The organism is Dysgonomonas sp. UBA7630, from assembly GCF_002483985.1.
Lineage (GTDB): Bacteria > Bacteroidota > Bacteroidia > Bacteroidales > Dysgonomonadaceae > Dysgonomonas.
This window is the reverse complement of the sequence record NZ_DLIY01000015.1, coordinates 57,672-115,342: the sequence shown is the minus strand read 5'-3', so window position 1 is coordinate 115,342 and position 57,671 is coordinate 57,672. Positions and strand designations below refer to the sequence as shown.

The following is a 57,671-nucleotide window of genomic DNA, read 5'->3' as shown; positions in this document are numbered from 1 at the left end:
CTATTCTACGAGCTGCATATCGTTTTGCAATAGCTGATATTATAGACGAATCCAATCCCCCTGAAAGTAAAACACCATAAGGAACATCCGACATCAATTGACGATGCACAGCGCTCTCTAAAGCTACTCTCAATTCATTTTCATCAGATTCATTATCTTTTACATTGTCATACTCCATCCAGTCACGTTTATACCAACGTTTCAATTCATTCCCCTCGACACTACACATATAATAACCAGGTAAGAATTCCTGCACGTTGGGACAAACACCTTCCAAAGCCTTTAATTCGCTTGCCACATAAAATTGTCCGTGATCGTCATACCCCATATAAAGAGGAATTATACCCATATGGTCACGCCCAATAAGACAAATATCATTTTCAACATCATAAAGCGCAAAAGCAAAGATGCCATTTAAATCTTCAAAGAGACCAACCCCTTTATCTTTATACAAAGCCAGAATTACTTCGCAGTCTGAATGTGTAAGAAATTCGTAGTCGGGATAGCGACTTCTTATTTCTTTGTGATTGTAGATCTCACCATTGACAGCCAAAACCAAATTACCATCTTTGCTATAAAGAGGTTGTTTACCAGAGTCTACTCCTACAATAGACAATCTTTCGTGAGCAAGAATAGATTTCTCACCACAATATATCCCTGACCAATCCGGACCACGGTGACGGATTTTTTTTGCCATACGAAGAACTTGCCCCCGCAAAACGCTTATATCTTGTATTAAATCAAAAGCTCCTACAAATCCACACATATATTTATCACCTGTTTTGTTTAAAATTTGAACAGTCTGGCAAATTTATATCATTTTATTCGTAAATAAAAAATAAATAAGACTTTTTGTTAATAAAAAACACTATTAAATCTCATTATGACAACGAAACTAAAAATACAACAAACTAAACACTTTTGTTAATTTCGGTTTTAAAATCTTATAAAAAGCGTGAGCTATATATAATTAAGTAAAATATGTATATATTTGCACCACAAATATTTGCATAACGAACACATTACAATGAAGAATTTCATACTATCCTTTACAATTTTACTGACCACCTGCACTTTGATGACATCATGCGGAGACAACGAGGTGGAAGCTGTAACCTTACAGGGCGAATGGCTAATGCGCGAGCAGACAATAAAAACATCCGATTCCAACTTTGACAATATGCTAAATACTGTTTTCAGTCTGGACTTAAAAGAGAATCAAACAACCAGAGCTTTTACTGAATTAAATGTAAAAACTACAATCAGAAAAAAAGGATCTTCGGGCTCTGACGGACTTATCAGTGAGTCTACCGACGCATACGAGGTTAAAGGAGACTCTATATTTATACAAAGTTCATTGCATGGAGGCACAGCGGCTAGTAAATATCTTATAACGCCCAACACCCTCACTACTTACCGTAAAGTAACCTCACAAGACATTAGAAACATCGTTACCATCATGGGAGTAGATCCCGCAACAATCCCTAATGACTTGACAGGTGAATTAAAAATCAAAGAAATACGATAATCTTTTCCACAAATATTTTATTTTTTAGTAGAGATTAATTATCTTTGCCACCCGATTGCTAATAGGCTAACAAGAAACTGTATATAAAACGGTTCGCCTCAGGCACATAACCTGTAAATAACAAAACAGATGTACGTAATTGTAGACATTCAAGGACAACAAATGAAAGTTGAAAAAGACCAAAAGTTGTTTGTTCATAGAATCAATGCAGAAAATGGCTCAACAGTTGAGTTCGATAAAGTATTATTAGTTGACAACGGCGGCACAGTAACAGTAGGTACACCGACTGTAAATGGCGCAAAAGTAGTTCTTGAGGTTGTTTCTCAAGCAAAAGGTGATAAAGTTCTTATTTTCCACAAGAAAAGAAGAAAAGGACACCGTAAACTAAACGGTCACCGTCAACAATTTTCAGAAGTTATAGTAAAAGAAATTATTGCTTAATCAGTTAAAAACAGAAGACAATGGCACACAAGAAAGGTGTAGGTAGTTCGAAAAACGGCCGTGAATCGGAAAGTAAACGATTGGGCGTTAAAGCATTTGGTGGAGAAGTTGTAAAAGCAGGAAACATCATAGTTCGTCAGAGAGGAACGACTCATCATCCGGGAGAAAATGTAGGTATTGGTAAAGACCATACATTATTTGCTCTTGTAGATGGTACAGTGGTTTTCCGCAAAAAAAGAAACGACAGATCATTTGTTTCTGTACTTCCTAAAGCAGAAGCTTAAGAAACAAGTTTAAAACATAGAGAAAGCAGTCTGAGTATCAGGCTGCTTTTTTTTGTTTATATAACTGATAATCTTCCATCATCCGATGATTCCTACTCATAAATAATGAAAAAATGACATAAATATCATTATTACTTGGTATTGTATACATTTCTTGGTTGTTATTACTTTGTAAACAGAAAATTAGATATTTAATCATTTTAAATTTATCAGAATGTCAAAAATAGGAATATACTACGGCTCAACAACAGGCAATACACAAGAAGTAGCGGAAGAAATAGCAAAAAAACTGGAAGTAAGCAAGGCTGACTTACATGATGTAGCAAAGGCGAATACAGACTTTTCAGCTTACGATGTAATATTATTCGGTTCTTCAACATTAGGATTAGGTGACCTTCAAGACGATTGGGAGTACTATATCGACAAAGTAAAGGCTGCCGATCTGAATGGCAAAAAAGTAGCCCTGTTTGGATGTGGTGATTCATCTTCGTATAGCGATACATTTGGCGACGCCTTATCAAAAATATACAGTGTAATAAAGAGTAAAGGTTGCCAGCTAATCGGTAAGGTAAGCACAGAGGGATATACTTTCGACAGTTCTGAATCTGTTGTTGATGGCGAATTTATTGGTTTGCTCATCGATAACGACAACGAGTCGAACCTTACAGATCAACGCATTGCAATTTGGACAGAAGACCTTAAAAAAGCAATTTAACAAAGTAAATCAATATGCGTGTTTTCTTTCACCTGATTTACGAATACAAAAAAGGGGTGCGCAGCTTAGTACTGTGTACACTACCCGGAGAATATGAAGATAAAGTCAGATGGAAATTGGGAAAAAACTCGATTAATTATAAAATAAGCCATCTGAAAAACGGTAATATAAATGTCTTTTTCGGCAAAGAGGAATGCCTCTTAGTAGCCAACGCAATATGTGGAGACAAACCGTTGAACTTATTAACACCTGAAGAAGATTTTATATTAGGAATATTATTAGGATATAGTGTCTGTGAACAATGCAACAGATACAGCAAGAGACAAAAGAAAAGTATTAATACACTTTGTTTGGCATAACTTTTCTATTGGATAGTTTTTTTAGTTGATCTAGATCCTCGCAGACGTGATGTCAGTGAGGATTTTTCATTTTTACACACAACTATTATCTTATTATATACAAGCTTTCCACAAATAATATTTACGAATACTGAAGTAGAAAAAGTGACAAGATAAAGGGAAGTAAAATGTGTCACTTTTGTCACCTTTTAACAAAAAAAAAGATGATAAACAAAGAGCAAAATAAAAATATAATAAATTATATATCATAACATTAACAACCAAAAAGAAATAAAAAAACAACAAAAAGACTGCTTTTTTGTTATCTTATATATACAATAATAAACTCACTACTATTTTAACCATAATTTATGACAGATTTATTTAATATACGAAGAGATTTTACTTTAAAAACACTAGACGAGAGCGATGTCCTATCCGACCCAATGGATATGTTCGAACAATGGCTTAACGAAGCTATTATAGCGAAAGCACTTGAACCAAATGCGATGAATCTGGCAACAGCAACTCCCGATGGGAAACCATCTTCGCGTATGATACTACTCAAGCAGATTAAACCACAAGGATTCGTTTTTTTTACTAATTATGATAGCAAGAAAGCTTATCAAATTACACTAAACAAGTACTGTGCCTTAACTTTTGTTTGGAATGAATTGGAAAGACAAGTAAGAATAGAAGGTATTGTTGAAAAAACCTCAGATGCAGAATCAGACTCTTACTTCGAAGTCCGTCCGGCAAAGAGCAAGTTGGGAGCTTGGGCATCACCCCAAAGCCGTGCAATACCCGACAGAAAATACTTGGAAGGACTTATAAATGAATATGAATCTAAGTTTAAAGACAAAAATATAGTCCGTCCTCAAAACTGGGGAGGATATATTGTTAAACCTTATCTTATCGAATTCTGGCAAGGACGTAGCAACAGACTGCACGACAGAATACAATATGTGCTTGAAGATGGAGTTTGGGAAGTTGAGCGTCTCGCGCCATAAGTTAAAATAGATATACTACAATATCTATGCATTAAGCTCCGAGAAGAAAAAATATTTTATCAGATATTATAGAAGGTTTGATTATTAATTTCTATTTTTACGCTGATACTATAATCATTATGCCTAAAAGTGAAAAGATATTATAATATTTGTTCGTTTCAATAATTATTTTTAGTATTGTATTCGTTAACACCAATATAGAGAATGCCAGTAAGATAAAATAACACTCCTCATTATTTTACATAAACTTATATTTATTCTGGCTCAGGTATCCGGAAAAGGACAACGAATAAAATAAATAATTACATATACTTTAATTTACTATAATTATGGAAACAACAGTAAAACTTTATTCCTTAACTTACAAAGAGATTAAAACATATTTGTTTGCATTGTTATTCGTTGTCGGAAACATTGCACTTCCTCAGATATGCCATTTGATACCTGGTGGAGGCTTAACCTGGCTTCCTATCTACTTTTTCACGCTGATAGCAGCGTACAAATACGGCCTACGGGTTGGTTTGTTAACTGCAATATTATCTCCGCTTATCAATAGTGTTTTATTTGGAATGCCTCCGGTGGCTTTACTCCCTGCCATACTAATCAAGTCTACCTTATTAGCAGGAGCTGCGGCTTATGCAGCACATCGACTCGAAAAAATTTCTCTATTAGGAATAATTGCCGCTGTTTTGACATATCAGATAGCAGGTACATTGATAGAATGGGCTATCGTAAAAGATTTCTTTACAGCAGTACAAGATTTCCGTATTGGTATTCCGGGAATGATAATACAAATATTCGGGGGGTACGCTTTATTGAAAGCTATCGCTAAAATATAAGATACAAAATGTCTGATAACAAGTCTTTTTCGGAAGTATTAGAACGCTTCCGCGACATTGCTTTTCATGAAAGCTTCGATATGATTGTCGCTATCGCTAATGGAGGCATAATACCTGCTGCTATTCTCAATCAAAGACTAAATATCGATATCCATCTGTTAAAAATAAACCTACGCGACGCTTACCAAAAGCCCAAATATGAAAGTCCGCAATTGATGGCTCCCATCGGCTTCGACTTCAAAGGCAAATCTATATTGCTGGTAGAAGATAGAGTGAAGACGGGCGCATCTCTAGCGTTGGCATGTAAGTTGCTCGAAGGTGCCAGACTAGTTAAAACATTCGCGGTAAACGGAAAAGCTGATTATGCCCTATATGATGAAGATTGCTTCAAGTTTCCGTGGCTATTATAAAAATGAATGAAGAAAACAATTAGTGCCATTGCTTCTGTTTTATTATTTGCCCAGCTTACTTATGCCATAGACAACAATCCGATTTCAATCCCTAAAGATTCTATCCAATTAGGAGATGTTATCGTCACCGGGACACGTCCGGCTGTAAATATCAATAATCTCCCGATGAGTGTAAGCATAGTGGGAAGTAAACAAATCGAGAGTCGGTTTGAACAATCATTACTGCCTATTATTACAGAGGAAGTACCGGGCTTGTTCGTTACTTCACGAAGCATTATGGGCTACGGTGTTGCAGCAGGATCTGCCGGAGGTATGACAATACGTGGTATAGGCGGAAGCCCTACCACACAAATGCTGATGTTAATAGACGGACACCCACAATATATGGGATTGATGGGACATCCTCTAGCCGATTCGTATCAGTCATTAATGGCAGAACGAGTAGAAGTTGTGCGTGGACCAGCCTCCGTTTTGTACGGATCGAATGCAATGGGTGGTGTCATCAACATTATAACTAAGAAGCAACTGCAAGATGGGGTGAAGACAAAGGTTAGAGCCATGTATGGCTCATACAACACACTCAGTACAGAGGCGAACAATGCTATCCGTTCGGGTAAGTTCAGCAGCTACGTATCTTTAAGCTACAACCGTTCGGACGGACAGCGAGAAAACATGGATTTTGAGCAATATAGCGGATATGCAAAAGTCGGTTATGATTTCACTACTAACTGGAAAACATTTATAGATCTTGATTTGACTAATTTCAAAGCATCAAACCCCGGAGCAGTGAATAGTCCTGTCATCGATAATGATGCCGATATTACCCGTGGAGTAACATCATTCTCTCTTGAAAACAACTACGAGAGAACATCAGGAGCTCTTAAACTCTATTACAACTTCGGCTCGCACAAGATCAATGACGGGTATCCGCCTACAGAAGAAGCCAAAGATTATAGATTCAGGTCGAACGATAAGATGGTAGGTATTACCCTCTACCAAAACTACAGCTTCTTTAAAGGAAACCAAACAACCGCAGGGTTCGATTTTCAGCATTTCGGAGGGCATGCATGGAACAGATTTCTGGATAACAGAGAAGATGCAGACATAGCCAAGAAAAGCATAAATGAGGTTGCAGGATATATAAACTTCCAGCAAACACTGGCTTCTAAAGTAGTACTGAATGCCGGGATAAGAGTAGATCATCATGCTATAACCGGGACAGAATATATTCCACAAGCCGGAGTGAGTTACATAGCTACAGAGAATACCATAATAAAAGGAATCGTAAGCAAGGGTTTCCGCAATCCTACTATACGCGAAATGTACATGTTCCCTCCTCAGAATCCCGACTTAAAAGCCGAGCGATTGATGAATTACGAAATATCAGCATCTCAAAAGTTACTTAACAGAGCATTAAATTTTGATCTGAGCTTGTATAATATAGATGGGAGTAATAGCATACAGACTGTGATGGTAAACAACAAGCCATTGAATGTAAATACAGGAAAGATAAAAAATTATGGGCTGGAATTTGCAACCCAATATAGAATAGCCCCACATGTAAATCTGTCTGCAAACTACAGCTTCTTGCATATGAAATATAAAGTTCTGGCATCTCCCGAACACAAGTTATATGCAGGGGTAAACTATTCGTATAACAAATGGATGTTATCTACAGGTATTCAGTTTATAGATGGGCTATATACCGTGCTTGAGAACAAAAAGACAAATACAGAAGCAAAGAAAGAAACATTTACTCTATGGAATATCAGAGCAGCTTACAAGCCTATAAGTATGCTGGAAATATTTGCAAGAGGAGAAAACCTTCTGGCTCAGAAATATGAAATAAATGCAGGATACCCCATGCCTAGAGCAACAGTGTTTGGTGGTGTCAATTTAAGATTTTAAAATAAGGTTTTATTAAATAAAGATTAACTATGGACAGACGAAATTTTCTAAGAGCAATAGCCATCACCGGTGCTGCAGCAACAATAAAGACAAGCGCAGGTATGGACGTACTGGCCCAAACGCTTGAAAACACTCAGACAGGTAAGCCGGTGGATATGGTAGCCGTAATGGGCGGAGAGCCTGACGCTATGTTTAAACGTGCCATCTCAGAACTGGGAGGTATGGGTAAATTTATAAAGAAAGGATATAAAGTTGTAGTTAAACCTAACATTGGATGGGACAAAGCTCCCGAGCTTGCCGGAAATACAAACCCTAAGCTGGTCAGCGAGATTGTTAAACAGTGCTTTGCTGCCGGAGCTAAGGAAGTTACGGTATTTGATCACACCTGTGACGACTGGCTCAAATGCTACAAGAATAGCGGTATAGAAGCTGCTGCAAAGGCCGCCGGCGCAAAGGTTGTACCTGCTCATGAGGAGTCATACTACAAAAGTGTGTCGTTGCCTAACGGTGTTACCCTGCAAAGCACAAAGATACATCAAGCCATTCTGGACTGTGATGCATGGATCAACACGCCTGTACTCAAACATCATGGTGGAGCGAATCTCACTATCTCGATGAAAAACTATATGGGCATTGTATGGGATAGAAGAATATTTCATGCAAGCGGACTGCAACAATGCATTGCTGACGTGTGTACATATTCTAAAAAACCGGTATTGAATGTAGTGGATGCATACCGTATCGTGAAAACCAACGGGCCTCAGGGAAGATCGGCATCCGATGTGGTAACGACAAAGGGATTGTTCGTATCACAAGATATTGTTGCAGTAGATACTGCCGCTACTAAATTCTTTGGTCAGGTACGAGAGATGCCACTCGACCATGTAGGTCACTTGGCTAACGGACAAAAGCTAAAACTGGGAACAATGGATATTGAAAAACTGAACATCAAGAGAATAAAAATATAATTAAACTATAACTATCATCAAATGCTTAAGTACTTGCGAGTAGGGATATCTATTGTGATATTCACTCTCATAACATTCTATTTTCTGGACTTTGCAGCCTTACTACCTGAAAGTTTTCACGGGTTAGCCCAGATACAACTAGTTCCCGCAATACTGGGAGGTAGTTTGATTATTCTTCTTTTTTTAGCTATCCTAACCTTACTTTTCGGGCGCATCTACTGCTCGTCTATATGCCCAATGGGAATTTATCAGGACATCGTAAGCTGGTTTTCTAAACGACGCTTATTCTCAAAGAAAAAGAAACGCTACAATTACAGTAAAGCAAAAAACATTCTTCGCTGGAGTGTTCTCGCTGCGACAATTATTACCTTCTTCGCCGGATTCCCTATCCTACTTGGATTAATCGATCCTTACAGTGCATGGGGAAGAATTATCTCGAATGCATTCCGCCTGGTTTATATGGGTGGCAACAATGTTTTAGAATCTATTTTTACAAGCTTTGGTAATTATACTTTCTACAAAGTGGAAATAGTCATGCTTAGCCTATTTTCTTTTGTTGTGGCGTTGATTACATTCTTTACTATCGGCTTTTTTGCTTGGAGATATGGAAGAACATATTGTAACACCATCTGTCCTGTAGGCACAGTATTGGGTTTCTTAAGCAAGTTTTCCTTATTTAAAATCAGGATAGACGAGAGCTTGTGCAATAGCTGTGGTTCATGTGCTACGAAATGTAAGGCTTCGTGTATCGACAGCAAAAATCACACTGTAGACTATACTCGTTGTGTAGATTGTTTCAATTGTTTAAGCAGTTGCTCAAAGAATGCACTTGCGTTCTCTCCATCCTTCAAGAAAAAACGTGGGACAACAGAGGAAGCAAATAGTAAAACAGATAAAAATAAAAGACAATTCCTTTTTGCCGGACTCACCACAGCGATAGCAGTTCCTGCTGCGTATGCCCAAAACAAAGCTGCCGAGTTGATCGGTAATGATAAGTACATCCGTAAGAATGCGATTTGTCCTCCGGGTGCGGTAAGTGCAGAACATTTACTAGAGCACTGTACGGCATGTCATCTTTGCATCAGCCGATGCCCGTCAAAGGTTATCAAGCCTGCCTTTATGGAATATGGATTAGGAGGTATGATGCAACCTATGATGAACTACGACAAAGGTTTTTGCAACTACAATTGTACTGTTTGCTCTGATGTTTGTCCAAGTCAAGCTCTAAAATCACTTACGATGGAAGAAAAACACATGACTCAAATTGGTCGTGTTACTTTTCACGAAGATATATGTATAGTCCATACCGAAGGGACAAATTGCGGAGCCTGTGCAGAACACTGCCCTACTCAAGCCGTAACGATGATCCCATACGAAGGTCACGAAGGTTTGACCATCCCATTCATCACCCCTGACATCTGTGTTGGTTGTGGCGGCTGCGAATATATTTGTCCTGTTCGCCCATACAGAGCAATATACGTGGAAGGAAACAAGGAGCACAAACAGCGTAAAGCTTTCAAAGAAGAAAAGAAAGAAGATGTTGTCATTGATGGCTTTGGTTTCTGATTCCAATTCGAAAAGATTGGAAAACATTTTCAACCTCAATAATAATCAACAAAAGCATTGAAAGCACAGAACTGATTCTGTGCTTTTTATGTTCTAATGCAATCGTTTGCAAATCATTTTCATAAAAAAACAATCCTCTAAAGCCATAGTATCATACTTTAATATGTAGTTTTGTTTAGCAGATATACTCTTTTGCATAAAAAGACCATTAATCTATAACCATAAAAACTGCAACATGAAAATAAAGTTACATATCGACTATCATACTGTCTGGGGACAAAATATCTATGTCTGCGGATCTTGCCCCGAGTTAGGCAACTGGGACGAGAAGAAGGCTCTGAAAATGACATGTATCTCTTCAAGTGAATGGATTGTTGACTTCGAAACAAATGATACATCTATAGAATATCGCTATACTGTAAAAGAAAATGAAATAGTTACCGCACAAGAGTGGGGAGATCCTCATACGTTATTGTTGGAGGCAAGCAAGACTTTCGATGTATTGGATTCATGGCGTGGAGTTCCATCTCAGAGATATCTTTATACTTCAGGTTTTTCGGAAAGCTTTTTCCATCATGATAATGCTTTAAAATTGAAGTATTACAAAAAAACTATTCTACTGAAGGTAAATTGCCCGTATATAAAGAAAAATCAAACAATGATTCTTTCGGGTTCGTCAAAAGCTTTAGGCGAATGGAATATTGAAAAGGCCATATACCTTACTCCTGCTAATTTTGGAGAATGGCAAGTAGCAATCAATGCATCTTCAATAAAAACTCCCCAGGAGTATAAATTAGCTATATACGATAATTCAGAGAAAAAGATAATTCATTGGGAAAAGGGCTCAAACAGAGTGCTCTCTCCCATCACCGAAAAGGAAGATACAGTAAGAGTAGAGGCACTTGACTATCGTCACGAATGGATGAGTTGGAAAGCTGCCGGAGTATCTATCCCTGTATTCTCGCTACGGTCAAACGATAGCTTTGGGATAGGTGAATTTTCCGATCTCAAAAAAATGATTGATTGGTCTACCCTTACAGGGCAGAAAATCATACAAATATTACCGATCAACGATACTACAATCACGCACACGTGGATCGATTCGTACCCATATAATGCGATATCAATTTATGCCCTCCACCCTATCTATTTAGGCTTAAAGAGCTATCCTCTTAAGGATGAGAAATTATATAAGAAATACGAAAGTGAAGCTAAAGAGCTAAATGCATTAAAAGAAATAGACTATGATAAGGTTCTAGCCCTTAAGTCGTCATATATAAAAGATTTATTTAAAGAGATCGGAACATCAACCCTCAAAAGTAAAGACTATCTCACTTTCTATAAGCAAAATGAAGAATGGCTGTTCCCTTATGCTTGTTTTTCATACTTCCGTGACGTGTACAAAACGGCAAATTTCTCTTTATGGAAAACCCAAAACTCTTTTGATAAAAAGAAATTAACTGCATTTATAAAATCAAATAAAGAAGCAAAAGAAAGCGTAGAGATGCTTTGCTTTACTCAATATCTGCTACATATACAATTGAAGGAAGTAAAAGAGTATGCTCATCAACATGAAGTTGTATTAAAAGGAGATATACCTATCGGTATAAGCCGCAACAGTGTTGAAGCATGGGTAGAACCTCACCTTTTCAATCTGGACGTACAAACGGGTGCGCCACCTGATGATTTCTCGTTTTTCGGTCAAAACTGGGGATTCCCTACATACAATTGGGATGAAATGGCGAAAGACGGCTACCAATGGTGGGTAAAGCGCTTCCGCAAAATGGCCGATTATTTCGACGCATATCGGATTGACCATATATTAGGTTTTTTCCGCATCTGGGAGATACCTCTATCATCGGTACAAGGTCTCTTAGGGTATTTTAGCCCTGCGATACCGATGACTGTGGAAGAAATACAGTCGTGGGGTATGTGGTTTGATGAGTATAGAATGACCAGTCCTTATATTCACGAACATTTTCTGAATGATGTATTTGGAGAATATACTCAAGACGTTATTGATAGATATCTAACTCCAATTGCTTGGCAAACTTTCAAATTGAAAGACTCTTGCAATACACAAGTGAAGATTAAAGCTTTATTTGAGAATAAAACTGATAATAAAAGCAATGTTATACGAAACGGACTGTACAGTTTATGCAACGAAGTTTTGTTTATTAAAGATAAACGTGAACCTTGTAAATATCATCCTCGTATTGCTGCACAGTACCCCCATTCGTATGCCGATCTGGACAACAATGCCAAACTCGCGTTCAACAGGCTTTATGACGAATTCTTCTATCGCCGCCACTCTCAATTCTGGAGAGAGCAAGCCATGAGCAAATTGCCTAGCCTTATAGCTTCTACACGCATGCTTGTATGTGGAGAAGACCTTGGGATGGTTCCAGAGTCTGTTCCGTCTGTAATGAACGAATTGCAAATACTCAGTCTGGAGATAGAGCGTATGCCTAAAGTAAAAGACATGGCTTTCAACTATCTGGGCAACTTGCCATATATGAGTGTTTGTACTACATCTACTCATGACATGGCTCCGATAAGAGCATGGTGGAACGAAAACAGAGAAACAACACAGAAGTATTACAATCAAATATTATGGAAAAACGGAGCAGCTCCGCAAGACTCTAATTCTGAGCTATGCTCGCAGATTGTAACCAATCACTTAAACTCTCCTTCAATGCTCGCTATACTCCCACTTCAAGACTGGCTCTCTATAGATGATAAGCTGAAAAGAGAGAACCCGGAAGAAGAACGTATAAATATTCCGGCGATAGCACAACATTATTGGAGATATCGCATGCACCTCAGTCTGGAGGAATTATTAGATGCCGAAGAATATAATGCACATGTAAAAGAGATGGTAAAATCATCCGGAAGAGAATAAACCTATATATATAAATATACCGATGAAAAGAAACTGTTTAATTTTATTACTTCTTGTTTTTGTAAGTCAATCAATTCTAGCAATTGATATAAAGACTGTAGATCCGGCTTTCTGGTGGGCGGGAATGAAAAACCCCGAACTGCAAGTGCTGATTCACGGAAATAATATATCTAAATGTGATGTAAGTATTACTTCCAAAACGGCCAGAATAAAAGAAACTGTAAAGCTTGAAAATCCTAACTATCTTATTTTATATTTAGATCTTTCGAATGCCCAACCTGAGAAATTTGATATTATCTTACAGCAAGGTAAAGAAAAAAAAGTTATTCCTTATGAGATTAAACAACGTAAAGCAGGCTCTTCCGAAAGAGTTGGATTTAACTCCTGTGATGTTTTATATCTCATTATGCCGGATCGATTTGCGAACGGAGACCCTACAAATGATGTGATTCCGGGGATGCGTGAAACCAAAGTAGATAGAAATCAACAATATGCCCGCCATGGAGGAGACTTCAAAGGGGTAGCTGATAATTTGGATTATATACATGATTTAGGCGTGACAGCTATCTGGTTCAATCCGGTACTGGAAAACGATATGCCCGAAGGTTCTTATCATGGATATGCCTCTACCGACTACTACAAAGTAGACCGTCGTTTTGGTTCGAACCAAGAATTTGTTGATCTTGTAGACAAGACTCATGCGAAGGGAATGAAAGTAGTTATGGATATGATATTCAACCACTGTGGAAGTGAACATTACCTATTCACTGATAAGCCGTCCAGAGACTGGTTTAATTATCCAAACAAATACGTTCAAACATCTTATAAGACTACAACGCAACATGACCCTTATGCTTCAGCGGCAGATAAAAAACTGGCAATTGACGGATGGTTTGTTGAATCTATGCCGGACTTCAATCAACGTAACGAACATGTAGCAAAGTATCTAATTCAAAACAGTATTTGGTGGATAGAATATAGTGGTATCGATGGCATTCGTCAGGATACCCACCCTTATGCCGACTACGATATGATGTCTCGCTGGTGTAAAGAAGTTACTGAAGAATATCCTGATTTCAATATTGTAGGCGAAACTTGGTTAAACAACAACGTAGCTATTGCTTTCTGGCAAAAAGACAGCAAACTGGCTGCACCAAGAAACTCTAACCTTCGCAGTGTAATGGACTTTCCTCTATTGTCTGTGATGGAAAAAGCCTTTGACGAAGAAACAACATGGGATTTGGGGCTATCTCGCATATACGAATATTTAGGGCAGGATATCGTTTACGAAAACACCCGAGACCTATTAATATTCCTTGACAATCATGATACATCACGCTTTTTCAAGAATGAAAAACAAACATCAAATCTAAACAGATATAAACAAGCTATTGCTTTTCTGCTAACGACTCGTGGAATACCTGAAATATATTACGGTACAGAAATATTAATGGCGGCAGACAAAAGTGAAGGTGATGGATATCTTCGTCGCGACTTCCCCGGTGGATGGCAAGGTGATGCGGTGAATATGTTTAAGGCGAATGAAAGAACGGCTCAACAAAACGAGGCCTTCGATTACATGAAGAAGATATTAAACTGGCGCAAGGGGAATGAAACAATAGCAAAAGGGACTCTAAAGCATTTTGCACCAACCAATGGCGTTTACGTTTATGAGCGTAAGTATAATGGAAAATCGGTAGTTGTTATATTAAGTGGCTCGGATAGTGAAAAGACAATTAATTTGGCTACTTACAAAGAAATACTACCTAAAAGTCAGGCTAAAGATATTATCACTGAAAATATTATAAACTTGGATGGTGAGACGTTAACAATTAGACCAAGAAGTGTTTTTATATTAGAATTTTGATTACTTTTATAGAAAGTATCATCAAAATTCTAGTGCATGAAAAAAGGGCCTCTTACTATTAAAGATATTGCAAAGGATCTCAATATATCGCCCTCGACAGTATCGAGGGCGTTGAAAGATAATCCGGACATTAGCCCTGAAACACGGAGAATAGTACAGGATTATGCAAAAAAACATAAGTATAAGCCAAATGCGTTGGCTTTAAGTCTCAGAACTCAACACAACAATATTATTGGAGTTATTGTACCTGAACTTGCTAATCACTTTTTTTCGGGAGTCCTTTCGGGAATGGAAACAGTTGCTGAAGAAAAAGATTACCATGTAATTGTTTGCCAATCGCTTGAAGACTATAAAAAAGAAGCCAGGAATGTGCAAACACTAATAAAGGCACGAGTATGTGGGATTTTAATCTCTCAGTCGAAGACAACAACAAAATACGATCATTTTCAGGAACTCATAGACAATGATATTCCCGTCATCTTCTTCGATAGGATATGTACCGGAATCGATTCAGATAAAGTAGTAGTGGACGATTATAATGGAACACTTACTGCTGTAGATTATATGATAAAAACAGGCTGTAAGCGTATAGCCTTCTTTTCAGCACCTTCACATCTTGAGATTTCAAAAAACAGGAAAAATGGCTATTTAGACGCTCTGAGAAAACATCAGATACCTGTTGATGAACAACTGATACGTACCGCAGACACAAAACAGCTCGGGTATGAAAGAGCAATGGAGATTTTGCAAGAACCCAATCATCCTGATGCTTTTATGGCAATGAATGATTATACGGCTTCAGGAATATTACTTGCTTGTAAAAAGTTAGGATTCAAGGTTCCTGAAGAAATCTCTATCTGTGGATTTTCGAATTCTAATATATCTCAAGATACCGACCCAATGTTAACAACTATGGATCAGCATCCTATAGAGGTCGGGATGGAAGCGATGAAACTAATTTTAGAGAAAATAGAAAACCCTGAGAATACCTCAAGGAAAAACAAAATAATAAAAACTTCATTAATTGTCAGGCAGACAACACGTAACTTGTCTGATGGCTAATAACAATAGGTTTATTTAGATAATCGGACAAACCATGAAACAAAAACCAAGTCTAACATTTTGGCAAATCTGGAACCTCAGTTTCGGATTCTTAGGAATACAAATCGGATATTCTTTACAAAGTTCTCAAACAAGTCGTATCTTATCAGCTTTAGGTGCTGACCCTCATCATCTTCCATTATTCTGGCTGGCTGCCCCTATTGCCGGGCTCATTGTACAACCAATCATCGGGATGTCGAGTGACCGTACATGGACACGTCTAGGACGTCGTATTCCATTTATTTTGGGAGGAGCTATAGTTTCGGCCGTTGCCATGTTCTTTATGCCAAATTCCGAGTTTGTAGCAGCTATTATGCCTCCTGTATTTTTTGGAGCATTCATGCTGTTATTTATGGATTGTGCCTTTAATGTTTCTATGCAGCCATTCCGCTCTTTGGTTGGCGATATGGTGAATGACAAACAACGAAATCTAGGATATTCAACTCAAAGCTTCCTTACAAACATTGGAGCTGTAGTTGGATCATTCCTACCATTTATACTTACTTGGATAGGTATTCAGAATATTCCCGGTGTGGGGGAAAAGGTTGCACCATCTGTTATCTGGTCTTTTTATATAGGAGGTTCAGCACTTTTACTGACAGTGTTATGGACAAGTATTCGTGTCAAAGAATATGCCCCGAAAGAGTATGAAGAATATAATAATATAACAGAAGAAGAAAAACAAAAGAAATCTTTTATAGATGTACTCAAAGCCACACCAAAAACAATGTTACAACTGGCTATAGTACAGTTTTTCTCATGGTTTGCACTCTTCATTATGTGGGTGTATGCAATCGGCGGAATTGCAGAGAATGTGTGGCATACAACAGACCCTCTCTCTGCGGCATATAACGAAGCCGGAAACTGGAACGGAGTATTGAGTGGTGTATATGGTATCTTTGCAGCTATCTTTGCTATTTTCATGGCTAAAATCGCTGATAAGCTCGGTCGCAAAAAAGTATATTCCTTTTCATTACTGCTTGGTGCTTTAGGGCTGATGTCTATGTATGTGTTTGAAGACAAATACCTATTACTTGTTTCTATGGTAGGTGTCGGTATTGCTTGGGCAAGTATACTGGCTATGCCTTACGCTATACTATCAGCCGTGTTACCGGCTAGCAAAATGGGGCTATACATGGGAATCTTTAATGCAACGATTACCATACCTCAGATCGTAGCGGGGCTGACAGGCGGGCTTATATTAAAGCATGTAGTTGGTGGCAGCTCTATAATGATGTTGGTGGTTGCAGGGATAGCCATGCTTTTGGCTGCTATATCGGTATCTTTTGTCGAAGACTCACATAAAGAACTTAAACCTGAATCTGCTAAATAATTAGAAAATATAATTATCTGAAAGAATAAATATTTATGAAAAATAAATTATTATTTGTAATCACATTAATAGCTCTTACCAGCTATGCATGTAAACCAAAACCTCAAACAGAAAGCTCTGGGGCGCAACAAGAAGAGAAGTGCACAGTCAAACACTTGGATTGGACTCAGAACGCTGTAATATATGAAGTTAACGTAAGACAGTATACCAAAGAGGGAACCTTTGCCGCTTTCGAACAACATCTTCCCCGACTCAAAGAGCTGGGTGTAGACGTGCTTTGGTTTATGCCTGTACATCCTATTTCGGAAAAGAATAGAAAAGGCACTCTCGGAAGTTACTATGCTGTAAGAGACTATAAAGATATCAACCCTGAATTTGGAACAAAAGAGGATTTCAAAAAGCTGGTAGATAAAGCACATGAGATGGGCTTTAAAGTAATACTGGACTGGGTTGCAAATCATACCGGTTGCGACAATGCCTGGACTACAGAACATCCCGATTGGTATATGAAAGATAGTCTTGGTAATATCAAAAGCCCGTATGACTGGACTGATACCTACGAACTGAATTATGACAATAAAGATATGAGAGCCGCAATGACAGATGCCTTGAAATACTGGATAAAGGATTTCAATATAGACGGATATCGCTGTGATATGGCTCATGAAGTACCTACCGATTTCTGGAACGATGTACGTGAAACTTTAGATAGCATCAAGCCTGTATTTATGCTTGCTGAATCTGAAAATTATGATTTACTGGAACACGCATTTGATGCAAACTACTCATGGGAGTTGATGCACATGATGGCTGATGTAAACAAAGGAACAAAGAGTGCAGAAGATATTACATCATATACTCAAAAGCTGGATACTATAATGTGCCCGGACGCTTATAAAATGCTCTTTTTAACAAACCATGATGAAAATTCATGGAATGGAACAGAGTTTGAACGCTACGGAAAAGGTGTTGAAGCGTTTGCAGTTCTTACCTACACGTTGAATGGCATGCCAATGATATATACAGGTCAGGAAGTAGGACTCAAAAAACGCTTGTCATTCTTCGAAAAAGATATGGTTCCTTCATGGGCAGAAAATAGAATAACACAGTTCTATAAGAAGCTAAACCAATTAAAACATACCCATCCTGCGTTACAAGCCGGACAAGGCGGCACATTCAAGAAATATAATACTTCTGCAAATAAGGAGCTGTTGATATATTCGAGAGAAAGAGCCGGACAAGAGATTGTTGTAATGCTCAACTTATCGAATAAAGATATCAAGTATACTAGCAATGACGCCATAGGACGTGGCAGCTATACCGATTATTTCGCAGGAGTGAATGTTCCGGAATTACCCCAGTCTCTAAAAGCATGGGAGTATAAAGTATTTGTAAGACCAAAATAATCAGAATTACTTATATTTATTCACAAAGAAAGCTTAAGAGGAAACTTTTAAGCTTTTTTCTTGTATATAAGTATATAATACAAAAATTCTGTGGTACTCATTTTACTCTGTGATAAAAAACAGATAAGAGCGAATGCGATAATAATTCCTTTTTATAACTTAATTTACACAAAAAAAACTAGCAAAAGAAAAGGGGGTATCCATACGGATCCCCCCCCCTTCAATTCGGCTATATAAAACTCATAATTCCTTAATTCTTCTGATGAGCTGTTGCTACAGCATCAAAACGGGATTGCACAAAGTCAAGTTCGCTTTCAATACGTTTGCGTTCTTTTGTAAGACTTTCAGGGGTCGTAAAATATTTAGCTAAGTCTCGCACCCCTACACGGTATATACACCCTCTATAATATCTGTTTCTGAAGATATCGTAAAAAGAAGCATTACTTAATACGGGAGTAACATTAGCCACAGCCACAGGTGATATCGCTCTGGCGAGATATACACTGATATCGTCAAACATTACCCAAAACATCGGATATTCTCTTCCTCTATCACAAATTACAGGGCAAATCGCTTCTACACGCACGTCACCTTTTCCTGTTGCGATATCATAATACCACTTTTCCTTTACAAGGTAACAAGTGATTTGCATATTCGCCAAATCTTCTCTTTTTATGGTAAGTGTACGATTGTCATTTACTGTATATCCAATGCGATTCTGATCCATCACCTCTTTTGCTGTAAATTTACTATCATCGTTGAAGTCGGGTTGATCTTCGAATTTATACGCGGCAATTGTATTATCTGATAAAAGATTAATCAGAAGAGAAAATAAATTCGCACGTTTTTCGGTTGACACTGTTGGGTAAAATAACGATTCATTACCCTCTACATCATATACTTCTCTGTATATATCTCTAGTCCATGTAGCGGATGAATAATTGTTCATCGAATTCTCCATAAGAAAAAGTTCTCTGGACGAAATCTCTGTAATCATATCTTCTGTGGACGATGTGACAGGTGCGCCATTCATCATTCTGAATTCGTTATTTGCTGAGTTTTGTGCAAAGAGTGAACTTGCCGAGAGCAGTCCACCCAACATTAATGAAACAATATATTTCATAGGATGTGTATTTTGTGTTAATTAATTAATTCTTACTTCCATTGGGTATAGATCTCTTTCTATACCATCGGGGCCTTTAGCTTTTATCCCTGATATTATTAAAATTGTACCTCTAGTCATTCTTCGCATCTGTTCTACCTGACGAGATGAGAAATTAGCACCACTTGACATTTCAGGAGTTACATTTCCCATAGCGTCCACAGACATTGTTCTGAAGCTCAAAACCTGAAATGGAATATTCAGAATACCATCATCGATAGAAGCTTTTATACCCTGTGTGCCCAGCAGTATAGATCTGGCTATAACTCCTTTTCTAAATACTTTTGGTGCACCGTTCTGATCTGTATATGAGATAAACGCTAATGGTTCCGGTAACGGACGGATCCTCAACTCCTTCCTTGCTATGAATTGTTGTGTTCCATTCACCTTTGCAGATACAGAAATTATAAACTTCTGACCTATCAGAGATGGTGAAGGCACTGCAACCCAATCTTTGCCCGAAGGAGTTAATGTCCCTCCACTTAACACTGTAGCCTGTACGTCCTGGCTGGCTACACCCGGCACAGCAATAGTCAACATATTCTGAACTCCGGCATATAGCACATCCATCCAGAATGGCGCGACTGTGGCCATAGGTTCCATTACTGTATATTCCTGAGAGAAATTACGTCTTACAGGCAATCCGCTTCTATCCATTAGTTCGATAAATCCATCGAATTTATATGTACCGGAAGCTCCTGTACCTACTTCATACAAACCATTTTTCGCGGTTGGTAACTCTTTACCATTTATTACAATACGAGGCCGTTGTGTTGTATCTACTGCCGCCATTATAATATTGGCTTTGTAAGGTACACCTTTCATCACCATATTTGACTGCGGAACAACAAACGCACTAAGTTCATTGACACGAATATCTTTCAAGTCGATATTTTTAGCAAGATCATTCAGAACTTCCCCCTCAGCCTGCTTCACATTCATTTGCAATTCTGAAAGGAAAGTCAGCACAGCAATACTTGGCATACCGTCAAAAGACGAAGTTATCCAATCTTTATGATCCTTCTTCGCTCTTGCAGAAGGTTCAGTAGATAAAGTACTGCTTACAATCTTACGTTTGCTCTCATCAGGAATCTGCGCTATCATGGCTTCCCTATACGTGTCCAGTATCTTTTTCAGCTTCTTTCCCTGACCACCCACCGGTGAAATCATTACTTCGGAAGAAGCATCGAGATTATCTTTCGATTTCAAATTATTTATATCAGCATCGGCTCCATCTGTCTTTTTCGCAATTTCCAGTTTTAGATACTGCAAATAATCGAAAATAGAATCGGTCTTAGCCTTTACACTTTGTGCCCTATTATATGAGTCCTGAGTTTTATCTCTGTTAGTCTCATAAGAAGCAGCTATATCTGCGTATATCTGTTTATTTCTTTCATCTGTGACGGTTATAGATTCCTGAATATTATCATTAATCATCACAAATCCATCCAATACTTCGGTAGAAACATTTAGAGCTAGCATCGCAATAAACACCAGATACATGAGATTAATCATCTTCTGCCTTGTCAATTGCCCTTTACTTAAAGCCATTTTATATTCTCTTCTTTAGGTTTCTAATTCTGTTTTCTATTTCCCCGATTATTTTAGAATTTAGGTTGGTTTGGATTGTTATTCGTTGTCATAGCTTGTAATAAACGAGCATATACATTGTTCAAAGCCTCAATGTGTTTGGTCATTTTCGCAGACTCTTCTCTGAACATGTAACTATCACCAATAGCTCCATCATATAAATTCTTCATCCTTGCCAAACTGTCATTGATATATCTGATAGCCGACATTTGTTCAGTTATAGTCTGTAATTGTGCATTAAAGACATCGTTCAAACCACTCACATTCTGATTTAATGTAGTCAGATTGTCTACAAAACCATTTGTTTCGGTGATTTGATTGTATGCTTTCAACAGTTTCTGAGAAGCCTCATTCAACGAGTTAATTGTAATGGAGAATTCTTCTAAATTCTGAGCTGTATTTGCTGCACTCTGTCCATAATCTGCCGAACCTGTACGAGTAGCAGAAGGTTGCCCTGTAGGCGATGATGAAGATGATCCACTGCCAGAAACAGCTGTTACTCCATTTCCACTCGAACCGCCAAGAACAACGACCGAAGAGCCGGAAACTCCGGAGGATTTTATAGAATCTCCGGATTTCCTTCCCTCTGCTAGTTTTATATTAGAAGGGGATTCGTCATATCCAACCCCACCACTTACTATTACTCCGGATAAAGCATTCGCTCCGACCTCATCACTTGATGGAGATGAATAGTCGAACCCTGCAGCGATAAAAACAATAACCTCGACAATCATTCCGATCATCAGAACGATGTTCCCTGCGGGTACATGCATAATTTTAAACATTGCCCCCAGGATGACTACAGCAGCACCCCAACTATAAAGAATATTAAACACTGTCTGTCCTCTTCTACTTGCAATAAATCGCCTAAAACTATGCCACGCTTTTCCCATTTTGAGAGCTCTCTTAAAAATTATTTTTTAATAGAATTTACCCCTTTCATCAAAGCTCCATGTTCTTACACATCTGAAACCAATGAATGAACGGCCTTTATCTTGAAATTCAACAGAACGATCTCCGGATTTAACCGTAGAGTCTTTCCATGAACCTCCTTTTACAATTTTACGTTTCAACACTCTTGGGTCTGCAAGTACTGCTCTATAGCTGAAATCAGGATTAGCTTCATCAGCCATACGGTCTACAGATTCCGTAAATGTTGTAGTTGTCCATTCTGCCGCATTACCCGCCATATCGTAAAGTCCAAAACGATTTGGTAAAAAGCTTGCCACAGGGGACATTAAGTCTTTCAAATCTTTTGATGCTCTGAAGTTAGCATGAGCGAGCCCATCGGTTGTATGCGTTTTATCCGAATACCACGGATAAATCAACTCCGAACGTCCGTTTCTTGCGGCAAATTCCCATTCAGCTTCTGTAGGCAAACGATATCCTTCGAAACCGTCTAAGCTACACTTCTTTTCAGCCAAATAGCGATCTGTACGCCATGCACAATAAGCATCCGCTTGTTCCCACGATACACCTACCACAGGATGATTATTATAAGCCTTATCATTAAAATATTTACCAACATATTGTTCACTCTTTGCATTAGCAAAGTCTGTCATCCATGCCATCACATCAGGGTAAACATTTACAATATATGTATTTGTAAAATCAATCTTATCTCCGTGCGATGATCTTGCTAACGTTTCGCGAATAATATCACCTCTTTGATTTACATAAGCTGTATCCTTGGATATAACTATAGAACGTGCATCGCCTTCTTTTAGTTTTGCCAAAAACGCATTATAACTTTTTACGTCAAACCAGTCATATTTAAAATTCAAAGCAGTATTTATCAATCCGGATTTATCCGCAGCAAAAGGATTTCCTCCTATCACACTGTTTATAGCAGCCTGTTCGCGTTGAGTTGGATTTTTCCAAGGAATTGGCTTACTCCAGTTTAAACGCTGCCCAACAGCACTATTTCGATCTTCTGGTCTTACTAAAACTTTAAACGTTGGGTCTCCTCCATACGCCGGATCTGCCAAACGCTCTCTTATAATAGAGTCACGCACCCAATATACAAACTCACGATACTGCTTATTTGTAACTTCGGTTTCATCCATCCAAAACGGGCTAACAGCAACAAGTTTACGAGGAACTTCATCTCCCCATAAAGGATCAATACCTGTCCCTAACTCTATATTACCTCCCGGAACAAGAACCATATTGTCACAGGCACGGGCTATATTGTAAGGCAAACGTAAACGAGTTTCAATAGCAGGGTCAATATATTTTGGATTTGTGAACTTATAGGTTACACCTAGTGTTGCCTGAGCTAGCCCATTATTACTTTTATCCCCTTTTTGTCCATCAAAGGTATCACTAAGTAAAACGACTCTTCCCTCTCCAAATATTTGCCAGTTACGAGTTAAATTAAAGCCTAAGTTCAAACCGCCGCTTCCACCAAAGAAAGTACCCTGAAGATTTCCTCTATGAGCAAAGCGCTGATACATGCCTACACCTACAAAAGGATTTATTTCGAACTTACGTTCGGGCTTATATCCATTTATAAGATTAAGAAAATTTAACTGCACATCTCCAGTTATACTCATATAACGTAAATGTTGCATATAATATTGTTCGTTTGGTTGATATTTTGTAGGATGCCAAACAGGCACTCCACTCTCATCAACAGCACTATACTCATAATCAACACCTTCAATCCAACCCATATAATCCCAAGCGGGATCTTTAGTTAACATTTTTAACCCTTCGCCATTCGTTCCATGTTTCCACCATCTATCGTAAGTTCCGCTCCAACCATCATTGAAGCCATGTATACTTCCTCCTGATATTTGAGCTCGTAGAGTAATTAATGTACTCATTCTACGACCAACGGAAAGTGTTGGAGCAAAGGTTAATCTACTAGAAAATGACGTCCTATTCCACGGAACACCATTATCATCCTCGCCCACATATAATTGGGCACCACCTCCAATGGATATGAACCACACTGGATCTTTTAACAAATATTCATTCCTCGAAGGAACTGAATATTGCTCTGAGCTTTGACGTTGAGCATAAGAAACTATTGATACACACACCAATAGCAGTGAAGTCAGTAAAGTTTTTTTGTTCATTTGTTTTGTAACAGTTATAGTAACGATATATCAAGTTTGGCAAAGATAATATTTTTTTTTAATATTTATTTATTTTCTTATCAAATAATAACTTAACTCAATAAACGATTGGATTTTGCGTGTTCTTAAAAACATAAAAGGGAAGCCTTTCCAGGCTCCCCTCTCATCGATAATATTTATTAATTTACAGTTCTTTTGTCTCGTCAAATTTGCCAAAACTGCTATTAGCTAAACGCTGATAACTATTATATCTCCACATCGCATTGTTCTGTGCTGCTTCATATAGCTCAGAAGCTTCAGAAGGATTTGATTTTTGTAGAGATGTATAGCGAACTTCATTACCTAAGAACGCTTGGAATTTAGACCAGTCAGGCTCTTTGCTATCCATTGTAAATGGATTTTTGCCTTCCTCTTCCAACATCGGGTTGTAGCGCCATAGATGCCAGTATCCGCAAGCAACTGCTGCTTTCTCTTCATCCTGTGCATGTCCCATTCCTTTTCTCAGACCATGGCTGATACAAGGAGAGTATGCAATAACTAATGATGGGCCTTTATATTCTTCAGCTTCTTTGATCGCTTTCAGACATTGTCCTTGGTTAGCACCCATAGCAATCTGAGCTACATATACATAACCGTATGTAGTAGCTATCATACCAAGGTCTTTCTTGCGAATCTTCTTTCCTGCTGCAGCAAATTTAGCTACGGCTGCTATCGGAGTAGATTTAGAAGACTGACCTCCTGTATTAGAGTACACCTCTGTATCCAATACCAGAATATTGATATCTTCGCCTGTAGCCAATACATGATCCAATCCACCGAAACCTATATCATATGCCCAACCGTCACCACCAAATATCCAGATAGAACGCTTGATTAGATATTGTTTCAATGAATATATCTCTTTGCAGTAGTCACATTTATCTTTCTCTACTTCCAGTAATGGTAACATTGCAGCTGTAAGTTCTTTTGTCTTGTCAGCCTCATCTTTATTTTCTACCCATTCTTTGTATAGAGCTTTTATTTCAGGTGAACATTTATCGCAATCCTGAGCTTGATTCATCAGTTTTTCGAGTCTGTTGCGCATAGTGATATTAGCCAAGGCAAAACCAAGACCATATTCTGCATTATCTTCGAATAGTGAATTAGCCCATGCCGGTCCTTTACCTTCTTCATTCTTACGGTATGGAGTAGATGGAGCTGAACCACCATATATTGATGTACAACCTGTAGCGTTGGCAATTAACATACGATCACCAAACAACTGAGTCACAAGTTTGATATATGGAGTTTCTCCACAACCAGAACATGCACCCGAGAACTCAAACAGCGGAGTTGCAAATTGAGAGTTCTTCACATTCAATTTAGTATCAATAAGATGAGCCTTGCTAGTTACATTCTTGACCATGAAGTCCCAGTTGTCTTGTTCAGGGAATTGTGATCCGATCTCAACCATTGTAAGAGCAGAGTTTCCTTTCTTACCCGGACATATATCAGCACAGTTACCACAACCAAGGCAGTCTAGCACATCCACTTGAATGCGGAAGCCCATACCATCAAATTGTTTACCTTGTGCTTTCAACAAAGTAACATCGCCCGGAACTTGAGCTTGCTCTTCTGCATCCAAAACAAACGGACGTATAGTAGCATGAGGACAAACATAAGCACACTGGTTACACTGTATACAGTTTTCGGCATCCCATACAGGCACAAAAGCAGCAACACCGCGTTTTTCATACTCTGTAGTACCATGATCCCATGTACCATCTTCACGACCTACGAAAACAGATACAGGAAGATCGTAACCACGTTGTGCATTTATTGGACGAACTACGTTTTTGATAAACTCAGGAGCGTCATCTTCTTCAGGTTTACCAACTACAATATTTGCCCATTCTGCCGGAACTTCAACCTTTTCAAGTTCGATACCACGATCAACCGCAGCATAATTCTTATTGATAACGTCTTCACCTTTACGTCCGTATGATTTCACAATGAATTTCTTCATTTGTTCTACAGCCAAGTCGTAAGGGATTACATTCGAAATCTTAAAGAATGCTGATTGAAGGATTGTATTTGTACGGCCTCCAAGACCAATTTCTGTTGCAATCTGAGTTGCGTTGATGATATAGAAATTGATATTGTTGACTGCAAGATATTTTTTCACATTATCAGGAAGGTAGTTTCCTACTTCTTCTTTGCTCCATACAGAGTTGAGAAGGAATGTTCCGTTTTTCTTCAATCCTTTAGTTACATCATACAAATGTAAATAAGCAGGAACGTGACATGCTACAAAGTTTGGAGTATTTACCAAATATGTAGAACGGATAGGATTATCACCAAAGCGAAGATGCGATGCTGTAAATCCTCCTGATTTTTTAGAGTCGTACGCAAAATAAGCCTGACAATATTTATTGGTATTGTCACCGATAATCTTAACTGTATTTTTGTTTGCTCCTACTGTACCATCCGATCCTAAACCATAGAATTTAGCTTCATAAGTAGTATCATCTACAGAAACTTCTTCTTTAAGAGGTAATGATTTGAATGTAACATCATCTACGATACCGATTGTAAAATCGTTCTTAGGCAGGTTCATTGCCAGATTTTCGTACACAGACATAATCTGAGCCGGGGTGGTATCTTTAGAAGAAAGTCCATAAATACCACCAACAATTGTAGGGGCATCAGCTTTACCGAAGAAACAGTCTTTTACATCCATATACAATGGCTGTCCAAGAGCTCCCGGTTCTTTTGTACGGTCAAGTACAGCTATTCTTGTTGCAGTTTTAGGAACTGCAGAAAGGAAAGCTTCAGCTTTGAATGGACGATAAAGGTGAACTGCTACTAAGCCGACTTTCTCTCCTTTGGCATTCAAGAAGTCTACAGTTTCTTTAATTGCTTCTGTTACCGAACCCATAGCTATAATCACACGGTCGGCATCTTCAGCTCCGTAATAATCAAACAAGCCGTATTTGCGCCCTGTAATCTTATTGATTTCTTCTAAATATTTTTCAACAATAGCAGGTACTGCATCATAGAATTTATTAGCAGCTTCACGCGATTGGAAATAAATATCATCATTCTGGGCAGTACCACGAGTTACAGGATTTTCTGGATTCAATGCTCTATCACGGAATCCTTTAAGAGCCTCCTGGTTAACAAGAGGAATTAAGTCATCCTGACTCATTTCTTCCACTTTCTGTATTTCGTGAGATGTACGGAATCCATCAAAAATGTTCATAAAAGGAATACGAGACTCGAGAGTTGCCAAGTGAGGAACAGCAGACAAGTCCATAACTTCTTGTACCGAGCCCGAGAAGAACATAGCAAACCCGGTCTGACGAGCTGCCATAACATCCTGATGGTCTCCGAAGATAGACAAAGCTTGTGCCGCCAAAGCACGTGCCGATACGTGGAAAACGCTAGGGAGTAACTCTCCTGCTATTTTGTACATATTAGGGATCATCAACAACAATCCCTGCGATGCCGTATAAGTAGTTGTTAGAGCTCCAGCCTGTAATGATCCGTGAACTGCACCAGCAGCACCAGCCTCCGACTGCATTTCCTGCACTCTGAGGATTTCGCCGAATATATTTTTGCGTCCGGCTGCTGCCCATTCATCAACATACTCTGCCATAGTTGATGATGGTGTGATTGGATATATCGAAGCCACTTCGCTGAACATATAAGAGATATGCGCTGCGGCCTGATTACCATCACATGTAATGAATTTTTTTTGTTTAGCCATACTTTTTAATAGTTGATTATCTTTTTTTAGTTTACATTTTTTTGATTTGGCTAAGTTGACAACTTTTCAATTATCAGCTCCTTATTCTTTTAATATAAAAAACCAAACAGCCATAAAGGAATAATATTTCTATCACCCCTCTCTAGATTTGCTATTACGTAAAGCATCTCCGGTTTATGTTTGCCTCTGGTTTTTTGACCATCTATCTTAAATTTATATTTCTTGTCATCATTTTCGACAATAAACATTCCGCTTTTAGCTCCTTTCTTCAATTTGCTATCGCTGTGATGCACCTGATTGTAGAAAAATGTTTCACGCAGCTCCTGATCATTCACATCTGATATTTTCAGAGGGAAAATCAGATTCGTATTATGCATATAGACCATGTCGGGTTTCTTTGGAAACTCCTCTCCTTCTCTATAAAGCATATTTATCAATCTGGCACTACGCAAATATTCCAGATAATTAGTCACTGTAGCTCTGGATATCTCACAGTCGGTACTCAATTGGCTGATATTGGGTTTGCCCGGTGCAGACAAAGACAATAGATACAGCAATTTTCTTAATTTGGGCAAATAAGACATCTCTATTTGTTTGATAGACAACACATCTACCTCCAACATCATATTTACCGTTTTGAGTAAATTTTCCGAAAAATTTCTTTTTTCAAGAAAAAACGGATAATAACCGTGATGTATATAACCCCATAGATGTTCTAAAGGGTTGATCTCTGAGAATATATTCTCTGCTATTTCACGATGATTATTTATTATGTCATCCAAACCATACGGTTTGAAATTCTTTCCAAATTGAATATTTAAGAATTCCCGATAGGAAAAACCTCTTAAATTATATACATCTACAATAGATGCCAGTTCTGCATCTTCTCCGAGCTTGTTCACAGTAGAGCCTGTAAATACGATCTTCAATTGAGGAAGACATTCGTAACATTCTCTCAATTCTTTAGACCACCCCGGATACTTATATACCTGATCAAGTAGAAGCGTCTTACCTCCTTTTTCTACGAACTCTTTTGCAAAACTAAAGATTGTTCTGACTGTAAAATAAAACTGATTCATATTGATATATAAACAGTCTCGTTTGTCTAGCTCAAAGAACTCTTTAGCATATTGCAGAAGGAATGTAGTTTTCCCGACACCTCTCGCCCCCTTGATTCCAATCAAACGGCGCGACCAGTCAATCTGTTGCATTAACAGCCTGGGAGTTGCATCTTCGAAAAGATGTTCAACTAAATACTTATGTGTCCGAAAAAAAGATTCCACTCGATATTCCTTAAAACCCCGACGAAGGTAACTTTTTTTTATGTCATTGCAAAGTCCACTTAGCAATTTTAATCATTTTTCTTGAAACAGCATATAAAAATGCAGAAAAATTTTATATTCGCATGGTGTATTTTTCAATGATGAATAACAAACTCTATTAGTTCTACTAAAATAGCGCTAAAAAAAACTCAATTATAGTATTTTTTGTATATTTTATTATATGCTTCCGTCCCCTTTATACGACTGATCCAAACATTCAGAGAATCAAGCAAGACAGGGGAGCTTTTCCTCACAGCCCAGGCCTCTAAATGAGTAAAACCTACAAAAGTTGAATAATCTATTTCGGGCGATGTCTTGGCAATATTAGCTGCTACCTTTTCGTCGCAAACTGCAAAATCGATATCTCCTGATGCTACCATCATAGCCAGCTGTTCGGAGCCGTAGGCCGGATCTTCCTTTATATATATTGTGTCCCCTATTTCATGCGCCAAGTTTTGTATCCGAAGGATAACCGGAGACTTAGCAGGAACATAAAGCGTTTTCTTAGCCAGGTCTAAATGACTCCTAATCGGATCTATATTATCATTATACTTTTTTTTACGTTGAATCAACACCTGTCTGTTCTGAGCAATGGCTTCTGTGAAATTTACAGAGTCGCGCAGCTCTGAAGTAACAGGTATATTCCTAGCCACAATATCGTACTTTCCTGTTCTCAATCCATCCATACTTTTATCTATACTAGATTCTAGCTGAATATCTATTTTTAAAGGAATATTCTCCTGTAATAATTCAATAAGGTCGTGATTGAAGCCAGCAATCGTATCGCCTAACACAAAGTAGCCAACAGAGTTATAGTCTGTAACTACGCGGAGTACTCCTTCGTGCTGAATCTGAGAATAGTCACGAAAATTCTTATCTGTAGCATTATTCCGTATAAAAATCCAAACAAAAATCAGAATAATAACAATTATGGGAACCGATAAGAAAGCCTTATTCTTCATAATTTTACTAATTATTGAATTGCCATGAAATTCCTAATTTTAAAACCCGAGGGTTTACCGGATAACGATATAAAGAGAATGATTCCGCACCAAACATCCCTTCTGCTACATTATACATCATAACAAAAAAGCGAGTATATTTTAGATGAAGGTTCAGATAAGCACTCACAACAGGAAATTCACCGAGTTTCATATCTTGTTGATTATAAAACTGCATAGTCAAAGGCTCGTAGCCCGGCATATGATATTTTGCATGAATATAAGCATCTGCGCCCAATTGCAATGTCAATACTCTAGCCAGTTTAGTAGTCAGGTATATATTTGAATACAAACTCCATTGAGGTAAAGGTAATGCTTCTTCACTCTTGGTGTATTGATATACAGCCTGATTATCCCAGTGAAAAATCCCGGATCTGAAATTCTGATCGAGGCGTAAAGCTATCACATGTATATCCTCATTGCTTTGAGCTATTCTCTTCTCCTGATTATAATATATAAGACCTGTTATATTTTCAACACCTCCACTTATCCGAGTCTGAGAAAATGACAGTTCTGGAAAAACAATCTCTCCGCCTATATAAACACGACGGGTATCTTTCAAACCCATATCCTTCCAGTTCCAATACTTAGATGAAAAATTGTTCTGAAAAAAACTTGGACTTATATTCTTTATATAAGCATTAGCTTTTACCGAAAAGTCTTTATTTCTGAAATTCAATCGAGTAGTAATTTCTCCTTCGAGCCTGTAATCGCTATTATGTAAATCTTTTTCGGCTGTAGCCCTATATCTTAAAAACTTCCCCTTTTCCTTCGTTAAGACTCCTCCTACAAGCAATGAATATTCACTTTCCTTCATCGATGCACCTGGAAGACCATACATAGTCCCTGATTCCTCGATACCTAAAAAAGGCATAGAATATTTACGCAGATCATGCTCAATGAAGGCTGTTAAACCAAATTTCGTCCATTTCCGGAAGCCTTCATTCATCGCTAATGCCAATGTATTCTTGAAAGAATAATATGACATATAATCATCAATATTCGCTTCATACTTCGGATCCGAAAGAGTAGTCCAGCCCTTCTCCCCATTCCAAAGCTGTGGGGTATATACATTCGCTATATTACTATAGTTTGAATTAAATCTGCGACGTTGATCTGTATAGTGCGTTGTAAAGATCACACTTGCTAACGAAACATAGTCCTTCTTTTTGCGTGTTCCCATCACGCTATCATTTACAGGATATGTTTCTGTATCATCACCCAGATCATATCTGTTAGTCACATACAGATTACGACCTCTGAGTCTGTTCCAAGTATCCTGCATTCGTGTAGGAATATCCAACGAACTCCCTTTGAAGTTTCCATTATTTACTACATTGGGATGGTCAGGGTTTGAAATATATAATGTATCGGATATACCACCATTCTCGATAATAGTAAAATTATTATTCTGGAAGTAAGCATGCATCTTATATTTGTCACCTATATAGCTGGCATAGAAGTCATAACTTACTCCTTTATTTGACAAAGAATTGTAAAATCCACGAGAATAGATATAGTCAAAATCAAAACCGACATTCAGTTTTTTACCCATATTCATAGATATCTCTCCCTGAAAACGATTTTCAGCACTTTCTCCACCACCTCCACTTTGATATTTAATCTCAGAGTAAGGCACTTTAGTATTATAGAACACCTGATCCTCCGGCCCTTTTCGCCATGCACGTACCGGATCTTGAAAAATAAAACGGGAAGGTTCGGGACGTTCAAAGAATATTTTGGATTGTAAAGGAGAGCCTACATTGCCCAAATAGCCAATGGCTACACCTTTCCCATCCACTAACATACTTTTATGAAAATCTATTACAGCCGAATCGCGAGGAATAAATATACGTTCTCCCAAACGTGGTGTTATTTTCCACACATATATATTAGGAACTTCTACTTTTACTGTATCTATTTTTCGTCCACTCGGAGGCAATTTACCAAGACTTGCAGATATAGAATCCGCTTTCTCCACTATTGCGGGAGACTGTAAAGCTTTCTTGTTTTGTGCTTCCGCAACAAGAGAAGCGAAAAGAAATAAGAAAAGAAATACTGTATATTTTTTCATTGGTGCAAACTTACACAAAAAATGAAAAATGAGTAGTTAATGTACCTTTAAAAACAGGCTTTTACTTTATTTATTGCATCAATTTCACATTAAATAGTCAAATCACGCCTTTGGTAGAAGGTAGTTCGTAATTGAAGATATCTCTCTTCTTCGCCATCTTCAAAGCTCTGGCCAATGCCTTGAAAATGCCTTCTATTTTGTGATGCTCATTCGCGCCTTCTGCCTTTATATTGAGGTTCATTTTCGCCGAATCGCTCAAAGACTTGAAAAAGTGCAGGAACATTTCGGTAGGCATATCCCCTACTCTCTCGCGATGAAACTCTGCATCCCAAACCAACCAAGCCCGACCTCCAAAGTCAAGCGCAACAGAACACAAACAATCATCCATAGGCAAGCTATAGCCATAACGTTCTATGCCTCTTTTATCTCCTAATGCCTTATATATGGCTTCACCTAAAGCAATAGCAGTATCTTCTATCGTATGATGCTCGTCTACATGCAGATCACCTTTAACTTGTATGGTAAGATCCATCCCCGAATGTTTTCCTATTTGCTCAAGCATATGATCGAAAAAGCCTAAACCTGTAGATATCTGACAATGTCCTTTTCCGTCCAGATTGAGTGCAACATATATATCTGTTTCTTTGGTCGTTCTTTTCACTTCTGCTTTGCGCTCTCCGGCAAACAAAAACTCAGAGATAACGTCCCAGTCGGTAGTTTGAAGCACACATATATCCTTTAGCTCATCAGGCAAAACAAACTCATCTTGCATAAATATAGCTTTACATCCTAGATTTTTTGCTAGCTCAACATCTGTTTGCCTGTCTCCAATCACAAAAGAATGCTCAAGATCATAATCACCTGTCATATATTTTCCTAACATACCTGTACGAGGTTTTCGTGTTGGGGCATTATCTTCAGGGAAACTTTTATCAATAAGGATGTCTTCAAATACAATTCCTTCTCCTTCCAGCGTCTTAAGCATTTTGTTATGTGCCGGCCAGAATGTATCCTCGGGAAAGGATGGGGTACCCAATCCATCTTGATTGGTAACCATCACAAATTCAAAATCGAGATTCTTTCGGATAAAATAAAGGTTACGAAAAACCTTTGGATAAAACTCAAGTTTATCGAGGCTATCCAGTTGATAATCTATCGGTGGTTCTACAACCAATGTACCATCACGGTCTATAAATAGAGCTTTCTTTTTCATTATAATATATTGTATATGCTTTTAGATCGGATTTCCCTCTCTATTGATATGTTTATGTTTATAACGCTCGCAAAGTTTTAATTAACATCTCATTTTCTTTATCAGTACCTACTGTTATACGCAGACATCCGGCGCACAAAGAGACCGAGTTCCTGTTGCGAACAATTACACCTTTATCTGCTAATTGCTTGTACAGGCTATTGGCGTCCTCAACCTTTACCAATATAAAATTGGCATCTGTGGGATATATTTTCTCTACAAAAGGTAATTTTGGCAACTCATTTATCAGATAATTTCGTCCTTCGAGCAAGGTCGCAATCCACTGCTTTCTTAATTCGAGTTTGTCTAATTCATCTCCAACAAAATTTTGAGTCAAAATATTTACATTGTATGGATACTTAACCTTATTGAACAGCTTAATTATCTCAGCCGAAGCAAAAGCCATACCTAGACGTACAGCAGCCAATCCCCATGCTTTAGAGAATGTTTGCAGAATTATCAGATTAGGATATTTATCAAGGTCATTCAGCCATGTCGCTTCAGAAGCAAAGTCTATATAAGCCTCATCAACGACTACAATACCCGTAAAAGAATCTAATACCTTTTTGATTTCTTCCCTGCTCAACAAGTTTCCTGTAGGGTTGTTAGGAGAGCATAAGAATATCAACTTTGTATTACGATCTGTTTTTTCGAGCAGCTTCTGAGCATCCAAATCGAAGTTTTCGTTCAGCAATACCTTCCGATACTCTATATCGTTCACCTCTGCACAAACCTGATACATCCCGTAAGTAGGATCAACGGCAACAATATTATCAATGCGAGGTTCGCAAAAGACACGAATAACCAAATCGATAGGCTCATCACTGCCATTACCTAAGAAAATATTTTCGGGAGCTATATTTTTTACCTTAGCTATTTTTTGTTTCAAAGACCACTGTAAAGGATCGGGATAGCGATTATACTTATCATTCAGTGGATTTTCATTCGCATCTAAAAACACAGATGCTTCTCCTTTAAATTCATCTCTGGCCGATGAATAAGGCTTCATATTCCATACATTCTTGCGCACAAGCTGCTGTAAATTCATTCCTTTAAACTGTTTAGTTTAGATGTCTTTTATCTTATTTATTTAACTTAACTACGCAGCGAGCACTGCTATATATTAGAGTAATAAGAGTGCTCAAAAAAGAAGAATACACTTTTGAGCACTCCCATTCTCTTATACTTCTATAATTTACAATTCAATTTTAACTCCAAGAAGTTTATAAAACTCTTTTAGTATAGCCGGATGTCCGGGCCATGCAGGGGAGGTAGTCAGATTACCGTCTGTAATAGCTTCGGTAGCGGGAATATCTTTGTAATTACCGCCGGCCAACTTTACTTCAGGCCCTACAGCTACATAGCAGGTAAGCGTCTTTCCTCTAACCACATCTGCGGCAGTAAGCACCTGTATACCGTGGCAAATAGCTGCAACAGGCAGATTTTTTTCGAAGAAATACTTTGTATATTCTATTACTTTAGGATCGAGACGAATATATTCAGGAGCTCGTCCTCCTGTAATATACAATCCTGCGTAATCTTCAAGTTTTACATTATCAAAAGTCTTGTTCAATGTGAAGTTATGACCTCTCAGCTCTGCATAAGTCTGAAATCCTACAAAATCATGTATTGCCGTAGCAACCTGTTCTCCGGCTTTCTTACCCGGACATACTACATCTACATGGAATCCTACACTTACCAGTGCCTGATAAGGAACCATCAATTCGTAATCCTCAACAAAATCGCCCGCTAGCATCAATATTCTTTTATTCATGATAAAACAGATTTTATAATTAGACAATCAATTAATTCCAATAAATATAAATAATATTTTAACAAAAGGCTCTATGAGTTAAAGTTATTTATATATTAGGCTGATATGTAGTCACAACAAATACGATCAGAGGCTCGTTCCCCGTATTGATTATAGAGTGATAATTATTATCTCCCTGAATAGATGTTACGTTTCCTTTTTTCAGGTTGAACTTTCTAGTAATTTTGTCCAATCCTTCACGTTCTATATATTCACCTTCACCATGAACCAACACATATAATTCTTGTTCTTTTTTAGTCCCATGCTCATGAAACCCTGCCTGATCACCTTTATTTAACAGAACCATGTAAGTACCGATACGGTTATTCACCAGTTCTCCTTTCTCGAATATAGACAGCATATACACAACGCCATTACCATCATACATCGGATCTCTCTTCTCTATATCTATAACTGTACGTTGAGGTTTTCCAAAAGGAGTTAATGTAATATCTACATATTTTAAGACTGTTTCCAGTACTTGTTTTTTTTCGTTTTCCATCATTATTCAATTTATATATGTCTTTATACGAATATTTTTCTTGGTATGTTTACAGTATTTTCTGCATTTCAAAATGAGGAATACCTACTTCTTCAAACTCATCCCCAACTATATCATAATTATATTTCAGGTAGAATCCTATCGCAACTTTTCGGGCATGCAATACAATCTTATCAAATCCGTTTTCTTTTGCAGACTCTTCTGCGAACAAGAGCAACTCTGCTCCTATTCCTTTTTTTTGAACCGAATGATCTACTGCCATTTGACGCAATTGAACTACCGTTTTATCTATTGGCGTAAGAATGCAACAACCTACAATCTGCCCTTCATTTTCACAAACACAGAGCATATCCTCTTTCTCCTTTTCGAGATATCCAGCAGAAAATGTAAGTCCGAGCGGTTCTCTCAATATTTTATAACGAAGAGCAACCATCTTATCATAGTCTGCTGTACCATATTTTATAATTCTGGCCTGAATCATTTTTCTAACAGTTTATTTAGTTCTGTCGACATGTAAGCACCTAAGCGATATGTACCATTTCCGTCTCTCAGCAATGCTCCATTTCGTTGTATAGAGATAGTATCTTTACTTCCAATAAACACAAACTGATCTTTCGGAATAAAGTCTAGAGCTTCCTTCTGTGCTGAGCCTATGATATCAACTAATCTGGCTATTTGAACCTTGTTTCGTATTTCAACTCTCTCCCCAAAATATTTTTCGTAAATTACCTTGTGCGCATTTACATACTGAGCCTTATTGATTGTTTTCTCAAAAGCCGAACAGCCGACCAATAGTACGATCGTAACCAATAAACTAAATGATTTCATTTTTCTTTGTCCTTTAGCCGTAAAGTTACTGCATTTTTATGAGCAAACAATTGTTCGTTCTCTGCCATTACTTCAATCGTTTTGCCAAGATTGTGAATACCATCTTTTGTAATCTTCTGAAAAGTTATCTTTTTCACAAAACTATCCAGATTTACGCCGCTATAAGCCTTAGCATAACCATTAGTAGGCAACGTGTGATTTGTCCCTGAAGCATAATCTCCGGCACTCTCCGGCGTATAATTTCCAAGAAAAACAGAACCTGCATTTACTATTTCGTCTGCAATATCTGCATAGTCTGCTGTTTCTATAATAAGGTGTTCGGGTGCATATTCGTTGGTTATATCTATAATTTCCCTATTATCTTTTAATAGGATTAGCTTACTGTTTTCTAATGACTTCTGTGCAATCTCACGACGAGGAAGCTCAAACAATTGTCGCTCTATTTCGTGCAGAACTTCGGAGATAAGCGATTCACTGGTTGTTGTTAATATCACCTGACTATCTGCTCCGTGCTCTGCCTGCGACAATAAATCAGCAGCAACAAATGCAGGTATGGATGTCTCATCTGCAATCACTTGTACCTCGGATGGCCCTGCCGGCATATCTATCGCTACATCTCTGAGGCTTACAAGCTGTTTCGCAGCCATCACATACTGGTTTCCGGGTCCGAAGATTTTATATACTTTAGGCACAGATTCCGTACCGTAAGCCATAGCGCCAATAGCCTGTATCCCTCCCGCTTTAAAGACTTTATCTACACCAGCCTCTTTTGCCGCATACAATATAGCCGGATGTATATTACCTTCTTTATTGGGAGGAGTGCAAAGGACAATTTCTTTACAGCCCGCAATTTTAGCCGGAATAGCAAGCATCAGCACTGTAGAAAACAAAGGAGCTGTCCCCCCCGGAATATAAAGTCCTACTTTTTCTATACCAACGGTTTTCTGCCAACAGGTGACACCTTTGCTTGTCTCTATTTTTTTCGTCTCAAATATCTGACTACGATGAAATATTTCGATATTCTCTTTTGCCTGTCTGATAGCTTCCTTTAATTCCTGAGAAACTAAATTCTCAGCTTCTGCAATTTCTTGTGCCGAAACAGCCAGAGAGAGAAGTTTCACTTTATCAAACTTTTCTTCATATTCAAAGACAGCCTGATCTCCTCTTTCTTTTATATCATCGAGTACAGAACTAACAGTGCTGTTCAATGCTGAAGTATCGAAAACAGGACGAGCCAGTATCTCTGCCCACTGGCTACGTAAAGGATATTTTATTATCTGCATAATTTACTTCTTATATTCTTTCCTCAACAAGCTGTAGACAGCTATATCAGTAAACACATTATCTACCAACAATTCGCCGTCACGCTCTATACCCTCCATGTGAAAGCCAAGCTTTTCTGGAATACGGCGGCTCTTATCATTACCTACAGCAACCTTTATCTGAATACGATTCATATCCAGTTCACCAAAGGCATGTTCTATAAGTTTAGCAACCGATTGTATCATGATACCCTTACCTTGAGCATATTGAGACAACCAGTATCCTATTTCTGTCTTCTTATTATCGGTATCCGTATCTTTGAAACCAATCAGTCCTACAAACTGATCCTTATAGTATATAGTAAATTGTTTGTCGGCAGTCTGCAATACATATCTCACATAATTACCCGTATCTTCCGCTTCTTTTGTAGCATCTACAAACGGTAACCATTCACGCATATATTCTCTCTCGTTGTTGAGCGTATTAAATATCTTAAAGATGTCATCTACAGACAATGGATATAATACAATATCATCTGAAACTTCTATCATAAAATCATTTTTTCTATAGGTAATACAATAATGCCTTCAGCACCACATGCTTTTAATTTGGTAATAACTTCCCAGAAACGTTTATCTTCTATAACCGACTGAACAGAACACCAACCCTTTGTAGCTAGTGGGGTAACTGTAGGGCTTCTCATCCCCGGCAAGATATCAAATATTTCTTCAAGCTTATCTTCGGGTGCATTCAGAAGTACATATTTTTTCCCTTCTGCACTCTGAACAGCTTCTATCCTGAATATTAGTTCGTCAAGGATATCCTTTTTCTCCTGTGGCAAGTTTTTTGTTGCTATCAATAAGGCTTGCGATTGCATTACAACCTCAACCTCTTTCAGACGATTACTTACCAATGTCCCTCCGGAGCTCACTATATCAAAAATAGCATCTGAGAGACCTATACTAGGCGAAATTTCTACCGATCCGGTAATAATATGAATCTCTGATTTAATACCCTGTTCTGCTAAATACTGGTTTAAGATATGAGGATAAGATGTGGCTATCTTCTTCCCTTCAAACCATTGCACACCTTCGTATTTTTCATCCTTTGGAATAGCCAGCGATAAGCGGCATTTGCTAAATCCTAAGCCTTTTACGACATCCGCCGCCTCAGCTTTTTCCCTATATTCATTTTCTCCTACCACACCGATATCGGCAACCCCCGTAGCTACAGCTTGCGGGATATCATCGTCACGCAAAAAGAGAATCTCTACGGGAAAATCCTTCGCAGGAATAAGCAGCGTACGCTTAATATTATTCAGTTTAATACCGGCTTCTTGCAAAAGCGCCATCGTTTCCTCAAATAGCCGACCTTTCGACTGAACAGCAATTCTTAATACCATGATATATTAATTTTATATTATTTTCCAGCAACAAAAAAAGAGCTTACCTCTATCAGGCAAGCTCTTCTATATTTTGGCAAACACCACATCAATATACTTACTTACCCAACGGGAGTAACACTATAATGATGATGATGAAATTTATTGCTCATAATTTTATTTTTATAAAAGCAAAAGTATACATTATTTGCAATAAACCAAACTTTATGTCATTATTTTTTTACTTTTAATCCGAATCTCTACCGGAATTGAATCTTTCCCTGTGGCGCTTCAATTCGTCTTCTTTGAATCGAATATCAACTGATCTATACTTTTCCAACTTCTCAGCCGACAGTACTTTTGCAAACTTCTTATAATATTCGATTTGTAACTGAGAATCCCTTTGTTCCGATTCCAAATTCAATTGAACAATTCTTTTATAATCTGCATCCGTTTTGTCTTTTTTACGCTTCAGTTCGCGGGTCTCTCTTCGTGCCTCACGGTTAGCTTCATATTTCTTCATTGAAAACTCTGCTTCCAACGGCAAAAATGCTTTAGCTTCCGCATCTGTTAAGTTAAGTTCTTTTTTTAAATACTCTGCTTTCTTCTGGTTGAATGCTTGTATATCGAACCGTCCTCCACCTTGTCTTGATCTATTCTGGGCTGCAACTGAAAACGTAAAACAGAATAGCAACAACAAAACCAGAATACTTTTCAACTTCATATCGGTATTCATTATTAATAGTTATATAACATTTCCTTAAATTGAGATTTTCTTACCTCATCCTGCAAAAAAAGATAGTAATCCTCTTCGTCCTGAGCGCTGGTATATGCAATAGTTTCTCCGGTCATATCCGTCTTTTGATTGGCATATTGTTTATCCGAAGGCATATTGTTTTTGTCAAAAACACCAACTGAGAACAAAATACCAACAATTGCTGCCGCAGCTGCTGTCCAAGGCAATGCCTTCTTCCACAACGGAACAGTCTTTACCTTTGGTTCTTCCTTAGAAGGCAGTTGATCCATTATCCTGTTATTAAAATTCTCGAAGTAATTTTCGGGAACTTTAAAAGGTTTTTTGCTTTTGTCAAACTTATCCAACATGATTGTTTAATCTTTAGATTCCTTATCTGTATTATAGACTATTATTTAGATAAAAGGTTTAATTCTCCGTTGTTAAAAATTCCTCTATTTTTTTTACCGCATGATGATAAGACGCTTTTAGCGCACCCACAGAGGTTTCTAAAATTTCAGACATATCTTCATATTTCATTTCATCAAAATATTTCATATTGAAAACAATACGCTGCTTCTCGGGTAAAAGAAGAATAGCTTTCTGTAGTTTCAGTTGAGCTTCGTCTCCGTCAAAGTACTCATCACCTTCGAGCTTACCCAACAAGAACGTATCTGCATCATCTATCGAAACATTGTTCAGAGATCGCTGCTTATTGAGAAATGTAATAGCCTCATTAACAGCTATACGATAAAGCCAGGTAGACAATTTGGAGTCTCCCCGGAAGTTTTCGATACTTGTCCATACTTTTATAAATGTATTTTGCAAGACATCATCCGTATCATCATGGCTCAATACGATTTTTCGTATATGCCAATACAAAGGCTCACTATACTCCTTCATCAGTTCGGCAAATGCCGCCTGTTGAGTTTTGGGCTCGTGAAGCCTCTTTATAAGTTGTTCTTCTGCCTCCCGTGACATTTACTATAAATCTTCCAAATATCAATTACCCTATTATTCTAAATCCGAATCATCACCAAAATCGGCTTCTTCATCGGCTTCACCCTGACCATGCTCGAACCATTCGATGAAATTATCAACCTGCGTCTTGTTCTTATCCCACCATGTAAGCGATTCGGGGAAATAAGCGACACTCACATAGCGGCAATAAGTATCAAAATGTCCCGAACCTAAGATTTCTTCATAGGTAGGAACAAAGAAAAACCACAACAATCCACTTTGAGAGTCATTCTGCATTTGCGCTATAGTAAAGAATATCAGCTTAGAAGCCTCTACAAAATAAGAATATTCAGAGGCACTATCCGTACCTTGCGGTTTCTTCAATTGTATATTCTTATAGAGCCATTCACGGTCTATGCCATCTTCGGGAGTCAACCTTACTGAACCGGGTTCTAGTTTGGCATTCAATATATCCAGCATCTCACTGAAAGCATCTTTCGATCTTTCGGTATTGGGCTCCAACAATAAAAAGAAATGGAATGCATAAAAACTCTGCACCCACTGATCCAAGTCGTTCAAGGCATAAGCATACAACAAGAATGCACTCGAGTGTGTTGCATCTATTTCTATCGCTTTACGCAAGTGATGCGCAGCCATTTTATTGTCCTTGCTATTGAAGTAGCAGAGTCCTAGGTTGAAGTGTAGCAAATACTCATCTCCACATCTGACAACCGCATCGTTCAACGTTTTAATTGCATCGCTCATCTTATCCATATTAGCCAGTGCCGTACCCTTTACAATATAGGCATCCATAAGTAAAGGCTGAAAGTTGGCATTAATAACTTTTGAGCTTAAGCTTACAGCACGCTCATAATTATTAAGCTTCAAATAAGACAAAGACATTTCGTAAACAGCAGACATTGACGAAGGATTTACCTTCAATGCCTCTTCATAAGAAGATATGGCTTCTTTATAACGCCCCTTATCATGAAGGCTAACCCCTTCTCTAATGAGTTTTTCTGAGGAAGACTGAGCCTTTATAGATAATGTTGCGAATAATAGAATTAATATAAAGATGATATTCTTCATGCCATAAAATTGTTTAGAGCTACAAAAATAAGAAAATCCTGCTAAAATAAGCCTTTAACTAAAATTCTTAGACTTTTTTAAAAGACCGAGGTTTAATATACAACTATTCCATATTATCTAAAAACAACGATTTTATCCACATCTTACATTTATATATAGATATTCAATTTTAGCTTACTTTATCTATGCGCAATATAATCTTTCTATATAAAAGACGTCACATAATAGAACATTTTTATTATTTTTGTTATTCTAGGTATTTGGACATAACTAAAAAAACAATGATCGATGAAAAGTAATACGTTTGACATAGAGATGATTCGTAAATTCTATGAATCTTACCCCAAAAAAGTTGATGAAGCAAAGAAGATTCTTAAGCGACCATTAACCCTTAGCGAGAAAATCCTATACGCTCACCTATCAACAGATGAGCCTTTAAAAAACTATGTCCGTGCCACCGATTATGTAAACTTTTCACCCGATAGGGTTGCNNATGAACTCAGGACGAACAAAAGTAGCTGTGCCTTCCACAGTACACTGCGACCACCTGATACAAGCTCATAAATCGGCAAAAGAAGACCTGAACACGGCCGAAGTAACAAACAAAGAAGTATATGACTTTCTGAGTGCCGTATCTAATAAATTCGGCATCGGCTTTTGGAAACCGGGAGCCGGTATCATACACCAAGTAGTACTCGAGAACTATGCCTTCCCGGGAGGTATGATGATAGGAACGGACTCTCATACTCCTAATGCTGGAGGATTGGGCATGATAGCAATAGGCGTGGGTGGTGCCGATGCAGTAGACGTTATGGCAGGGATGCCTTGGGAACTAAAAATGCCTAAGCTGATCGGTGTAAAACTCACAGGAAAGCTATCCGGGTGGGCTTCACCAAAAGATGTAATACTAAAATTGGCAGGAATACTTACCGTAAAAGGTGGCACAAATGCTATTATAGAATATTTCGGAGATGGAACGAGCTCGCTATCTGCTACGGGAAAAGCAACGATATGTAATATGGGAGCAGAAGTAGGGGCAACAACATCCATCTTCCCTTACGACAAAAAATCATCAGATTACCTGAAAGCAACAGAACGCACCGATGTGTCTGAACTGGCAGATAAAGTAATCGAGTATCTTCAACCGGATACAGAAACAGTAAACAATCCGAAAGAATATTTCGATCAGGTGATAGAAATAGACCTATCGACACTCGAACCATACGTAAATGGGCCATTCACTCCCGACGCAGCTCATCCGATTTCGGAATTTGCCAAAGTAGTGAAAGAAAAAGGCTATCCTCAAAAAATGGAGGTGGGTTTGATTGGGTCGTGTACAAACTCATCATATGAAGACTTATCACGAGCAGTATCAATCGTAAAAGACGCAAAGCAAAAGCATGTAGAAGTTAAAGCACAATTCATTATCAATCCCGGATCGGAACAAGTACGTTATACAGCCGAAAGAGACGGCATACTTCCGGCCTTCGAAGAAGTGGGCGCTACCATAATGGCGAATGCCTGCGGCCCATGTATAGGACAATGGAAACGTGAAAGCAAAGACCCTGAGCGTGCGAATTCTATCGTCACCTCTTTTAACAGGAACTTTGCAAAAAGAAACGACGGAAACCCAAATACACACGCATTTGTTACATCTCCTGAGATTGTTGCCGCATTGAGCATTGCCGGTGATCTTTGTTTCAACCCTATGACTGACACCTTAGTAAATAGTGAGGGGGAGAAAGTAAAATTGGAAGAGCCAAAAGGATATGAATTACCTCCGTTGGGATATGAATTGAAAGAGTCCGGATTTTTAGCACCAATTGCAGATGGATCGGATATCGAAATCAGCATAGCAAAAGATTCACAACGACTTCAAGAATTAGCGCCATTTGCGGCATGGAATGGCAAAGACATTATAGAACAACCTCTTCTGATCAAGGTAAAAGGAAAGTGTACAACGGATCATATTTCGATGGCGGGACCATGGCTTCGATTTAGAGGACATTTGGATAACATCTCCGACAATATGCTCATTGGGGCGGTAAACGCTTTCAACGATAAGACAAATGCAGTACTTGATCAGGAAACGAACGAATATATTCCTGTTCCAAAATTGGCTCGTAAGTTTAAAGCCGAGGGGTTAGGGTCTGTTGTTGTTGCAGAAGAAAATTATGGAGAAGGATCTTCTCGTGAACATGCTGCGATGGAGCCTCGTTTCTTGAATGTAAAAGCTATACTTGTTAAGTCTTTCGCTCGTATACACGAAACAAATCTAAAAAAACAAGGGATGCTGGCACTTACCTTTGTGGATAAGAATGACTATGAAAAAATAAAGGAAGACGACAAAATCAGCATAATCGGACTCTCCGAATTTAAACCCGGAAAGAACCTGACTGTTGAACTAACACACAAGAATGGCACAAAAGAATCGTTTGAGGTTGCCCATACATATAATGAGGTGCAGATAGCTTGGTTTAAAGCCGGTAGTGCCCTGAACTATATGAAACAAAAATAATTTTTATTTATCTCATTATAAAGTTACACATAATAGTAAAAGGTGACATTACGAGAACATCATTAACCTGTTACTTTTGTCACCTTTTACATAGAAACACAATGTAGCAATGATCATAAACGTTGTACTATTTCACAACTTTGAAACCCTTGACGTATTTGGTCCTGTGGAAGTTTTTGGCAAAGCAGACGAATGGGAAATCAAATACTATTCTCTGGATGGCGGTTTGATTTCGAATCAAGACAATGTACACATCGCGACAGAAAAACTTGATCAGTTTATCTCCGATCAAGTATTATTTCTTCCCGGAGGAATGGGCGCAAGGGATGAAATAAACAACTCCGGCTTTATTGATACAATTAAACATCTGGCAAACAAAAGCCAATTTGTTATCACCGTCTGTACAGGAAGTGCCTTACTGGCAAAGACGGGTCTATTGGACGGAAGAAAAGCAACATCGAACAAACGGTCTTTCGATTGGGTAAAACAAAGCTCCGACAAAGTGATTTGGATAAAACAAGCCAGATGGGTCGTAGATGGCAAATACTATACATCTTCAGGTATTAGCGCAGGAATAGATATGGCTTTAGGCTTTATAGCAGACATAAAGGGGCTAGAAAAAGCAAGAGAAATAGCAAAAAGAATAGAATACAACTGGCAGGAAGATAAAACCGTTGATAACTTCACAGAGTAAGGATCAAATATGATAACAATAAAACATATTGAAGAGAATGATTTTGAAGAACTAGTTGCTCTTTTTCTTGAATTTGCAACATTCCAGAACCAACCGGAAAAGATGAAAAATTCGGTAGAAAAGATGATATCCGAGAAAGAATTCCTTCATGGTTTTACAGCCAGAGACGAAAATGATAGGATTATAGGATATGCTACTTTTTTCTTTGCATATTACACATGGGTGGGTAAATCCTTATATATGGATGACCTTTACATAAAAGAACAATATAGAGGGAAGGGAATCGGCACGCTACTCATCAATGCAGTTATCAAACATGCCGAGAAAGAGAAGTGCGACAGGTTAAGGTGGCAAGTTTCTGAATGGAACAAGCCTGCGATATCCTTTTACAAAACTTTAGGAGCAAAAATAGACGAAACAGAAAAAAATTGCGATATAGTATTCTAAATATATTTCTCCTATTCAAGAACCTATTTGAATAATTTTTTGTTCCTAATAAGTACCATTGACAAACAGTTAAAACCAGATATTATGGATAGATTAAAAGATAGTGAAACAATAAAAAAAATATCAAAAACAGTAGAAACAACATGCAACATTGACAATGAACTTTTCAAAACTTTCAATGTAAAACGTGGACTTAGAAATGAAGACCATACAGGGGTTGTTGTTGGTCTCACAAAGGTAGGTGACGTTGTTGGGTACGAACGTGATGCTGAGGGAAATCTGACGCCTATACCGGGAAGGCTGATATACAGGGGAATTAGCCTTGAAGATATAGTAAAAGGAGCTCAAAAAGAAGACCGACTAGGATTTGAAGAAGTCGTTTATCTTATTCTATCGGGTAATCTGCCAAGCAAAGTAGAACTAAAAGAGTTTTCGGGTGTAATAAGCAGAACTATGGATTTGAATCCTAAAATCGTAATGCATATATTAGACTTGGTAGGAAAAGACATCATGAACTATTTATCAAGGTGCGTGCTCGAACTATACACTTTCGATGAGAATCCGGACGATACGACTCCCGAAAACCTAATCAAGCAATCCGTCAATCTGATTGCAACATTCCCTACCATAGTAGCCTATGCACATAATGCCATACGACATGGACAAGGTAAGTCGTTACATATAAGACACCCTCAGCCGGATGTTTCTCTTGCCGAGAATTTCCTTTACATGATGAAAGGACGCCACTACACTCCACTGGATGTAAAGATACTAGATCTTGCCATGATGGTACACGCCGACCACGGTGGAGGGAACAACTCTACATTTACGGTACGCGTAACCAGCTCTACAGGAACCGATACATATTCTACTATTGCCGCAGGCATAGGCTCACTGAAAGGTCCTCTTCATGGAGGAGCAAACCTGAAGGTTATAGACATGATACAAACTATCAAGAGTGAGGTTAAAGACTGGACCAGCGTTGAAGAAATAGACAATTACCTTTGTAAGATATTGAACAAAGAAGCTTATGACCGCACCGGGCTTATTTACGGTATCGGGCACGCTATATATACCATATCAGATCCTCGCACTGTTCTCCTGAAAGAAATGGCCCGGGATTTGGCAATCGAGAAAGGCCGTGAAGCTGAGTATAATTTCTACACCTTATTAGAAGAGCGGGCGATCTTCAACTTCATGGAAACGAAAGGGAAAAATGTTAACAAACAGGTATGTGCCAATGTGGACTTTTATTCCGGATTTGTATACGATATGATTGGTCTTCCGCAGGAAATTTATACTCCGTTGTTTGCTATGGCTCGTATTGTAGGATGGACAGCACACCGCATTGAAGAACTAAACTTTAAGCAAAAACGAATCATCCGTCCTGCATATAAAAATGCAGCTGATGTTCGTGAATACATACCTATAGATAAAAGATAATGAAGCAACTCGTATTAATTGCAGCAAGTATATACGGTACTATATCTGTTATACTTGGAGCTTTTGGAGCACATGCCTTCAAGGCGATGCTAACTCCCGATAAGCTAGCGAGCTTCGATACAGGGGTGCGTTATCAAATGTATCATGCGATTGTATTGCTGATAATAGGCCTGACTCTATCTTTCACATCCTCACTCGAGAAGTGGGCTGCTATCTCCATCATTGTGGGTGTATTCTTATTTTCGTTTAGTATTTATTTTCTAGCCTTCTCCGAATATTGGAATGTGAACTTAAAATTTCTAGGTCCCATTACCCCTATCGGAGGCATGTTTATGATTGCAGGATGGGTGCTGCTGGTTGTATTTTTCATTAAAAATAAAATTATTTAATTTTTTTTGATTTTTTCTGTAACCAAAAACATAGTTATGCCGTCATATCTATAAGTTAACAATTTTAAATTATTATAGAAATGAAATCTATTTTATACACAATCAGCATTAGTTTATTAATATTTGTTGCCCAGTCTTGTAACTTCAATTCGGTAAGAGGTAACGGAACAATAGTAGAAAACGAAGTTAGTATATCTGACTATAAAGCCATTGAATTTGGTGGAGGCGGTGAACTCGTTTATGAACAAAAGCCCGACGTAGCACCATATGTGCGTGTAGAAACTGATGAAAATATTTATCCGTTGTTGATAATAAAAACAGATGGTGACGTGCTATCGTTCAAAAGCAAGGAAAATATAAGCCCTACAACATACAAGATATATACTAACTCGAAAGACCTGACAAGCCTAAGCATCAGCGGTTCTATGAAAGCTCACCTAAAAGGCAAGTTAGAAACATCAAAATTAGATGTGTCTGTATCAGGGAGTGGCAACATCATTATAGACAGCCTTATATGTCATTCATTATCAACAAGAGTATCGGGATCGGGCGATGTAGATGCAAAAGGGAAAGTAACAAACATAGACTCCAGAATATCAGGTAGCGGTAAAGTAATAGCTACAGATCTGGTTGCCGACTCTGTTAAATGTTCGGTATCTGGGAGCGGAGACTTTTTTGTATATGCCAACAAATATCTAGACGTAAGTATCTCTGGTAGTGGTAGTGTTAAGTACAAAGGTAACCCACAAATAGATCAGTCAATATCCGGAAGTGGTAAGATTTCGAGACAAGAATAAGAAGCGTAAAGCATAAAAACAAAAAAGATTATCCCGGTCGGGATAATCTTTTTGTATTATAATACAATAGCAATTGTATAAACTAAACAACTATAATCCTATTTGAGTTTTTATAAAGTTATTCGCTTCATCTTCACTCTGGAAATATATAAGTCCTTTAAACTCAAACGGGAAGTTATCGAAAGGCAAAGAGAATCGTTTCTTTTCACACGTTACGGAAAAGTCCTCATAATTGGTCGTCGTAAAATTTACAACTTCGTCAGGAGAGTCAATCTTAAATACCTTTATAGACAACTTTTTGGGGTCAACTCTATATAATATATCCCCTACCTTCAAAACATCTCTAAGTCTCATAGCAATATCATTTTAAAAGATGGAACAATAGGTCATATTATAACAACCATCTATAACACATTGTTCACAAAATTATCTATTTGATATAAAAGGGATATGAGTATAGGCAATATACAATCAATATTAATAACATAGCAATTAGTACTAAATATGGATATATTGCTACGTAGCACAACTACAAGAACCACAATATCAATATAAACTGTAACATATTTCCATAAATGCACAGTTTCTTATTTTTTGTGCATAACACAAGTTTTTTTATAATTTTAATTTCGTTGTCTTATATTTTAATAGTACCTTTGGGGCGAACTAAATAATAACTTTTTATTCAAATATAACATGGATATTTCGCACATTGAACATCTAGGTATTGCTGTGAAAAGCATCGAAGAACAACTTCCTTATTATGAAGGAGTTTTAGGCTTAAAATGCTACAGCATAGAGGTTGTTGAAGATCAAAAAGTAAAGACCGCTTTTTTTAAAGTAGGCCAAACAAAAATCGAACTGCTTGAACCGACAAGTCCAGACAGCACAATTGCTAAATTTATTGAGAAAAAAGGAGAAGGAATTCACCACATTGCATGGTGTGTTCAAGACGGCGTAGCAAACGCTTTAGCTGAAGTAGAAGCTAAAGGAGTTCAACTAATAGACAAAGCCCCTCGCCGTGGTGCTGAAGGTCTTGATATCGCATTCCTTCACCCGAAATCAACAGGAAGCGTTCTTACAGAACTTTGTGAGACTCCAAAAAAATAAATAAGAAGATGACTTTACTCATTAAACCCACAATGAAGTAAAGTCATTTTTGCATTATCCTATAATTTAATTAGAATCTAAAATATTAAAACATGGGCCAACTTGAAAAAGTAAAAGAGCTGATAGAGCTCCGCGCAAAGGCACGCCTCGGTGGAGGAGAAAAGAGAATAGAAGCTCAACATGCAAAAGGCAAGTATACTGCACGCGAACGCTTAGCCATCTTATTGGATGAAGGCAGTTTCGAAGAATTTGACATGTTCGTTGAACATCGCAGTACAAACTTCGGAATGGACAAACAAAAATTTCTTGGAGACGGAGTCGTAACAGGCTGTGGTACGATCGAAGGTCGTCTTGTTTATGTCTTCGCTCAAGACTTTACTGTTATAGGAGGATCACTTTCCGAAACTATGGCATTAAAGATCTGTAAAGTAATGGATATGGCGATGAAAGTAGGTGCTCCGGTAATCGGTATCAACGACTCGGGAGGCGCACGTATACAAGAAGGAGTTAACGCTCTTGCCGGCTATTCAGAAATTTTCCAACGTAATATCTTAGCTTCGGGTGTAATACCTCAAATATCAGGAATCTTCGGCCCATGCGCCGGTGGAGCTGTATATTCACCAGCTTTGACAGACTTCGTCTTGATGACAGAAGGCACATCTTATATGTTCCTTACAGGACCTAAAGTGGTAAAAACTGTTACCGGAGAAGATGTAACACAAGAAGAGCTTGGTGGAGCAAGCGTACACACTACCAAATCGGGGGTTGCTCATTTCTCTGTAGCAAACGAAGATGATGGATTATCTTTGATCCGTCACTTATATAGCTTCCTTCCTCAAAACAATATGGAAGAAGCTCCTCGCAAAGAATGCACAGACCCAATTGCCAGAATGGAGGATTTACTAAATGAAATCATCCCTGACAATCCGAATAAACCATACGATATGTTTGAAGTAATCGGTGCGGTTGTCGACAATGGCGAATTCCTTGAAGTACATGGAAACTATGCTAAGAACATAATAATTGGTTTTGCCCGCATGAATGGTCAATCTGTTGGTATCGTGGCTAACCAACCTAAATACCTTGCCGGAGTACTAGACATCAACGCTTCACGCAAAGCAGCTCGTTTTGTACGCTTCTGCGATGCTTTCAATATTCCGTTGGTGACATTGGTAGACGTACCTGGATTCCTTCCTGGAACAGGTCAAGAATACGGCGGTGTAATTACTCATGGCGCAAAACTTCTTTATGCATATGGAGAAGCTACAGTACCTAAAGTAACAGTTACTCTACGTAAATCTTACGGAGGTTCACACATCGTAATGAGCTGTAAACAACTTCGTGGCGACATCAACTACGCATGGCCTACTGCCGAAATCGCAGTTATGGGTGCCGATGGAGCAGCAGAAGTACTTTACGCGAAAGAAATCAAAGAATCTGAGAATCCGGCTGAAGCACTTGCTGCAAAGAAAGCAGAATACAACAAATTATTCTGTAATCCTTTCAACGCTGCACGCTATGGATATATTGATGACGTAATAGAACCGAGAAATACTCGTTTCCGCGTTATCCGCGCTTTGGAACAACTGAGAACTAAAAAGCAAGTCAATCCTTCTAAGAAGCATGACAACCTGCCTCTATAATCTCTAAACGAATTAGTATTATGAGTAATAATAATATACCGTCAGAAGTATTAGCAGCTATAGCCTTAGCTATATATGATGTGCAAAACCAGCACGACATAGAAAGCAATGTGCTAACGATCAAACATGTGTCGAAAGATTATCTACCATGGGCTGACAAAAGTAAAGCTATGCTTCAAATGCCAGTAAGAAAATAAAATTTGATAAATTATTATGAAACAGTTCATATATAGAATAAACGGACAGGAATACATAGTAGCCGTAAACAAGATGGATAACGGTCTTGCTGAAGTTGCAGTAAACGGAAGCAACTATAAAGTAGAATTGGTAAACAACGAGGAAGAAATCACTCTNNATCTTGTTACTCGTCCGGCTTCGAAAGCACCGGCAGCTACTGCCACTGCAGCACCTAAAGCTACAACTTCGGCACCAACCAAACCAGCAAGTGGTGGTGCAGGCAGTGTAAAATCTCCGCTTCCGGGCATCATCATCGACGTATTAGTTAATGAAGGTGACGAAGTAAAGAAAGGACAAACTGTAGTTATGCTTGAGGCTATGAAAATGGAGAATGCTATCCAAGCTACTCAGGACGGAAAAGTTACCGGTATACATGTATCTAAAGGAGACTCTGTACTAGAAGGAGTTGCTCTGATTACAATCGGATAAAAAACAACTATCTATAAAGTAGCGCCGCATAAATTAATTTTTATGTGGCGCTCTCTATTTATCTCACCTTACGCTAATGAATATTTTCCTATCTCTTATAACTCTATAGCAAAATCAAACTAAAAAACTATTTATCAGCAATTTACACAAAACACACTTTGTTAAAAAACAAAAAAAAGAAAATTTATATGCAACGTTTTTATATCCCCTCCATCTATATACTAAATGAGCACTAGAACAATACTTAAAAACAAAGCTACACTACATAATTAAAACTATATATTCTTTATTTTTAAAGGTATATTAAAAGAGAAAACAAACAACATTACTACGCTAATTAAGAGAAAGCTACATAAATTAATTTTTATGTAGCTTTTTTATATACAAATTCAAAATCATATCATTTACATTTGAATCCCTCACCCACTTTGTTTCAAGATTAGACTTAAAATATTTATTTATTCCAAAAAAACTTTATACCTTTGCGCCGTTCTTTTGAGTTTTAAATACAATACGTGGGAAAGTTTAGCTTATATAATATCCCTTTGAGAAGTTTAACCGAAGGGAAACATGAATTCAAGTATGACTTGGATAATAAGTACTTTGCTCTTATTGATGACGGCACAGCCGATATAAAAAGGGGCAACTTAAAAGTAGTAGTATCTTTAAATAAGACCAGTACTATTTTTGAGCTCAATTTTGATATTTCCGGATTTGTTTTAGTTCCATGCGATAGATGTTTAGACGACATCAACATGAATGTGGAAACAAAAAACAAGCTTATCGTTAAATTCGGTAAAGAATACTCTGAAGAAAGTGATGAGATCGTTATCATCCCTGAAGATGATGGAGAAATTAATATCGCATGGTTTTTGTATGAATTTATTGTACTCAGTTTACCGGCAAAACGAATACATCCTCCGGGCACATGCAATAAAACAATGTCTTCTAAGTTAAATAAGCATAGAGCTAAAAGTACTTCCGATGAAGATTCAGACGAAGACGACTTGGATGATATCGAAATAGAGGACGACTCATCCCTTACAGATTCTCGTTGGGACGCATTGAAAGATGTCTCTATTGACGAGGATTAAATAAGAACAGGAATTTGATTTTTTAATTCAGATATATAGAAATAACTAAATAAAACAAAAAGATGGCACATCCGAAACGAAGACAGTCAAAGTCTAGAACAGCTAAAAGAAGAACTCATGACAAAGCAGTAGCTCCAACATTAGCTGTATGCTCTAATTGCGGCTCTTGGCATGTATTCCACACAGTTTGCCCTGAGTGCGGATACTACAGAGGTAAATTGGCAATAGAAAAAGGAGCGGCGGTTTAATATCTTAAACCAAGACTTTAAGCCCTAATATTAGGGCATTTTTTTTATAAATACTCACAAAACCAAAAAATACAATGATTCGAGCTGCAATTACCGGTATAGGAGCATATGTCCCTGAGGATATTCTCACCAACAGTGATATTGAAAAATTGGTGGATACTACAGACGAATGGATCATGACCCGTGTCGGAATCAAAGAACGTCGTGTACTCAAAGGCGAAGGCAAAGGAACTTCTGTTATGGGAGCCGAAGCTGTGAAAGAATTATTGAAGAAAACAAATACCAAACCAGAAGAGGTTGAGGTAATCATTTTTGCCACTACTACACCTGACTATGTATTTCCATCAACGGCTGCAATGACAGCTGAAGCTTGTGGAATAAAAAATGCTTTAGGGTTTGATATCCAAGCTGCATGTTCAGGCTTTATATATGCATTAGAGGTTGGTTCTAATTTTATCAAATCAGGTAAATACAAAAAAGTAATTGTAGCTGCAGGAGATAAAATGACATCTATAGCCAACTATAAAGACCGTGCTACATGTCCTCTATTTGGAGATGCCGCAGGTGCTGTAATGCTGGAACCAACTGAAGAGGAGTTTGGCATTATGGATAGTATTCTTCATCTCGACGGAGTTGGAATAACTCATCTCCACCAATATGGAGGAGGGTCGGCATATCCGGCTTCCCACGAAACCGTAGATAAAGACATGCACTATGTTTATCAGGAAGGACAAGTCGTATTCAAACATGCCGTATCTAAAATGGCTGATGTTTCTGTAGAGATAATGGAACGCAACAATCTATCAAATGAATCGGTAGACTGGTTAGTTCCTCATCAGGCAAATATTCGTATCATCGAGGCTGTAGGAAATCGCATGGGACTTTCGCCAAACAAGGTTATGGTAAACATACAAAAGTATGGTAATACAAGTGCCGCCACAATTCCGGTGTGCATACACGAATGGGAATCTCAGCTTAAGAAAGGAGACAACCTCATCCTTACAGCATTTGGCGGAGGATTTACATGGGGAGCTTTATACTTAAAATGGGCATATTGATATCGCCTGTCAATTAATAAAAACAAAAAAGGTGCCAAATGGCACCTTTTATTGTTTATGTAGAATACTAATTAATATTCACGTCTTCTAAAACCACCGTTTCCACCTCTGTTGTTATCGAAGTTTCTGCGTGGGCGGTCTCCACCTTCTGTACGAGGACGAGCTTCTGAAACAGAAATAGTTCTTCCGTCATATTCAGCACCATTTAATTCTTCAATAGCTTTTTGTCCGGCTGCATTGTCTTCAAGTTCAACAAATCCATAACCTTTAGAACGGCCTGTAGCCTTGTCCATAATAACTTTTGCTGAGGAAATTTCACCGTATTCGTTGAATAAATCTCTCAAATCATTGTCGTTGATGCTGTAGCTCAACCCTGCAATAAAAATGTTCATTGTAAAAAAATAAAATTTAAAATTTAATACTTTGCAGAAGAAGTAAATAAGAATAAAAAGCTAAAATAAACTAGACAAGAAAGGTTACCAAGAAGGGAAGTGACTTGCGAAGAAAAATTTAAACTATACTGTTAAGAACTCTAATGCTCCACAAATATAAAAATAAAAATCAGTTATTTAACTCTTTATCTATTATTTTTTTGTTATAAGTTAATATTTTAGGATTATATAACTGAGATATGGTTTAGAGACTAGGTATTAAGCCCTTTATAATTTTCAATAACTTTTATTACAGTCTCTTTATCTCTACTAATCTGATCCTTTAAAGTCGTAATATCTGAGAATTTTTCGTCAGGACGCACAAAATCAAGAAATTCTGCCGTGAGGGTTTTATTATACAGATCTCCGTCAAAATCGAAGAGATTAACCTCTATACTTATATTATCTCCATTATGCAGCGTAGGACGTTTACCAATGTAAAGCATACCATCATATTTAACACCTTCGACATGTACATAGACTGCATATATGCCAAAAGCAGGGACTACCTTGTAAGTCTCCCATATCTGTATATTGGCAGTTGGGAAACCTATCGTCCTACCTACTTTAAATCCTTCTACAATCTTTCCTGAGATGGTGTAGTTATATGATAATAGCTTCCCCGCTTTACGGATGTATCCTTCTGCCAGAAGCTTACGTATACGTGACGAACTAACATGTTCGAGCCCGGGTAAAGCTTTAGCTTCTATGACCTGCATTTTTATTTCACTGCCATATCGTTCGTAATCAGAAAAGTCATCTTCTCTATTGTGACCAAAACGATGATCGTAGCCTATGATGAGAGAATCAACATTCAGTTTTTCTTTCAGAATATCCTGCATAAATCTCTTCGCAGACATTTGTGATATCTCAACCGTAAAGTCGAGACAAATACAATAATCGATTCCGGTAGTAGCCAGACGCTCTATCTTTTCGTCATAGCCACAAAGTAAAGACGGCTGATAGTCTTTTTGCAACACCTTTCGCGGATGTACAGGAAAAGTTATGACGGCAGAGGGTAAACCTCGCTTGGCGGCTTCTTCTTTCACCTGATCAATCAGATATCGATGTCCTGTATGCACACCATCGAAAAAGCCAATAGTAGCCACTAATGACGGAAGTTCTATCTTGTTTGTCTTATCAACTAACTGCATATCCTAAGTATTAACTTATAATAGCTCTCTATCAGTAAACACTTTTCTTAGGTCTTCTGTTTGATCGACCAGACAAGTTTCAAAGCCAATCGCTTTACCTATTTCTATATTCGCTTTGCCATCATCAAGAAACAGAGTCTCGGACGGAATCATTCCCGAATCGGCAAGTATAAAGTCAAATATCTCCTTGTCGGGTTTTGCATGCCCTATCTCAAAAGAAAGATAGCATTTATCAAAATATGCCTGAATAGGCAAACCTTCGGGTGAGAAAGCCTCACTTGAAGCCCATTTAATTACAGACGGATTTGTATTGCTTAATAAGTATACTTTATACTTTTTGCGAAGCTCTTTCAAAAGTTCAAATTTGTATGGAGGAATCCCCGCTAAAAAGCCTAACCATCCATTATCGATATCTTCGGCGGCAATATTATCATTACCGCATAACTTGCGGAATTCTTTATAAAAACCTTCTGGACTTATTTTACCTTCTTCGTACTCCAGAAATATTCCTTCTTGACGAAACTCACCTAAATAATCTTCAATATTAGGGAAGCCAATAGCCGTAAAACGGTTCAACGCTTCCTGTTTATTCAGGCTTATAATAACTCCTCCTAGATCAAAAAGTATATTTTTTATTTTTTGAGACATAACGTTATATTTATTATATGCGAAGTTAGTCAATTATTTTTACATGGCTGAGATAATTCATGCTTGTTTAATAAATAACCTCCATAGATCAGAAATTGTAAAAAGTGACAAAAGTGACAGTATTTTACTTGTTTTTCGATGTTACTTTTACCCTTTACAATATTTATCACACATCGAACGGCTCTTTATAATAAGATAATAATTGAAGATAAAGCTAAACGAGTTTATTCCTTTTTTACTATCCCCTTTTATCTTCTTTGTAGAGATAACGAATCTCACTCGGATAAAAAATAGTATTTTTGTATAGCTAAACATTATCGAAGTGCTTTATAAGACAAGAGGACTGGTACTGAATACCATAAACTACAACGACAAGTATTTGCTTGCTCTGTTATTCACCGAATCCTTCGGGCGGGTAACGTATATGGTGTCCAAAGCAAGAGGTAAGGGCTCAAAAGTTCCTAAATCTTTATTTTCGCCTCTAGCGATACTCGACATGGAAGTTGAGCATCAAAGCAATAGAGATATTCAAAGAATCAGAGAAGCCCGCTCCGATTTTTATTTATATGAGATAGCGGGAGATATGGGAAAAACGTCAATGACTTTTTTCCTTTCCGAATTTTTATCAAGGGTCTTAAAAGATGCCGACACCAGTCAATTGCTATTCGACTTTCTTGAACAGTCGGTACAGATACTCGAGATGACAGATAAAAGCATAGCTAATTTCCATTTGGTATTTATGCTCAAACTGAGCCACTTTATGGGATTTTACCCTAACCTTGAAGAATATAAGGAAAATAATTTGTTTGATATGATAAACGGCGAGTTTGTTCATTATCAACCTTTGCATAATCATTATCTTAACAGGTACGACAGTAAAGCTTTATCTATGCTGGCACGTATTACGTACGAAA

The 57,671-nt window shown here is 37.9% G+C and carries 55 protein-coding genes and 1 pseudogene (2 of these 56 cut by a window edge); 30 read left to right on the top strand and 26 right to left on the bottom strand.

Translation table 11 applies throughout. The annotated features are described in order from the left end of the window. Positions 1-766, bottom strand: the start of a protein-coding gene (gene asnB / locus B3P17_RS05980; RefSeq protein ID WP_291104342.1) for an asparagine synthase B. The gene continues 905 nt to the left of window position 1, outside the view; only the first 766 of its 1,671 coding nucleotides appear in the window; it begins with the start codon at positions 764-766; its stop codon lies off the left edge, out of view. Positions 767-1,027: 261 nt separating this feature from the next. On the opposite strand from asnB, the gene B3P17_RS05975 reads away from it, so the two are divergent. The 16 genes from B3P17_RS05975 to B3P17_RS05900 all read left to right on the top strand — a co-directional run bounded on the left by B3P17_RS05975 (position 1,028) and on the right by B3P17_RS05900 (position 18,616). Beyond that, positions 1,028-1,528, top strand: a complete 501-nt coding sequence (locus B3P17_RS05975) for a hypothetical protein (protein WP_252637732.1) — start codon at positions 1,028-1,030, stop codon at positions 1,526-1,528. Positions 1,529-1,657: 129 nt separating this feature from the next. Beyond that, positions 1,658-1,969: a 50S ribosomal protein L21 gene (rplU, locus tag B3P17_RS05970; RefSeq protein ID WP_252637731.1), complete on the top strand. Its 312-nt coding sequence runs from the start codon at positions 1,658-1,660 to the stop codon at positions 1,967-1,969. 20 nt (positions 1,970-1,989) lie between these two features. Further along, on the top strand, positions 1,990-2,253 hold the full coding sequence (gene rpmA, locus B3P17_RS05965) for a 50S ribosomal protein L27 (RefSeq protein WP_006842455.1): 264 nt from the start codon (positions 1,990-1,992) through the stop codon (positions 2,251-2,253). A 214-nt stretch (positions 2,254-2,467) separates the two neighbouring features. Next, entirely contained in the window at positions 2,468-2,968 is a 501-nt protein-coding gene (gene fldA / locus B3P17_RS05960) for a flavodoxin FldA (protein WP_252637730.1), read from the top strand. A 14-nt stretch (positions 2,969-2,982) separates the two neighbouring features. Beyond that, positions 2,983-3,327, top strand: coding sequence for a DUF2023 family protein (locus tag B3P17_RS05955; protein ID WP_006842452.1), 345 nt, complete (start codon positions 2,983-2,985; stop codon positions 3,325-3,327). Between the two features lie 350 nt (positions 3,328-3,677). After that, positions 3,678-4,316 (top strand): pyridoxamine 5'-phosphate oxidase, encoded by a 639-nt coding sequence (gene pdxH / locus B3P17_RS05950; protein WP_252637729.1) that lies wholly within the window; start codon positions 3,678-3,680, stop codon positions 4,314-4,316. 329 nt (positions 4,317-4,645) lie between these two features. After that, positions 4,646-5,155, top strand: coding sequence for an ECF transporter S component (locus B3P17_RS05945; protein ID WP_252637728.1), 510 nt, complete (start codon positions 4,646-4,648; stop codon positions 5,153-5,155). 8 nt (positions 5,156-5,163) lie between these two features. Next, entirely contained in the window at positions 5,164-5,565 is a 402-nt protein-coding gene (locus B3P17_RS05940) for a phosphoribosyltransferase (protein ID WP_252637727.1), read from the top strand. Positions 5,566-5,571: 6 nt separating this feature from the next. Next, positions 5,572-7,473 carry a TonB-dependent receptor gene (locus B3P17_RS05935; protein WP_252637726.1) on the top strand — a complete coding sequence of 634 codons (1,902 nt, stop codon included), beginning with the start codon at positions 5,572-5,574 and terminating at the stop codon, positions 7,471-7,473. A gap of 29 nt (positions 7,474-7,502) precedes the next feature. Next, entirely contained in the window at positions 7,503-8,441 is a 939-nt protein-coding gene (locus tag B3P17_RS05930) for a DUF362 domain-containing protein (protein WP_291104336.1), read from the top strand. A 21-nt stretch (positions 8,442-8,462) separates the two neighbouring features. Next, positions 8,463-10,007 carry a 4Fe-4S binding protein gene (locus B3P17_RS05925; RefSeq protein WP_291104333.1) on the top strand — a complete coding sequence of 515 codons (1,545 nt, stop codon included), beginning with the start codon at positions 8,463-8,465 and terminating at the stop codon, positions 10,005-10,007. Positions 10,008-10,242: 235 nt separating this feature from the next. Further along, entirely contained in the window at positions 10,243-12,909 is a 2,667-nt protein-coding gene (locus B3P17_RS05920) for a 4-alpha-glucanotransferase (protein WP_291104330.1), read from the top strand. A 22-nt stretch (positions 12,910-12,931) separates the two neighbouring features. Further along, complete coding sequence (locus B3P17_RS05915) at positions 12,932-14,776, top strand: glycoside hydrolase family 13 protein (protein WP_252637722.1); 1,845 nt, start codon at positions 12,932-12,934, stop codon at positions 14,774-14,776. A 36-nt stretch (positions 14,777-14,812) separates the two neighbouring features. After that, a complete protein-coding gene (locus B3P17_RS05910; RefSeq protein ID WP_252637721.1) occupies positions 14,813-15,838 on the top strand; it encodes a LacI family DNA-binding transcriptional regulator in 1,026 nt (341 codons plus the stop codon). A gap of 34 nt (positions 15,839-15,872) precedes the next feature. Next, complete coding sequence (locus B3P17_RS05905) at positions 15,873-17,210, top strand: SLC45 family MFS transporter (protein ID WP_252637720.1); 1,338 nt, start codon at positions 15,873-15,875, stop codon at positions 17,208-17,210. 35 nt (positions 17,211-17,245) lie between these two features. Further along, positions 17,246-18,616: an alpha-amylase family glycosyl hydrolase gene (locus B3P17_RS05900; protein WP_291104324.1), complete on the top strand. Its 1,371-nt coding sequence runs from the start codon at positions 17,246-17,248 to the stop codon at positions 18,614-18,616. A gap of 250 nt (positions 18,617-18,866) precedes the next feature. Here B3P17_RS05900 and gldN read toward each other — a convergent pair whose 3' ends face one another. From gldN to B3P17_RS05795, 21 genes are all read right to left on the bottom strand, one after another. After that, positions 18,867-19,739 carry a gliding motility protein GldN gene (gene gldN, locus B3P17_RS05895; RefSeq protein ID WP_252637718.1) on the bottom strand — a complete coding sequence of 291 codons (873 nt, stop codon included), beginning with the start codon at positions 19,737-19,739 and terminating at the stop codon, positions 18,867-18,869. Positions 19,740-19,760: 21 nt separating this feature from the next. After that, the gene (gene gldM / locus B3P17_RS05890; RefSeq protein ID WP_252637717.1) at positions 19,761-21,329 is read right to left on the bottom strand and encodes a gliding motility protein GldM; all 1,569 of its coding nucleotides are present in this window, start codon (positions 21,327-21,329) and stop codon (positions 19,761-19,763) included. 53 nt (positions 21,330-21,382) lie between these two features. Beyond that, positions 21,383-22,261, bottom strand: coding sequence for a gliding motility protein GldL (gene gldL / locus B3P17_RS05885; RefSeq protein ID WP_252637716.1), 879 nt, complete (start codon positions 22,259-22,261; stop codon positions 21,383-21,385). Positions 22,262-22,288: 27 nt separating this feature from the next. Beyond that, entirely contained in the window at positions 22,289-24,451 is a 2,163-nt protein-coding gene (locus tag B3P17_RS05880) for an SUMF1/EgtB/PvdO family nonheme iron enzyme (protein WP_252637715.1), read from the bottom strand. 184 nt (positions 24,452-24,635) lie between these two features. Further along, entirely contained in the window at positions 24,636-28,199 is a 3,564-nt protein-coding gene (gene nifJ / locus B3P17_RS05875; RefSeq protein ID WP_252637714.1) for a pyruvate:ferredoxin (flavodoxin) oxidoreductase, read from the bottom strand. An 89-nt stretch (positions 28,200-28,288) separates the two neighbouring features. Continuing rightward, on the bottom strand, positions 28,289-29,482 hold the full coding sequence (locus tag B3P17_RS05870) for an AAA family ATPase (RefSeq protein WP_252637713.1): 1,194 nt from the start codon (positions 29,480-29,482) through the stop codon (positions 28,289-28,291). A 188-nt stretch (positions 29,483-29,670) separates the two neighbouring features. Continuing rightward, positions 29,671-30,483 (bottom strand): transporter substrate-binding domain-containing protein, encoded by an 813-nt coding sequence (locus B3P17_RS05865; protein WP_252637712.1) that lies wholly within the window; start codon positions 30,481-30,483, stop codon positions 29,671-29,673. A 7-nt stretch (positions 30,484-30,490) separates the two neighbouring features. Continuing rightward, positions 30,491-32,596, bottom strand: a complete 2,106-nt coding sequence (locus tag B3P17_RS05860) for a putative porin (protein WP_252637711.1) — start codon at positions 32,594-32,596, stop codon at positions 30,491-30,493. A 97-nt stretch (positions 32,597-32,693) separates the two neighbouring features. Further along, positions 32,694-33,809, bottom strand: coding sequence for a bifunctional histidinol-phosphatase/imidazoleglycerol-phosphate dehydratase HisB (gene hisB, locus B3P17_RS05855; RefSeq protein WP_252637710.1), 1,116 nt, complete (start codon positions 33,807-33,809; stop codon positions 32,694-32,696). A 58-nt stretch (positions 33,810-33,867) separates the two neighbouring features. Beyond that, on the bottom strand, positions 33,868-34,896 hold the full coding sequence (gene hisC / locus B3P17_RS05850) for a histidinol-phosphate transaminase (RefSeq protein WP_252637709.1): 1,029 nt from the start codon (positions 34,894-34,896) through the stop codon (positions 33,868-33,870). 147 nt (positions 34,897-35,043) lie between these two features. Then, entirely contained in the window at positions 35,044-35,622 is a 579-nt protein-coding gene (locus B3P17_RS05845) for a DJ-1/PfpI family protein (protein ID WP_252637708.1), read from the bottom strand. An 88-nt stretch (positions 35,623-35,710) separates the two neighbouring features. Continuing rightward, entirely contained in the window at positions 35,711-36,166 is a 456-nt protein-coding gene (locus B3P17_RS05840) for a hypothetical protein (RefSeq protein ID WP_291104311.1), read from the bottom strand. A 46-nt stretch (positions 36,167-36,212) separates the two neighbouring features. Next, positions 36,213-36,644 carry a GNAT family N-acetyltransferase gene (locus B3P17_RS05835; protein WP_252637706.1) on the bottom strand — a complete coding sequence of 144 codons (432 nt, stop codon included), beginning with the start codon at positions 36,642-36,644 and terminating at the stop codon, positions 36,213-36,215. Beyond that, complete coding sequence (locus B3P17_RS05830) at positions 36,641-36,991, bottom strand: hypothetical protein (protein ID WP_252637705.1); 351 nt, start codon at positions 36,989-36,991, stop codon at positions 36,641-36,643. The genes B3P17_RS05835 and B3P17_RS05830 overlap by 4 nt, the downstream gene beginning before the upstream one ends. Further along, positions 36,988-38,274 carry a histidinol dehydrogenase gene (gene hisD, locus B3P17_RS05825; protein WP_252637704.1) on the bottom strand — a complete coding sequence of 429 codons (1,287 nt, stop codon included), beginning with the start codon at positions 38,272-38,274 and terminating at the stop codon, positions 36,988-36,990. Before hisD ends, B3P17_RS05830 begins: the two co-directional genes overlap by 4 nt. Positions 38,275-38,277: 3 nt before the next feature. Beyond that, entirely contained in the window at positions 38,278-38,805 is a 528-nt protein-coding gene (locus tag B3P17_RS05820) for a GNAT family N-acetyltransferase (RefSeq protein WP_252637703.1), read from the bottom strand. Continuing rightward, complete coding sequence (gene hisG, locus B3P17_RS05815; protein WP_252637702.1) at positions 38,802-39,656, bottom strand: ATP phosphoribosyltransferase; 855 nt, start codon at positions 39,654-39,656, stop codon at positions 38,802-38,804. The genes B3P17_RS05820 and hisG overlap by 4 nt, the downstream gene beginning before the upstream one ends. A 226-nt stretch (positions 39,657-39,882) precedes the next feature. Continuing rightward, positions 39,883-40,371 (bottom strand): hypothetical protein, encoded by a 489-nt coding sequence (locus B3P17_RS05810; RefSeq protein WP_252637701.1) that lies wholly within the window; start codon positions 40,369-40,371, stop codon positions 39,883-39,885. A gap of 2 nt (positions 40,372-40,373) precedes the next feature. Further along, positions 40,374-40,739: a hypothetical protein gene (locus B3P17_RS05805; protein WP_252637700.1), complete on the bottom strand. Its 366-nt coding sequence runs from the start codon at positions 40,737-40,739 to the stop codon at positions 40,374-40,376. Positions 40,740-40,797: 58 nt separating this feature from the next. After that, complete coding sequence (locus B3P17_RS05800; RefSeq protein WP_252637699.1) at positions 40,798-41,349, bottom strand: RNA polymerase sigma factor; 552 nt, start codon at positions 41,347-41,349, stop codon at positions 40,798-40,800. 33 nt (positions 41,350-41,382) lie between these two features. Continuing rightward, entirely contained in the window at positions 41,383-42,417 is a 1,035-nt protein-coding gene (locus B3P17_RS05795; RefSeq protein WP_006842420.1) for a tetratricopeptide repeat protein, read from the bottom strand. A gap of 288 nt (positions 42,418-42,705) precedes the next feature. Between B3P17_RS05795 and B3P17_RS05790 the strand changes: the two are divergent. The 6 genes and pseudogenes from B3P17_RS05790 (at position 42,706) to B3P17_RS05765 (ending at position 48,705) form a co-directional block, all read left to right on the top strand. Further along, positions 42,706-44,935 (top strand): annotated as a pseudogene (locus B3P17_RS05790) (aconitate hydratase). Between the two features lie 109 nt (positions 44,936-45,044). Next, a complete protein-coding gene (locus B3P17_RS05785; protein WP_252637697.1) occupies positions 45,045-45,629 on the top strand; it encodes a DJ-1/PfpI family protein in 585 nt (194 codons plus the stop codon). A 9-nt stretch (positions 45,630-45,638) separates the two neighbouring features. Next, positions 45,639-46,076, top strand: a complete 438-nt coding sequence (locus tag B3P17_RS05780; RefSeq protein ID WP_252637696.1) for a GNAT family N-acetyltransferase — start codon at positions 45,639-45,641, stop codon at positions 46,074-46,076. 84 nt (positions 46,077-46,160) lie between these two features. Beyond that, on the top strand, positions 46,161-47,519 hold the full coding sequence (locus B3P17_RS05775; protein WP_135103807.1) for a citrate synthase: 1,359 nt from the start codon (positions 46,161-46,163) through the stop codon (positions 47,517-47,519). After that, positions 47,519-47,908 carry a DUF423 domain-containing protein gene (locus B3P17_RS05770; protein WP_252637695.1) on the top strand — a complete coding sequence of 130 codons (390 nt, stop codon included), beginning with the start codon at positions 47,519-47,521 and terminating at the stop codon, positions 47,906-47,908. The genes B3P17_RS05775 and B3P17_RS05770 overlap by 1 nt, the downstream gene beginning before the upstream one ends. A gap of 80 nt (positions 47,909-47,988) precedes the next feature. Beyond that, positions 47,989-48,705, top strand: coding sequence for a head GIN domain-containing protein (locus B3P17_RS05765; protein ID WP_252637694.1), 717 nt, complete (start codon positions 47,989-47,991; stop codon positions 48,703-48,705). A 90-nt stretch (positions 48,706-48,795) separates the two neighbouring features. On the opposite strand, the gene B3P17_RS05760 is transcribed toward B3P17_RS05765, so the two are convergent. After that, positions 48,796-49,059, bottom strand: coding sequence for a hypothetical protein (locus B3P17_RS05760; protein ID WP_135103804.1), 264 nt, complete (start codon positions 49,057-49,059; stop codon positions 48,796-48,798). A gap of 342 nt (positions 49,060-49,401) precedes the next feature. Here B3P17_RS05760 and mce point away from each other — a divergent pair, with 342 nt between their 5' ends. The 7 genes from mce to B3P17_RS05725 all read left to right on the top strand — a co-directional run bounded on the left by mce (position 49,402) and on the right by B3P17_RS05725 (position 54,524). Further along, complete coding sequence (gene mce / locus B3P17_RS05755; protein ID WP_006842412.1) at positions 49,402-49,815, top strand: methylmalonyl-CoA epimerase; 414 nt, start codon at positions 49,402-49,404, stop codon at positions 49,813-49,815. A gap of 92 nt (positions 49,816-49,907) precedes the next feature. Beyond that, positions 49,908-51,458, top strand: a complete 1,551-nt coding sequence (locus B3P17_RS05750; protein ID WP_006842411.1) for an acyl-CoA carboxylase subunit beta — start codon at positions 49,908-49,910, stop codon at positions 51,456-51,458. Positions 51,459-51,478: 20 nt separating this feature from the next. Next, positions 51,479-51,655 (top strand): hypothetical protein, encoded by a 177-nt coding sequence (locus tag B3P17_RS05745; RefSeq protein WP_167755417.1) that lies wholly within the window; start codon positions 51,479-51,481, stop codon positions 51,653-51,655. A gap of 16 nt (positions 51,656-51,671) precedes the next feature. Continuing rightward, on the top strand, positions 51,672-52,124 hold the full coding sequence (locus tag B3P17_RS05740) for a biotin/lipoyl-containing protein (protein ID WP_291104294.1): 453 nt from the start codon (positions 51,672-51,674) through the stop codon (positions 52,122-52,124). A gap of 515 nt (positions 52,125-52,639) precedes the next feature. Next, positions 52,640-53,218 (top strand): YceD family protein, encoded by a 579-nt coding sequence (locus B3P17_RS05735; protein WP_252637692.1) that lies wholly within the window; start codon positions 52,640-52,642, stop codon positions 53,216-53,218. 62 nt (positions 53,219-53,280) lie between these two features. Beyond that, positions 53,281-53,466, top strand: a complete 186-nt coding sequence (gene rpmF / locus B3P17_RS05730; protein WP_006842407.1) for a 50S ribosomal protein L32 — start codon at positions 53,281-53,283, stop codon at positions 53,464-53,466. A gap of 74 nt (positions 53,467-53,540) precedes the next feature. Continuing rightward, a complete protein-coding gene (locus B3P17_RS05725; RefSeq protein WP_006842406.1) occupies positions 53,541-54,524 on the top strand; it encodes a beta-ketoacyl-ACP synthase III in 984 nt (327 codons plus the stop codon). A gap of 71 nt (positions 54,525-54,595) precedes the next feature. Here B3P17_RS05725 and B3P17_RS05720 read toward each other — a convergent pair whose 3' ends face one another. From B3P17_RS05720 to B3P17_RS05710, 3 genes are all read right to left on the bottom strand, one after another. Next, the gene (locus B3P17_RS05720) at positions 54,596-54,916 is read right to left on the bottom strand and encodes an RNA recognition motif domain-containing protein (RefSeq protein WP_006842405.1); all 321 of its coding nucleotides are present in this window, start codon (positions 54,914-54,916) and stop codon (positions 54,596-54,598) included. 251 nt (positions 54,917-55,167) lie between these two features. Continuing rightward, positions 55,168-56,109, bottom strand: a complete 942-nt coding sequence (ribF, locus tag B3P17_RS05715; protein ID WP_252637691.1) for a riboflavin biosynthesis protein RibF — start codon at positions 56,107-56,109, stop codon at positions 55,168-55,170. Positions 56,110-56,124: 15 nt separating this feature from the next. Then, complete coding sequence (locus B3P17_RS05710) at positions 56,125-56,757, bottom strand: HAD family hydrolase (RefSeq protein ID WP_252637690.1); 633 nt, start codon at positions 56,755-56,757, stop codon at positions 56,125-56,127. 322 nt (positions 56,758-57,079) lie between these two features. Here B3P17_RS05710 and recO point away from each other — a divergent pair, with 322 nt between their 5' ends. Next, positions 57,080-57,671 carry the 5' portion of a DNA repair protein RecO gene (gene recO, locus B3P17_RS05705; RefSeq protein ID WP_252637689.1) on the top strand. 131 nt of this gene lie beyond the right edge of the window, so the window shows 592 of its 723 coding nt (coding positions 1-592); the start codon lies at positions 57,080-57,082; the stop codon falls past the right edge of the window.

Bases quoted from the DNA above. Each gene is read 5' to 3' on its own strand.
- B3P17_RS05840 (WP_291104311.1), bottom strand. From the start codon at position 36,166: ATGATGGAAAACGAAAAAAAACAAGTACTGGAAACAGTCTTAAAATAT.
- B3P17_RS05865 (WP_252637712.1), bottom strand. From the start codon at position 30,483: ATGAAGAATAAGGCTTTCTTATCGGTTCCCATAATTGTTATTATTCTG.
- B3P17_RS05845 (WP_252637708.1), bottom strand. From the start codon at position 35,622: ATGAATAAAAGAATATTGATGCTAGCGGGCGATTTTGTTGAGGATTAC.
- B3P17_RS05805 (WP_252637700.1), bottom strand. From the start codon at position 40,739: ATGTTGGATAAGTTTGACAAAAGCAAAAAACCTTTTAAAGTTCCCGAA.
- B3P17_RS05930 (WP_291104336.1), top strand. From the start codon at position 7,503: ATGGACAGACGAAATTTTCTAAGAGCAATAGCCATCACCGGTGCTGCA.
- nifJ (WP_252637714.1), bottom strand. From the start codon at position 28,199: ATGGCTAAACAAAAAAAATTCATTACATGTGATGGTAATCAGGCCGCA.
- B3P17_RS05975 (WP_252637732.1), top strand. From the start codon at position 1,028: ATGAAGAATTTCATACTATCCTTTACAATTTTACTGACCACCTGCACT.
- B3P17_RS05770 (WP_252637695.1), top strand. From the start codon at position 47,519: ATGAAGCAACTCGTATTAATTGCAGCAAGTATATACGGTACTATATCT.
- B3P17_RS05835 (WP_252637706.1), bottom strand. From the start codon at position 36,644: ATGATTCAGGCCAGAATTATAAAATATGGTACAGCAGACTATGATAAG.
- B3P17_RS05880 (WP_252637715.1), bottom strand. From the start codon at position 24,451: ATGAACAAAAAAACTTTACTGACTTCACTGCTATTGGTGTGTGTATCA.
- fldA (WP_252637730.1), top strand. From the start codon at position 2,468: ATGTCAAAAATAGGAATATACTACGGCTCAACAACAGGCAATACACAA.
- rpmA (WP_006842455.1), top strand. From the start codon at position 1,990: ATGGCACACAAGAAAGGTGTAGGTAGTTCGAAAAACGGCCGTGAATCG.
- gldL (WP_252637716.1), bottom strand. From the start codon at position 22,261: ATGGGAAAAGCGTGGCATAGTTTTAGGCGATTTATTGCAAGTAGAAGA.
- B3P17_RS05905 (WP_252637720.1), top strand. From the start codon at position 15,873: ATGAAACAAAAACCAAGTCTAACATTTTGGCAAATCTGGAACCTCAGT.
- B3P17_RS05920 (WP_291104330.1), top strand. From the start codon at position 10,243: ATGAAAATAAAGTTACATATCGACTATCATACTGTCTGGGGACAAAAT.
- B3P17_RS05725 (WP_006842406.1), top strand. From the start codon at position 53,541: ATGATTCGAGCTGCAATTACCGGTATAGGAGCATATGTCCCTGAGGAT.
- B3P17_RS05925 (WP_291104333.1), top strand. From the start codon at position 8,463: ATGCTTAAGTACTTGCGAGTAGGGATATCTATTGTGATATTCACTCTC.
- hisD (WP_252637704.1), bottom strand. From the start codon at position 38,274: ATGCAGATAATAAAATATCCTTTACGTAGCCAGTGGGCAGAGATACTG.
- B3P17_RS05910 (WP_252637721.1), top strand. From the start codon at position 14,813: ATGAAAAAAGGGCCTCTTACTATTAAAGATATTGCAAAGGATCTCAAT.
- rpmF (WP_006842407.1), top strand. From the start codon at position 53,281: ATGGCACATCCGAAACGAAGACAGTCAAAGTCTAGAACAGCTAAAAGA.
- B3P17_RS05745 (WP_167755417.1), top strand. From the start codon at position 51,479: ATGAGTAATAATAATATACCGTCAGAAGTATTAGCAGCTATAGCCTTA.
- hisB (WP_252637710.1), bottom strand. From the start codon at position 33,809: ATGAAAAAGAAAGCTCTATTTATAGACCGTGATGGTACATTGGTTGTA.
- mce (WP_006842412.1), top strand. From the start codon at position 49,402: ATGGATATTTCGCACATTGAACATCTAGGTATTGCTGTGAAAAGCATC.
- B3P17_RS05810 (WP_252637701.1), bottom strand. From the start codon at position 40,371: ATGAATACCGATATGAAGTTGAAAAGTATTCTGGTTTTGTTGTTGCTA.
- rplU (WP_252637731.1), top strand. From the start codon at position 1,658: ATGTACGTAATTGTAGACATTCAAGGACAACAAATGAAAGTTGAAAAA.
- pdxH (WP_252637729.1), top strand. From the start codon at position 3,678: ATGACAGATTTATTTAATATACGAAGAGATTTTACTTTAAAAACACTA.
- B3P17_RS05935 (WP_252637726.1), top strand. From the start codon at position 5,572: ATGAAGAAAACAATTAGTGCCATTGCTTCTGTTTTATTATTTGCCCAG.
- B3P17_RS05940 (WP_252637727.1), top strand. From the start codon at position 5,164: ATGTCTGATAACAAGTCTTTTTCGGAAGTATTAGAACGCTTCCGCGAC.
- B3P17_RS05860 (WP_252637711.1), bottom strand. From the start codon at position 32,596: ATGAAAAAATATACAGTATTTCTTTTCTTATTTCTTTTCGCTTCTCTT.
- gldN (WP_252637718.1), bottom strand. From the start codon at position 19,739: ATGAAATATATTGTTTCATTAATGTTGGGTGGACTGCTCTCGGCAAGT.
- B3P17_RS05760 (WP_135103804.1), bottom strand. From the start codon at position 49,059: ATGAGACTTAGAGATGTTTTGAAGGTAGGGGATATATTATATAGAGTT.
- B3P17_RS05710 (WP_252637690.1), bottom strand. From the start codon at position 56,757: ATGTCTCAAAAAATAAAAAATATACTTTTTGATCTAGGAGGAGTTATT.
- B3P17_RS05915 (WP_252637722.1), top strand. From the start codon at position 12,932: ATGAAAAGAAACTGTTTAATTTTATTACTTCTTGTTTTTGTAAGTCAA.
- B3P17_RS05900 (WP_291104324.1), top strand. From the start codon at position 17,246: ATGAAAAATAAATTATTATTTGTAATCACATTAATAGCTCTTACCAGC.
- hisG (WP_252637702.1), bottom strand. From the start codon at position 39,656: ATGGTATTAAGAATTGCTGTTCAGTCGAAAGGTCGGCTATTTGAGGAA.
- B3P17_RS05830 (WP_252637705.1), bottom strand. From the start codon at position 36,991: ATGAAATCATTTAGTTTATTGGTTACGATCGTACTATTGGTCGGCTGT.
- B3P17_RS05955 (WP_006842452.1), top strand. From the start codon at position 2,983: ATGCGTGTTTTCTTTCACCTGATTTACGAATACAAAAAAGGGGTGCGC.
- ribF (WP_252637691.1), bottom strand. From the start codon at position 56,109: ATGCAGTTAGTTGATAAGACAAACAAGATAGAACTTCCGTCATTAGTG.
- B3P17_RS05765 (WP_252637694.1), top strand. From the start codon at position 47,989: ATGAAATCTATTTTATACACAATCAGCATTAGTTTATTAATATTTGTT.
- B3P17_RS05820 (WP_252637703.1), bottom strand. From the start codon at position 38,805: ATGATAGAAGTTTCAGATGATATTGTATTATATCCATTGTCTGTAGAT.
- B3P17_RS05795 (WP_006842420.1), bottom strand. From the start codon at position 42,417: ATGAAGAATATCATCTTTATATTAATTCTATTATTCGCAACATTATCT.
- gldM (WP_252637717.1), bottom strand. From the start codon at position 21,329: ATGGCTTTAAGTAAAGGGCAATTGACAAGGCAGAAGATGATTAATCTC.
- B3P17_RS05945 (WP_252637728.1), top strand. From the start codon at position 4,646: ATGGAAACAACAGTAAAACTTTATTCCTTAACTTACAAAGAGATTAAA.
- hisC (WP_252637709.1), bottom strand. From the start codon at position 34,896: ATGAATTTACAGCAGCTTGTGCGCAAGAATGTATGGAATATGAAGCCT.
- B3P17_RS05780 (WP_252637696.1), top strand. From the start codon at position 45,639: ATGATAACAATAAAACATATTGAAGAGAATGATTTTGAAGAACTAGTT.
- B3P17_RS05785 (WP_252637697.1), top strand. From the start codon at position 45,045: ATGATCATAAACGTTGTACTATTTCACAACTTTGAAACCCTTGACGTA.
- B3P17_RS05775 (WP_135103807.1), top strand. From the start codon at position 46,161: ATGGATAGATTAAAAGATAGTGAAACAATAAAAAAAATATCAAAAACA.
- B3P17_RS05750 (WP_006842411.1), top strand. From the start codon at position 49,908: ATGGGCCAACTTGAAAAAGTAAAAGAGCTGATAGAGCTCCGCGCAAAG.
- B3P17_RS05720 (WP_006842405.1), bottom strand. From the start codon at position 54,916: ATGAACATTTTTATTGCAGGGTTGAGCTACAGCATCAACGACAATGAT.
- B3P17_RS05800 (WP_252637699.1), bottom strand. From the start codon at position 41,349: ATGTCACGGGAGGCAGAAGAACAACTTATAAAGAGGCTTCACGAGCCC.